The organism is Pararhizobium sp. LjRoot255, from assembly GCF_964252905.1.
Lineage (GTDB): Bacteria > Pseudomonadota > Alphaproteobacteria > Rhizobiales > Rhizobiaceae > Pararhizobium.
The window spans coordinates 566,977-622,802 of sequence record NZ_CAXUPQ020000002.1; the positions used below are offsets into that span (position 1 = coordinate 566,977).

The window sequence follows — 55,826 nt, forward strand, 5'->3', positions numbered from 1 at the left end:
TTTCTACCTGATCGTCGACAACGCCGACTCGATCGAGCGCTTGGTGCCGCTCGGCGTAAAGCTCGTGCAGTTGCGCATGAAGGAGGGGTCCGAGACGGAACTGCGCCAAGACATCCGCCGCGCGAAAGCGGTCTGCATGCGGCACAGCTGCCAGCTTATCGTCAACGATCACTGGCGGCTGGCGATCGACGAGGGGTGCAATTTCATTCATCTCGGCCAGGAGGATCTCGCCACGGCCGATCTCGCCGCCATCCGCACGGCCGGCATCAAGCTCGGGCTTTCGACCCATGACGAGACGGAGCTCCAAACCGCCCTCGCAGCAGCGCCAGACTATGTGGCGCTCGGTCCGGTCTGGCCGACAATCCTGAAGAAGATGAAATGGGCACCGCAGGGGCTCGACAGGCTGTGCAACTGGAAGGCGCGCATCGGAAACCTGCCGCTCGTCGCCATCGGCGGCATCAACACCGACCGTATCGACAGCGTTTTTGCCCATGGCGCCGACAGTGCCGCCGTCGTCACCGACATCACGCTCAATGCGGATCCGGAAGCGCGCACGCGCGAATGGATCGAGCGGACGGCGCAATTTCGATGAAGGGGTGGCGATGAAGAAGAGGCCGCATGTGTTTGTCGTCGCCGGCTCGGATTCCTCGGGCGGCGCCGGCATCGTCCGTGACATCGAGACGCTGGCCGCGTTTGGTGTGAAGGCATCGGTGGCCGTGACCGCGGTCACCGTCCAGAGCCATCACGGCGTTCAATATGTGGATGAAATCCCGGCGGATCGTGTCGCCCAGCAGATGCGTGCGGCACTTACAGCCAATCAGGTCGATGCCATCAAGATCGGCATGCTGGCAACAGCTGCGACGATCACGGCCGTCGCTTCGGTTCTGAAGGACCATCCGGATATCCCCGTGGTGCTCGATCCCGTTCTTGCGTCCACTTCGGGCGACGTGCTGCTTGCCCCGAACGCGAAGGCTCCGTTGCATCGGCTGTTTCGGCAATGCGCGCTGATTACGCCAAACCTGCCGGAGCTTTCGTGTCTGACAGCTGCGGTGAGACACGAACCATCGGAGGCTGTAATCGCCCAGGCACGAGAGCTGATCGCCGTAGGGGCGCAAGCGGTCCTCATCAAGGGAGGCCATGGCGATGGCCTGGAATCGGTCGATATGCTCGTTCAGGCGGGGCATACCGTTCAGTTCTTCAGGGCGCCTCGCCTTGCCGTCTTGATGCGTGGGACCGGTTGCATGCTGGCAAGCGCGATAGCGGCGCGGCTGGCATGCGGAGACGATCTGATCACGGCCGTCAGCGACGCCAAGGCCTTTGTTCATGACAGACTGGCCGACTCCAGGCATTAGGCAGAACCTTGGATGATCAAGCACTCGGCGCGGTCATGGCTATGACTAAGAGCGATCCGTTCTTGCAGGTCCGTGGCGGTTTCTTGCTTTAAATACGATTATTTTCATGGAAATGTTGGATGTCGTTGCCGAATATTGTTGCCGATCTTCAGCGTTGACGACCTATCCCGTCTTATCAATCTCGCCTACATTGCGAGCCGCCGGGTTGCGGGCACCGCCTGCCTCCGAGATCGGCGCTGCGGCAAATGGAGTTGGAGGTTGAGCATGGAAGACGGTCACGACACGAGCCAACTCGAGATGGTCGTGCTGATGACGCCCGACATGGCGAATTTCAGCGGCAAGGTCCATGGCGGGGCGCTCCTTAATCTCCTCGACCGGGTCGCTTACTCCTGCGCCTCACGATATTCGCAGGAATATGCAGTGACCTTGTCGGTCGATCAGGTCGTCTTTCGCCAACCGATCCACGTCGGCGAACTCGTGACCTTTCGCGCTTCGATCAACTATGCCGGGCGGACTTCGATGGAAGTCGGCATAAGGGTGGAGGCGGAGAATATCCGGACCGGCGAGCGACGGCACACCAATTCCTGCTACTTCACGATGGTTGCCGTCGATGCGGAGGGGCGTCCAACCAATGTGCCGCCCTATACGCCGGCCGATGAAATCCGGGAACGCCGCCTGCGTGCGGCCGAGACACGGCGCAGCCTGCGGCGCGAATTTGAGGAACGTTTTCGCGCCGCCGGCTCGACCCATAACGAGTAGGCCGTGTCATACATCGGGAAAAGAAAACGCATGGCTGCCTCCGAGCAACCATGCGTTGATCATGTAGTGCCGTACGTCGGCGAGCGCTCAGTTCACCGCAGCGAGGGTTACAGACGTGCCGCCCGCTGCGAGGTTAAGGCCAATCTGTCCCGTGACACTGACCGTCTGGAGGTGAATTGAACCCGACGTGCCGCCGACCAGAATGTTGGCGCCGACGCCGGCACCGACCGTCGCCTCGGCGCTCGCACCCTGATAGAGACCGCTCAGCGAGCCCTGATGATACCCTGCTGTCGGCGCAAAGACGGCCCAGACCAGCTTGCTGCGGGTTGTGAAGCCGAGATCGATGCCCATTTTCCTGACCGCACCGGTGTAGTGGTCAGTGCGCTCCTCGCCAATGGCCGAGTGGAAAACGCAGTCAATGTCTTTGGCCGACCCCAGAACGTAACCTGCGCCACCGCCGACATCGCACTGGAGATAGCCGATCTTGACGCCACCACGGACGTCCGATTCCTGATAGGCCGGGACCGGATCGTTGGCCCGCAGATCGGCCGCTCCGGCGGCGGTTCCGCCGGTTACGCCTATTGACACGGCGAAAAGCATCATAGCGACAGATTTTTTCATCGTTTTTTCCTTCTAAACCCCACCCAATGCGAAGCCGAGCAGCACTCGGTCCATGGCATAACGCATCGTGTCGGGAGGGTGTTCCCATACGCGCTTTTGACGCAGCCGGCGTCGAAGCATGGATGGGCTACACGTTAACAGACCATTCACACTTCAACCGCCAATAGGGCATTTCGAAGGCACGATACCGCAGGGCGACCGAAGGCCGGCCGCTCTTGCGCGCACATCAATCAGGCGGCCCGTTTCAGGGCTTCGCCAAGCACGGAGACGATCTCGCCGATCTGTTCCTTCCCGATGATCAGGGGCGGCGAGAAGGCGATGACGTCGCCCGTAACCCGGATCAGCAGGCCATTGTGGAAGCAATCGGCGAAGACATCGTAGGCGCGCGCGCCGACCGCCCCGTCGCGGGAGGTAAGCTCGATGCCGGCAATCAGGCCGATCGTGCGGATGTCGACGATATGCGGCAAGCCCTTCAACGCGTGCATGGCGTCGTGCCATGCGGTTTCGAGTTCGGCCGCCCGCGTGAGAAGCCCCTCGTCGCGGTAGATGTCCAGGGTGGCAAGGCCCGCGGCGCAGGCCGCCGGGTGACCGGAATAGGTATAGCCATGGAAAAGCTCGATCTGGCCTTCGGGCCCATGCATCAGCGCATCATGCACGGCACGGCTGGTGAAGACCGCGCCCATCGGAATGGCGCCGTTGGTCAGCCCTTTCGCGGCCGTCACGATATCTGGCCGGACACCGAAATAGTCCGCGGCGAAGGGGGCGCCGAGACGGCCGAAGCCGGTGATGACCTCGTCGAAGATCAGGAGGATGCCGTGGCGGTCGCAGATCGCCCGCAGCCGGTCGAGATAGCCCTTCGGCGGCACGAGCACGCCGGTCGAACCAGCCACGGGCTCGACGATGCAGGCCGCGATCGTCTCTGCGCCGTGAAGCGCAACCAGGCGCTCAAGATCATCGGCAAGCTCCGCTCCGTGCTCCGGCTGGCCCTTCACGTAGGCATTGCGAGAAAGATCATGCGTGTGGCGCAGATGGTCGGAACCGGCGAGCTGCGGGAAGACGCGGCGGTTGTTGACCAGACCACCGACCGAAATCCCGCCGAAGCCGACGCCGTGATAGCCGCGCTCGCGCCCGATCAAGCGGGTACGCGTGCCCTGGCCAATGGCGCGCTGGTAGGCGATGGCGATCTTCAGCGCCGTATCGACCGATTCCGAGCCGGAGCCGGTGAAGAAAACCCGGTCGAGCCGGTTGTCACGTCCGCCAGGCGCGATTTCCGCCAGCCGCTCGGCAAAATCGAAAGCGATCGGATGGCCCATCTGGAACGATGGCGCATAGTCGAGCGTCGTCAACTGACGCTCGACTGCCGCCGCGATCTGGCGTCGCCCGTGGCCGGCGTTGACGCACCATAGTCCGGCGGTGCCATCGAGGATCTTGCGGCCGTCGGCCGACGTGTAGTGCATGCCTTCTGCCGATTCGAGAAGGCGCGGCGCCGCCTTGAATTGGCGGTTGGCGGTGAATGGCATCCAGTAGCTGTCAAGAACCGGGGCGTTTGGTTTGGTGTGTGCGTCCATCGAAAATCTCCCTTGCGACGGGCCATTGCCGCCATGATTTGTTCGGTCGAACAAGTCCTTTTCTGTATTCGTTCAAGCCATTGAATTTATTTGTTCGATATATCTATATTTGCGGTATTTCGAACAACAGAAACGGACCTCCATGTCAGTCGATATCGGCAGCCGCCTCAGGCACCTGCGGATGCTGCGCAATCTCTCCCAGCGCGAGCTGGCAAAACGGGCTGGCGTGACCAACTCGACGATCTCGCTGATCGAATCCAATTCCGCCAATCCATCCGTCGGCGCGCTGAAGCGCATTCTCGACGGCATTCCGATCGGCCTGGCCGAGTTCTTCGCTTTCGAACCGGAGCGGCCTCGCAAGGCCTTCTACCGCTCCGATGAACTCACCGAGATCGGCAAGGGGCCGATCTCCTATCGGCAGATCGGCGACAATCTTTTCGGACGCAGTCTGCAGATTCTCAAGGAGTGTTATCAGCCGGGGTCCGACACCGGCAAGGTTCCGCTCGTCCATGAGGGCGAGGAAGGCGGGATTATTCTGTCGGGGCGCCTGGAGGTGACCGTAGATGATGAGCGGCGCATTCTCGGACCGGGAGACGCCTATTATTTCGAAAGCCGCCGGCCGCACCGGTTCCGCTGCGTGGGACCGGTCGCATGCGAGGTGATCAGTGCCTGCACGCCGCCAACGTTCTGACACGTCTTATTTTGTGCGACGACGTCGTCTAATGTCCGTTCACCAATGTCAGAATAAGCTGGTGGATATTGCCGCCATTGCTGAGTTCGATGCGGTCGAAGTCCCGACTTTGCTGCCTTTGGGCCTGTGAGAGCGCGCCAAGACGCTTGGTCATTTCGGTCTTGATCTTGCGGCAGTTGGGGTCGCCGGGAGACGTTAGACCGACTGTGGCAGCCTCGATCTTCTTTACCATGTCCTTGATATGATCGCCGTGTACCAGTTCGTGCTTGTGCACCCCGGTGATGAAGGTCTCCCAGCCCCGCCTCGTGGAGGCTGGCAACTGATCAGCCGGTTTGGGCAAGGTGTAGGTGATGATGAGCTTCGGCCGTGCCGAAACGAGTACGCAAACATCACCTTGCGGTTCGTATTTCCTGGTCCAGGTCAGCTTGAAATTGGTGTGCGCGATGGCGCGTGCCAAGCCGCCAACCTTCGGTCCCCGCTCTCCGATCGAGGCATAGAGCTCAGCGCCGGTTTTCCCGGCAATAGCGTAAGGCTCCACCTTTTCGACGGCCTGCCATTCCGCACGCGTGTCCATCGGCAGGAACGCGATACAACTCGCCAGCAAATAAACTCGGACATCCAGCTTCACGCGCGCCCCCTCATAAAGACTGTCGTTTCCTCGTCATCAGGACTAAAGGAGACGAACAGCACGTTCAATCGGGCACGTGGCCGATTGCCGATCGTCGTCTTCCGGCTGACGGCGAGACCGTGCGGTCGCGCCTCGCATCGCTGCATCAACTGGCCCACCTGACGGTCGAAACGCGGTACGATGACGGAAGCTTTCCAGCTTTCCAGTTCGCGCAGTGTGTTGAGGAGGTCGATTGTCGAGCGACCCCATCGAGAAAGCTCGGTCACGAGGATGACATCGATCTGTCTCGACTGCGCCAGCACCATAACTTTTTTGCGCTCGGTGCGGTCGAGCTTCGCACCGAAACCGGTCTCCTTAAAGCTTGCAGCGATGTCGTAACCGGCGCGACCGGCAAATGCCATCAGGTCGCGCTCCTGCCGCTCGCATGACTGATCGACGGTCGAAACCCGGCAGTAGATGGCGGCGCGCTGTGCCAATTGAACCCTCGTGGATAGGGCGATTGTTGGGGACACCACATGCATGCCACGGCGCACAATCCTGAGCGAACGACAGCGTGAGAAGTTCGATTTGCCGACAGACGAACCGACACTGCTTCGTCATTGCATATTGAGTGACGACGACCTGCGTCACATCAGACAACGTCGCCGTCGCCGAAACCGACTGGGCTTCGCTCTCCAGCTTTGCGCTTCCGATACCCCGGCCGTCTCTTGCAACCAGGCGAACTGATTCCGCCCTCGATGTTGGCTTTCATCGATGCGCAACTCGGTGTCCCGGCTGAAGAGCTCACCTAGTACGGCGCCAGATCGGAAACGCGCTATCAGCATTCGGCGGCATTGCAGCAGTTCTACGGATATCGACCCTTCGAAGGTAAAGTTCGCGCGGGGATATCCACTGCCCATAGGATCTCATGCTCCCCTATTTGACGGCCTCGATCTTCGGCTGCTTCTGCTTATCGAGCGTTCGCACAAGGAATTTAGACACGGTCACTACCTTTCCGCCCACCATGGTCGTAACATCCGATTTCTTCGTCAGTTTGTAGGCGCCGTCGGCTTCAAGCTCCACGACCTTAATGGTGCCGCCGCCCTTCACGGTCACACCGAACTCATCGGAGTCGGAGGTCGCCGTCGTTAGCTGATTTTCAGTCTCGGTTGTGAGTTCGAGATTCACTTCCTTCGACTGGCCAATCACATTGAATCCGGTCACCCCGTCCATGTTCCCGAACTGCTCGGTGCGCTGAATCGCGAGGGACCATGTCTTCGGCTCGATGTTCGACGGCGCGATGATGGCATTCGGCTTCACCTGTCCCTGCACGCGCACGATCACGCCGGCTTTCACGCTCGAGGGGATGTCGACGTAGAGGATATTCGTGTAGGTCTGATCGCCCTTCGGAATGTACAGATTCCCGGTCTGCGTGTCCTGCAGTTCGACCTGATAGTTACCCCACATCTCCTGGCCCGTGTCGAACAGAAACGTGAAGGTCAGCCTGCGCGTCTTCGGGCTCAGCACGGTCGGAGGCTTGGGATCGGCCTGCTTCGGCACGCCCTTCGGTACGGGTGTCGGTACAGGCGTTGGCATCGGGGTCGGTGTTGGTGTTGGTGTTGGTGTTGGTGTTGGCGTCGGAACCGGCTTCGATTCCGGCGTAGGCTCATTGTGATGCGCAACCTGTCCCGTCAACAACTCACCCATCAGGTCCGCACGCTGTTGCGGCGACAACTCCTTCGTGCTCCGAATCGTATTCATCAGCCCCGCCGTCTGGGCGTTCTTCATGCCTTGGGACGCCAGCTGCGTAGCGTTGTTTGAAAGTGTTTCGAGATACGGGCCAAGCTCCTTGATCCCGGACATATCGCGGAACGGTCCCAGTGCCGACAGCACGCCCGAGGCGGCGCCGAATCCGGTCGGATCCGGAAAGCTCTGCGGATTGACGATATTCACGATCGGCGTTGGGAACGGCGTCGCCGCAAGGCCCTTCGTGGGATCCTGGAAGCGTGAGTCGGTGCTGGCAGGCGCGATATCAGGAGCGTCATCGGGAACCGGAGATGTCTGCCAATCCCAAAAGCGGCTTGGATCGATGAACTCCGAAGCATTGCAGTGCCCGAGCTTCGCCTCGGCAAACACTCCGCGCGCCGGCACCGTCAACAGCTGCTCGACATACTCGAGATACGGGGTATTCGACATCCCGAGGTTCCGAGTTGCAAAGGCGCTGTCGAGCGCCTCATTGGCCCCCGGCGGAAATGGGCAGCACGAGGTACTCGCCATCGACGGCGAGCAAGGTGTTATCGATGATGTCAAGCAGGGGAACTCCGTTCACCGTCCATCCGTCGAATCGCACGGCCCGGTCCGCGGGAATCTCGGCAAGCCAGATCGCGCGCCAGTAGTGCCCGGCGTGCTTATTCAAATGGCTCACAAGACGCGCGAGACAACACCGTTCATCGTTCGAGAGCAGATCGTCCACCGATATCAACGGCCGCGTGAATGGCACGACATTGGCCCGCGTCGATCCATCCCACTTCACATTGGGTGGAGCGGGTGTGCCGTCGAACATCTGCCACTTGTCTACACCTTGTTCGGTCACGAACCGCATCTTCTGCACATTCCAGTCGGCCGGCCGCCGGCCGTCGTCGATTGAAAGTGCCGGCGCAATCGTTTGTGTCACTTCGATCGCTGCGACATTTCCCCAACGAATTTTCTGTGTGGGCCGAACGGTCGCGAGAAACTCCTCATTTGGACGAATCCGATGCGGAGTGACTGCACTGACAAAATAGTTTGACAGGATCGTCGGGACGGGAAGGCTGATGACCTGCCCATTCGAGTCGAACTGATTGGTTATCGCGACAATTGACAGATCGGTGAACACGCAATCAATCGGCGTCCCGCCCGCCTTCGGGATCACGCGCAGGTAGATGTTCATCTCCGACCCGACCGCACCGCTCAGCACCCAGAAACTGAACTCACCAAGTTCGTGGTCATCGCTCGGCATGCCCTGCTCATCACGCTTCTTTTTCTCGCGATCGAAATTGATTTTCAAACAGGCGCGCTTTTTCACCACCTCCAGACAACCACGCAGCGATTCATCGAGCAGATTGGCTGCGATCTCGCCCATATAGCGCTCTATCAGCGTATAGTCCGGCTCGGCGGAGAGTGAAAAATCGAATGGTGTCGCCTCATGTTTGAGGAAGATCGCCGGGCGCACGCTCGCCGGCTTGGTCAGCACGCGATGGTGCTGCAATACTTCGTAATAGAGAATCGTCAGCGCGTGGCTATGGTTGTAGTTCGCAACGATACGCGTTCGGGCCTCGGCTGCCTCAGCCTGATCCGCCTGCACAACCACTGTCGAGTTCAATTCACGCTGCGCACTCGATGCCTGATGGAAAGCGTCGCTGATCTTCTGCGTCGTGTCGCCCACAACGGACCGCATCCCCTCGGAGTCAGTCGAGGCTCCTCCGACGCCAAACGCGCCGCCGACGCCCATACTGACCGGCCCGATAGGAATACCCGCGCCGGCGCTCAACGCGCCGCCCGCCATGAACGAAGAGCCCGACTGGCTCTCCTTGACGACCATCTGCACCGCCTCGGTCAGTGTGCGATCCCGAAGCGCGGCGTGCTGCAGGTCTTCTTTCTCGGTCGTCTGTTCCGATCGCTTTGCCGCATCATGGCGCGCCCAATCCACTACCGCGATCTTCATCTTCTCGCCAGGCGCCAGGGGCAAGCTGTAGGCGATCTGTCCCAGAGAATGGCCGACCGGAAACCATTCCGACTGATAGTTGACATTGAAGCCGAGACGCATTTTCCCCGAGAAACCGGGTAGCTCGAAAAATCGGGGCGGCTCCCCGCGGCCGCTCGCCATGGCCTCTGACGGTGTTCGTATCAGTTGACGAAACCGCACCATCCTCGTCGCCAGATTTGCCGGCAACAGGGTTTCGCACCCATCCTCGCCAATCAACATGGCGCCCGCCATCGAGAACGATCCCGGTGACATCCGCCAATCGTCGATGCTCGGCGTTTGCATCGAAGGCATAGCTGGCCAGGTCTCCCGCCCGGCAAGCATGACCACATCGAGATCCATGCGCAGGCAAAGGAAGTCAGGCCCGACATCCCCTTCGGTCAATACCTCGAAGGAAATCGTCGGATCCTTGTATGGCAAGACGAGCACCTTTGTCAGACGCACCGTCAGCCGCGGATTGCCAGCTTCCAGCAACTCAGCATTGGTGAGCGCCATCTTGAGTGACTGCAGCACTGTCAGGTTGCGCACGGGCCAGAGGTCGAACGAGCCGTAACCCACATGATCCGTACCCACCACACCCAATGGCAATGCCGGGAATCGGATGCTCTCCACGAGTTCGACGTCGTCGAGCGCAGCCGCGCTGTCGGCTGTTAATCCGAACTCGACAAGCGCGAAGATCGGCACGCGGGAAAGCGGCCCAGCACTACCGAGGTGGCGCGTAAAGATGCTCAAGCGCTCCCACGGCACGTCCAGATCAAAGCCCCAGTCAAAGTCCGGCGCTGCTTGCAGCGGCGTGAGTGCGGCAGGGTTCACTCGGGAATCGACGTACCGGGACAGGATCGTAAAAGCTGAGGGGCGCAGGGGCATGCGAAACTCCTTAATGGAACCTCAGGGCCAGGTATCGCGCACGCATTTGTCGACCATGAGCCGTTTTTCGAGCGCCCCGGTAGTGATGTCCTTGTCGAGCGTTTCAGCGCTCGTTTCACGTCATTCGGACCGCCTGCCACCGCTTTGATGTCAGCCGGCAGAACGAGGCTTCATAGGTCGACGTGTCCGGTGCCATTCCTGGATGAGCCAACAATCGCTGTCCCCCCCCTTGAAAACGATGTGGAAGCAGATCTTGTGCGAGAATAAGGTTCCTGAACAGTCGGCATATGCCGACTGTTCAGGAGGATCACGCTGCTGCGCCATTGCGCCAAGTCCATTTGGTTAACAGTTACGGAAGTGAGAAATTGGCGATGTGGTGCAGCGACGTTGAGACATTCACCTCTGTGATCGGCGAAATCTATGAAGCAGCCTTTATCCCCGAAAAATGGCCCCACGTGCTGGAGCAGGCTGTGGAACTTTCAGATGGCTTCAGCGGCCAGATCTTTCTGTTTGGCGACAATTTTTCACCGCGTGGAGAATGCCTCGAAAATGTCCGGCCGCTGTTTGACGATTTCATTTCCGGCGACTACTGGAAGTTCTGTGACAGCGCCCAGCAGATGTGCAGTCTGCAGCCGGCAAGCTTCGTTCATGTGGACGACTTCATGACGGCTGAACAGATCGAACGTGATCCTGCGCGAATACGTCTGAGAGCAGCCGGGATCGGTGCGCATCTTTGCACGGCAATCCCTATACCGAGTGGAGAAGTCATAACATTTGTCTTTCAACGGCGCCTGAACGACGGTGCCTTTAAGCAAGGCGCGGTCGATCGGCTCAATGAACTTCGCCCCCATTTGGCACGCGCAAGTCTGGTAGCAGCTCGCCTGCGATTGGAACGCGCGGAGACCACGGTCTCGGCGCTGAAATCAATGAACTTACCGGCGGCTGTAATGACCGCATCGGGGCGTGTCTTAGCCACCAACGATCTTTTCGACCATAAGTCTGGTGTTTTCCGTCCGCTTGCACATGGCGGTATGGAGATAAGCAGCACTCCGTCCAATAAGCTCTTCCAGCAAGCGCTTGTTGAATACCCGTATGGGTCCACCATCCGTTCCATTCCGGTTCCGGCAAAGGACGGCCAGCCGGCCTTGGTCGTTCATCTTTTGCCGCTGTATCGTGCTGCACAAGATATCTTCTCGGGGGCAGATATCCTTGTTGTTACAACCTCGGTGAGCGCCAGCAGACTGGTCCCGTCGCCGGCCATTCTCACGAGCCTATTCGACTTGACACCGGCCGAAGCGAAACTTGCGGGGCTGTTGACAGCAGGGCGCTCTCTAAAGGATGCGGCTACTGAGTGCCGCATCACGATCAAAAGTGCCCGCACTTATCTCGAACGGATATTCCGGAAAACGGGCATCACACAGCAGAGCCAGCTCGTGGCGTTGCTCCAAAGCGCACAAACACCCCGCGCCGCAAATTACTAGCGTAGCCGCTGAACGATTGCTGCCTCGGACCGAGGGCGAAGTTAGAGCGTTTTAAGCAGGCTTGTCCGCACCGCCACTCTTAATCGAGATGTCGCGCACTCATCGTCTTCGATACTCGTTTCTAAATATCGCATAGATAACGGGTGAGCGGCTGGGTCATAGTGATCCAGATAAACCGCACCGCCCGTCGCCACCCGACAACGACCGATAATGCCGGCTTATCGATCGTTGTGAACAGGACCGCGGGATTCGCTGTTATCGTCGCGCTGAACCCGGAAAACGCCGGTCCGGGGGCGCTGCACGATCACACAGCAGTGGTTCCGATATCGTAAACGCTGCGGCCACGGCGGGCGCAGGAGCGGATGAATAATGCGGCGCCGGCTGCTGCGATCAACTGCCACCGTGAAGATCGAGAGCGGCGGCGCTGCTATAGATGCCCGCGGGCCTTGAGTTCGCCTTCGAAGGTCGCGAGCGACATCACCAGGGTGCGCGGTGCATCCGTCAATGGCAGAGCCCCGTAGGACGCGTACCACGCGGCAGCCCGGTCGCTTTTGGCGTCGATGATCAGGATCACGCCGCCGACCTCGCGCGCCGCCCGAATGCAGCGTAACGCGGCCGCAGCCAAAAGCTGGCCGCCAAGCCCCCTGCCCTGCTGGCGCAAATCTGTCGCGAGGCGTGCAAGACGAAAACCGGGAACATCATGCTGTGCCAAGCCGCGGCGAACACTCTCGGGAGTCTTCTGGTAGGTGAGAGTTGCTGGCGCCAGACTGTGGAAGCCGTGAATCGTTTGACCGTCGCCGTCGTCAATCGCAAGAAAGGTCTTGGCGCCACCCTGCTCGTGGCTCTGACGCGCATAGCGCTGAAGAAACAGGTTCAGGTCCGGATCACCGCAGTCGAACGCCTTACGGTCGTGCCTCTTCGTGATTGCTTCTTCATGCCAGACAGGAACCGTCACGCTTTGCCCGACGGTAAAGCTTCAATGGCGGCACGGAGCCTGGCGTTGGGCGCCGGCGGGTTTTCGAGAAGATCCAGCACAAGCAGGCTGTCACGCTCCGACAGCCTCACCTGTTCCGCCTCGGCGATGATCGCCTCCGCCTCGCGCAGCGCCGTACGGGTAACGAAATCGGTGAGGTCGGTGTGGCGCAGCGCCGCCGCCCGTACAAGGCGCGCTTTTACCTCGGGCTTGACCCGCAGATTCATTCGTTCATTGTCGTCAACAGCAACGCGTGGCATGGCTCAATCCCGATTCTGTACTCACAGAATACGTACGACAAATCGCGTTTCCAGTCAAGCTTCGCGTTTAATACGCACGCTGCGCCGTTCCGAACACCATCGTTCACCAAAGTCTTTGCTGACCGTCGCCGGCATGCTGTCCCATCCCGGTAGCGCCGGCGCAGAAAAGACCTCATAGGACAAACCGACGGGAAGCGTTATCTCGACGAAGTGCCGGTTCGGTGGCAGCCGGCCGCTACCATGTACCAGCTTCTCGAGCAATGCCGTCGAACAGTGGTCGCTGGTATAGATCAAAGGACTGCCGGGCGTGTTCCACCGGCCCGGCGCAATCGTAGAGCCGGTCGCGTCAAAAATAGGATGGGCGCCATTTGGATCGCCAATCCTGAAACTGGTCAATGTTCGGTCGAGAACCTGCGCTGTCACGCAGCACTGCCATATTTCAGACTTCCCAGAACGTCGCGAACAAGCTCCGCACCGATCTCACTCTGGATGACGACGTCGATGGGGCGTCTGTCCTCCAGCATAGGGTGGGACCGAAACAGGAAATCGCGAGCCTCCTCTTCTGTTTGCCAGACATCCAACGCCAGGCTCCAGACACGGGCTACCCGCGCAAGACGCGTGCCCTCGTCCGAGGACAGACGGAGCGCGGTCTTGCGCCTCTCATAGGTAGCTTTCGCAATCAGTCGATATTTGAACTGCGCATCGCTCGGTGCGAGAAGATGAGCAACTCGCTCAAGGGCGCCGATTGGCAACCCCTCCTCGATGCGGGACATCAATCCAAACGGGGAACGCGCGGCGATCTCCTTTGCCGGAAGGCCCAGCACGTCCGCTACACCTGAGAATGCAAGCATCGTCTCGTCCTTTTCAGTTGAGACGATACATAGCCTCATATGAGGCGATCGCAAGTTAAAATGGATAAGCCATCCTACGGGAGCGTCTCGGTCGCCAAGACTCCGACTGAACTTTTCTTCGCTGACGCCGCGTTGTGGGAGACTGACGCGCTCGTTGGCGGGATAGTCCCCTCCTCTCCTCATTTTTGTCGACAGGACCGAGAGAGGCCGGCGATCGCGCCGACCTCTCTTCAAGAGGAAATCCTCGGCAATTATGCTTGCAGGTTGTCCGCGGACATCTTGCCGGACTTGCGATCCTTCACCAGCTCATAGGTGATCTTCTGGCCATCGTTGAGGCCGCGCATGCCGGCCCGCTCCACCGCGGAAATATGGACGAAAACGTCCGTGCTACCATCGTCGGGCTGGATGAAGCCAAAGCCCTTCGTTGCGTTGAACCACTTTACCGTCCCGGTCGCCATAGCGCCTTCCTTCGATCATTTGCCTTACCGCCCCATCGGCGGATTGGCCTCGTGCGGAGCACAGATAGATGCTTCCGCGCTCCGCACAAAGCTGAAAATTCTATCCAAGCCTTGAGGCAAGTCCTCCACAGCTCCCAAGCGAGTGATCCTGGTTGCGACTGGCGCTACTTTTTGCCTCTCTGTTTCACCCGGATGCTGACGGGACCGCCCTCGGCCTGCTGAACGTCGAACTGGTTTTTTGCGGATAAGATCGCTGAGCTTTCGGAACCCGAAGGTGCGCGGGTCAAAGTCTGGCGCCAGGTTCAGCAACTGTTTGCCGACGGTGCCAAGATTGACCCAGCCATCCTCGGTGTCCTCCCGCGCCAGTACCTTCTTGATCAGCGGCACGGCGGCGCTCACCGGCTGCAAAGGCTTGTCCGTCGACGCGGTGCCCTGCTCGTCCTTGACCGTCCCGGGAAGCAGATTTTCGGTGTAGACGAACCGCCGGCACGCCTGGCGAAAACTCTCCGGCGTCTTTTGCTCGCCGAACCCGAACACATCGACGCCCTGCTCGCGGATCCGGGCAGCAAGCCGGGTGAAATCGCTGTCCGACGACACCAGGCAGAAGCCGTCGAAGCGGCCACTGTGCAGCAAGTCCATCGCATCGATCACCAGGGTGATATCCGAGGCGTTCTTTCCCGCCGTATAAGCGTGCTGCTGCTGCGGGATGATGGCGTGTCTGGCGAGCACATCCGCCCATCCCTTCAAGCGCGTACTGGAGAAATCGCCATAGATGCGACGGACGCTCGCCTCGCCGATCTTGGCGACTTCCTCAAACAGGCCGTCAACAATCTTGGCCCTGTATTGTCGGCGTCGATCAGGACGGCAAGGCGTGGCGATCGGTTGTCAGACTGTCGTTTTGCAGTTAATCGTCAGACTACGTTGTACAGGCTTCCATCGCTACGACGCAACGCGGCTGTTCTGACATAAAATGGTAAAACTGCGGTCGCGACAGCTTCTTTCGGAATACCACCGTCCCGTCAGCTGCAGCCCCGTGAACCTGGAATACGTGCTTTGCCAGATCGACCCCGATTATGGTAATTTCGCTCATGGATGCTCTCTCCGTTCTGTGTGACTTTCACAGCACCAGCTTGGCACATTGCGATGCCGTTCGTGGAGGGGGCATCCACCCCATGGAATTTGAAAATAAGGCGCGTAACATGCATAACGCCGAGCGCTGCCGAGCAGGAAAGCCGAATGGCCCCTGCGGGAGCCTGTCGCGCATCCCGGGCTTCTTCGGCGGCCTGTTCGACCAGGCGTAGAATTTGAAGGCAATTTGTATAGTAGCGACTGCCTTCGTCGGTGAGCGTGACGCGGCGCGTGGTGCGACTGAGAAGAGGCACGCCAAGAGCGTCCTCAAGCTCATTGAGATGCCGTGTCACCGTCGATTGGCCGACGCCAAGTTCCCGTGCGACCTTCGACAGATTGCCGCGTTCCGCAACGCGGACAAAGGTCCGCATTCTGTCAAGAGAGAGGCCTTCTCTATCCATTTTCCGGCAGAATCATACCCATTATTCTTTATAGTGAACTATCGGCTCCTCGGCTAGGACGTTCCCCCTGGACGAGGTCGAATCTATTGGCGCGGCCAAATCATCCTCCGCGCGCGCGTCTTGCGATATCAGCGACCTTATTCTTACTGATACCAAGATCGCGAGCGAGCTGAGCCCCGAAGAAGGCAAGTACCGAATCGGCAGCCTCGACCTGCTGCTCTGACAGGGGCCGCGGGAGCAGCCGCATCCGTTCTTGTCGGTGAGCGCAAAGAAATTATCGAAGCGACAAAAAAGGCCGCACGCAAGGGCGCTCAGTCGATGGACCTTGCCCGCGAGGCATTGATCTGGCGGACGCGGCGACCTGGGACTTTGAGCGTTTTGCTTTCGACGAAGCGAGTCGCCTATTTCGCGACATCGCTTCCCTTCCAACGAAAACGATCCCATGTGCGAAAGACCGACTGGCATTCGGCGTTATCTCGGCCGCTTATCAAGCCGGAGTGAACGTCGGTCACGGAAGCGACTGCGACATCCGCGTTGCGGGTCACGACGACCATCCTCTTTCACGTTATGCTTGCCCGCCGATCACAACGGTAGCCCAGAACTACAACGAGATCGGGCGGCTTGCGATCGAACTCCTTCTACAGAAGATGGATGAAATTCCACCATCTGGTAGCATCGTTGCGGATCGCACTTTGCTCAGCGCGGAAATAATGTTGCGAAAATCGGCGTGATCACGACGTCTACGTACAGTCGCAGCATGCGGATATAGGAACCAATGTTTCAGCACGTCCAAAATTCTAGACATAGCATTGGCCGCCTTGAACGGATTAAAACTGTGGACACCTCGATTTGAAGTTCATCCGTAAGTTTGCGCCAGAGCGGACGGTCAGTCCTTCCGCTTTCCGTCAGCGGATCGCGGCGGCATTGCGCCGGTTCGCGAGGATTATGCAGAGCCAGATCGGGGACACCAAATCGTTCGCTTCCGCTTAGCGCCGCCAATTCCGGTCAGTTACAGAGCTGGCTCGGTCTTGGAAGGGGTGCTTGGTTATTAATATTGAGCCTCGGCGCCCGACGCCAGCTCGTGGAAGCTCTTATGGCCTCATCCGCAAATTCTTGCCGTGATGGCCAGCTGCGTCCATATAGGGCGCCATGACGTTTGATTCGAAGATATTTGTTGGGCTTAAATCGGCCCGCAAAAAGTCCGCTTCCGCCAGCGAACCTGCAGGTCCGAAATGCCAATGGGACGGTTGCGAAAAGATTGGCGAGCATCGCGCTCCTGTTGGCCCAGGTGCGGAAGGCCTGTATCTGTTGTTCTGTCTTGAGCACGTGAAAGAATACAACAAGGGATACAGCTTCACGACGGCTCCCTCGAACGCGGACATCGCCCGCTACCAAAAGGAAGCGGCGACCGGCAGTCGTGCAACCTTTGGAACCCGTGTCAACCAAGCGACCGAAATCCCCATCCCGTCCACTGTCCGGTCCGGTTCTGCGAAGACATTAAAAGCCCGCAGAGCCGCCACACAGCACCCGGCACAAAAGAGCAGCCCCCAAAGACGAAAACTCAAAGTGCTCGAAGCCAAGGCTTTCGAGACACTCGGTCTTTCGCTGGAGGCGACACCGGAGGAAATCAGGCGCCGCTACAAGGAACGGCTCAAAATGCACCATCCCGACGCCAACCAAGGGAGCCGTACCTCCGAAGACGAGCTTCGGGCATCGATCGAGGCGCATAAGATCCTCAAACTGAACGGACATTGCTAAGGCTCACTCGTGGGATTGCCGTGTAGGGCTCATCCAATCCGCCTTAGTTCCGGAGCCTCCGAAACAGTCGCGCAAACCGGCGAAACTCGACCTCCTCACCCTCGAACCAGGCCTCCAGCCCACAGTAGGCCACCGCGGTCGCTGCATCGCTGCCATAAAGCGCGTGTGCCTGGTCGATGATGGCGTCATCGCTCGGATTGCCTTCGACGGCGGGTTGCGGGCTTGTGGCCTGCGGTCTCTTGCACCGGACTGGATTGCGCGACATCATCGTCTCCCTGTGTCTGATGAGATTTTTTCAATGATCGCCAGCGTTCCTGGACGCTGTCGCCGCTGCGCTGGCGCGAAACGGTCACCGCGGCAGCGCTGTTGCAGGCTGTCTTGGCGGCCTGACCAGCGAGCGGGCAATATCGATGATGTCCTCGCGAGCGGCGGTCGGATCTTCCGTGTTCCAGGCAACCCCCATGCCGATCCGGAAGTCGACGCCCCTCACCTTGCGAAGCTCGAAATTGCGGTTGGGGAAATCCCGCGTCCATTGCGGCGCAAAGCCGATGCCAAGGCCGGCCGACACCAGCGAGATCAGCGCAAACGTGTCATCGCAGGTATAGGCGATGTTGCGCGCCAGATCATATTCGGCGAACATCTCGGCAAAATAGCGTTCGGTGTACGAGAGGTTCTGGCGCGAGAACGAGATGATCTTCTGATCACGCAGGTCCTCGATGCCGATCTCGTCGAGACCGGCAAGCCGGCTGTCCTTGGCGATCGCCAGCAGATACTCGTCACTCGTCATCGAGAAGAAGCGCAGGGAGCCGATGTTCTCCACCGGCCGGATGAAGCCGAGGTTGATCTGGCCGGATTCGAGATTGCGAAAGATGTCGCCGGTCGAGCCGCTCTGGATCTGCAGCTGGATATCGGGATACTTCCTTGCGATCTTCGCCAGGAGCGCCGGAAGCACACCGATGGTGGCTGGATAGATGGTGCCGATCCGGATCTTCCGTGCCGTCTTGCCGGCCACCGAGCGGGTTACCTCCGCACTCAGATCGATGTCGCTCAAGATCCGCACACATCGGTCATAGAAGGTCTCGCCGGCTACCGTCAGTTCGACGCGCCGTGTCGTCCGGACAAACAGCTGGACGCCGAGCTCGCGCTCAAGCGCCTGGATCTGGGTCGACAACGCCGGCTGGGCGATATGCACCCGCGCTGCCCGACCGAAATGCAGCTCCTCGGCGACGGCGACAAAGTACGTGAGTTGGCGCAGTTCCATGGTGTGACCGATCGTACTGGAAGGCTCTCTTACCGTGACGCAGCAGATGACGACGCGGTGCGGTCAGTTTCGCTCGCGTGGCCAGACCAAAAGCTGACAGAAGGGCGCACATATGCATACGCGCAGGAGTGCGGCTGGAAGAATCGCCGCACTACGCCTACAACTGTAGTCATAGTTGCTCGAATCGATGGCGTCAAGCGTTTTTCGCTACGTCCGTATTCATTTTGTGAGTTTTTATGGCTGCACTTACACCCGAAGCGAACAGGGCCGCTCGCGCCATGTTGAAATGGTCCGTCAGAGACCTGGCTCAAAATGCCGGAATCGCATTTTCGACTGTGCATCGATTTGAGTCCACGGGAACCGCAACGGAAGCGACCAAGGAGAAAATCAAAGCCGCGTATGCTGCTCATGGAGTCGAAATCACAAATGGTGATTACACCGGCGCGCGCCTGCTTTTGCGCCGTTCTGAGAATTAAGACTCCTGGCGACCCCAACCTTTGCTCCCAATATTGAGTGTTCGCCGCGCAATGAGGGCGGTCAGTTCCTCTTTGGCGATAGGAAGAAGCTCGACAGGTTACAGATCTTCTTGAACTCGCTTCCTATCCTGGACGCGCAACCTCGTGGAAAACGATCCAAGGGACATCGGCGGAATTGCGCAAGTTCCGCAGGAGATATTATGCGATCCTGCGAGCACAGATCGGGAACGAACATCGTTCGCTTCCGCTTTGCTGCATTTTCCCCCCAATCTCCATCGCGAAAGTAACCTCGCAGGAAGTCGACATTTTGCGAAGGACTTTCGCGACACACGTGCTGTCGCCGCTCGGCCTTCGAAGCTGAGCCGACGTGAAATCGAACATGAGCCCACTGACCGAAAAGATTCCGACCAGATAGAGGAGAGCCAGCAGCGACTGTGCGATCCACAGCGCCAAGCTCCAGCGATTGATGGGACCGCGCGCGCTTGCTTGAGTTGTCATTTTTGATCTACTGCGGCCGGCTGGCTATGCGGCGCTCGTCGGTGCTGCCGGTGGAGCAGGCGGGAAAGTCGGCTCTGTCGGAGGCTTCCCGCCGCTCCAACTATGCTCGGCCTGCGCTTCAGGCCGCCTTTGCGGCCGTATCCGGCAGCTGCGCAAGCTCCTCGAAATACCAGTACACCAACGCGCGGGCCTTCTCCGCCACCGGCGCCGCCCAGTCGCGGAAGAGCTCGGTGATTATGAAGAATGTCCCCACGTCCTCGTGTTAAGCGCTGCCAATGAAGTCGGAAGTAGCTAGGAGTGCCTATGTTATTAACAGTTAATTTAACTTGGTTAAGAAATTTCTCACATGGGACGACGGCGCTTGTGCGCGGACGGTTATTGTTTGCAAGGAAAGACCTTGAAGTGGCGATATTGACGCCTCTAGACGTGGGTCGGGATCTCAGTTCAGTTTATGTGCTGGATGACAAAGGAAATGCAGCGCCACCGCTGCGGCGTTATGGCTCCCGGCCGATCTGCCGCCGTCGCCAAGCCGCAGGCGCCTCTCCTGCACGGTTGCGGAAAAACCGGGAAAAATAAGCCGGATCCTCGAACCCAATTTCCCGGCCGATATCCTCGACCGAGCGGATTGTAAACTTAAGCAATCGCTTGGCCTCCAGTAGGCGACGATCGAGCAGCAGATCCTTGACCGATTGGCCGAACACCTCGCGCGCGGCCTTGTCAAGCAGATGGGGTGTAGTCGCCAGAAAATCGACATAGCGGCTGACGGGCCACTCTTCCTTGTAGTGATTGTCAACGGCCCGCCGAAGCGCAATGGCCAGAGCGCCCGCTGGTGATATCATCTGGACATCTCTCGCCCCGGCGAGGCGGGCCAACATTGACAAGGCAACCGAGACGAGACCGACTACAACCTTGTCGTCCTTACCGCCGCTAACCCGATATTCGTCAGCTATCATTTCAAGCGTCGTGCCGAGCCTAGACCAGCCGGGATCGTGTACCTCGCCACTGAGCAACATTGGTGCGTCAAGATCGAGGGCGACCTGCGGATCTATCGCACCCAGCAAATCGTCGGATACGGACACGACGATCGCATCGGATTGCTCCCCAACATCGAAACCATGAACGACGTTGCTCGGCACGAAGCTGATGGTTGGGGCCGAAAAATTCCAAGTCTGGTCGTCGATGCGGTAGATGCCGCCGCCTCGAAGCCAATAGGTGATCTGCCCCATGGATGAATGTTTATGCGGCGCAACATGGCCGAAATGCACACTTCTGCGCTCCATGACCGTCTCGACATGAAGGAAACCCACATCGAGTGAACGGCTCGGCTCGCCATATACAAAGAAAGAGGGAATATCGTTTTTTTCCATTGTACCGGAAAAAGTACCAGCGAATTGCCTGCTTTGTCCATGGCTGAATATCATCTGCGGTCTTACCTTCCTGTCACAATCTCACGGGAGGAACACGAGATGCGACCTGAAGACCACCGCGCAGACAAGACCCGTCCGTTTACCGGCGCCGAATACCTGGCGAGCCTGCGCGACGGCCGGGAAGTCTATATCAACGGCGAACGCATCGCCGACGTCACCACGCATCCGTCAATGCGCAACTCGGCGCGGTCGATCGCACGCATGTATGATGCGCTTCACGACGAAAAGACCAAAGCGCGCCTGACCTCGCCGACCGATACCGGCTCTGGCGGATACACCCACAAGTTTTTTCGCGTCGCCAAATCGTCCGAAGACCTTGTCGGACAGCAGGGTGCGATCGCCGACTGGGCGCGCATGTCCTATGGCTGGATGGGCCGCACGGCCGACTACAAGGCCGCCTTGATGAATACGCTCGGCGCCAATGCCGACTGGTATGGTCCGTTCAAGGACAATGCCCTTGCCTGGCACAAGCGCGCCCAGGACGCCGCGCTGTTCATGAACCACGCGATCGTCAATCCGCCGATCGACCGGCACAAGCCGGCCGACGCGGTGAAGGACGTGTTCGTCCACATCACCAAGGAAACCGATGCGGGCATCTACGTTTCGGGTGCCAAGGTCGTCGCGACCTCTTCGGCCCTGACGCACTACAACTTCCTCGCCCAGAGCTCGGCAACCATAACCGAAGACCCTTCGCTGTCTGTCATGTTCATCGTTCCGATGAATGCGCCGGGCATCAAGATGTTCTGCCGCGTTTCCTATGAACAGACGGCCAATACGGAAGGCCAGCCTTTCGACTATCCGCTCTCCTCACGCTTCGATGAAAACGATGCCATCCTCGTGCTCGACAACGTGTTCGTGCCATGGGAGGACGTTCTGGTGATCCGGGATGCGGCGAAGATCCTTTCCTTCCATCCGGCCTCGGGCTTCATGCATGGCTACTGCTTCCAGGGCTGCACGCGTCTCGCCGTGAAAATGGACTTCCTCGCAGGTCTTCTCGCCAAGGCGCTCCGAGCGACGGGCGGCGATGCCTTCCGCGGCAACCAAGCCATGCTGGGCGAAGTGATCGCCATCCGCCACCAGTTCTGGGCTTTTTCCAATGCCATGGCGCACAACCCTATTCCTTGGGCGAACGGTGCCGTGCTGCCGAACCTGGAGGCCGCGCTCTGCTACCGGACCTTCATGTCCGAAGCCTATCCCAAGGTCATCGACATCGTCCGGCGTACTGTGGCGTCCGGCCTCATCTACCTGCCATCCTCGGCGAAGGATTTCCAGAACCCGGAGATCAATCGATATCTCGCGCAATATGTTCGCGGTTCCAACGATATGAGCCATATCGAGCGCATCAAGATCATGAAGCTGCTCTGGGATGCGACCGGAACGGAATTCGGGGGGCGCCACGCTCTTTACGAGCTGAACTATGCCGGCGCGCCGGAAGAGGTTCGCTTGCAGGTTCTCAAAGGCGCTGAACGTGGCGGCCGGTTGAAGGAGATGGAGGCGCTCGTCGATCAGTGCATGGGGGATTATGATGAGAACGGCTGGACGGGCGACACCTGGCTGCCGCCGCTCAACGACATCCGCCCGCTGCGCGACGCGGCCGAGTGAGGGTGTTGTGATGGACCCTTCCGTCTCGAAGACCGAATTTCGCAATGCCATGGCGAGGGTATGCGCTCCCGTCAATGTCATCACCACCAATGGATCCGCCGGCCGCGGCGGGTTCACGGCGACAGCCATGTGCTCGGTCACCGACGAGCCACCGACCTTGCTTGTCTGCATGAACAGCCGATCGGCCCAGACCGGTATTTTTGTTGAGAACCGCCGGTTCTGCGTCAATGTACTGACGCCGGAACACAAGGATTTGGCCAGCTATTTCGCCGGTCAGCAAAGCGACATGGATGCCCGCTATGCCGCAGCCGACTGGGTGAGCCTGTCATCCGGCAACCAGGCCCTCGCCGATTCGATCGTCTCCTTCGACTGCCGCCTGATCGAGGCACGGTTGGTCGGGACGCACAACATTCTGATCGGAGAGGTCGTCGAAATCCGCTCCCGCAAGGACGGGCACGCCCTTCTGTATTTCGACCGCAACTATGTGCATGTGCCGACACAGACCGGCAGCTTCGGGGGCTGATCTTTCCACCGCTCATGTCGGGAGCGGTCAAGGGAGCTCAAATCTCTCTTGACATCCGCCAAACTATTTAACATGTTAAATATACACGGCGTCTGGGAGGACACATGCCACATCTGACCGTCGAATATTCGGCCAACCTGGAAAGTCGCGCCGATCTGGGCGCCCTTTGCGGAACCTTGCTTGAAACGATTCTGGAAACGGGCCTGTTTGAAGTGGGAGCCGTTCGTGTGAGGGCGCTGAAGGCGGAACACTACGCCATCGCCGACCGCCTTGCCGAAAACAGCTTCGTCGACCTCAATTTCCGCGTCGGCAAGGGACGCAGCACAGACGAGAGGAAACGCACGGGCGAGGCTCTGTTCGCCGCGGCAAGCGCCGCCCTGGCACCGCTCTTTGACACTCCGCATTTCGCGCTGTCACTGGAAATCCGCGAGATCAACGCGGAGTTGAGCTGGAAGAAAAACGCCATTCATCCGCGCCTGCGCGGCAAATAACCCCGACTGCCGCTGGTATCGCGAGCGGTTGAGCCAAGGATCATTCCATGTCCAGACTTGAGGAAAACATCGCCAAGGCGCAAGCCTATCTCGCCCGGTTCAGGGACAACGGCGTCTTGAACCGTATTGGCGGCGAGGACGTCGCAGCGGCCGACGGTTCCACATTCGAAACCATTTCGCCGGTCGATCTGAAGCCGCTTGCGAGCATCGCCCGCGGCAAGGCTGAAGACATCGATCACGCCGCAAAGGGCGCAAAGGCTGCATTTCCGGCCTGGGCCGCCATGGATGGCACGGCGCGCAAGAAGCTGTTGCACAAGATTGCAGACGCCATCGTGGCCCGGGCCGAGGAGATCGCCTTTGTCGAATGCATGGACACCGGGCAATCGCTGAAGTTCATGGCCAAGGCTGCCCTGCGCGGCGCTGAGAACTTCCGTTTCTTCGCCGACCGCGCCCCGGAAGCCCGTGACGGCAAGTCGCTGCGCGCCGATGGCCAGGTGAACATCACCACGCGCAATCCGATCGGCCCGGTGGGGGTCATCACGCCGTGGAACACGCCCTTCATGCTCTCCACGTGGAAGATCGCGCCGGCGCTGGCCAGCGGTTGCACCATCGTCCACAAGCCCGCCGAATTTTCCCCGCTGACCGCGCGCCTCCTGGTCGAGATCGCCGAGGATGCCGGCCTGCCCAAGGGTGTGTGGAACCTCGTCAATGGCTTTGGCGAGGATGCGGGCAAGGCATTGACGGAGCATCCGCTGATCAAGGCCATCGGCTTTGTGGGCGAAAGCCGCACCGGCTCCATGATCATGAAACAGGGCGCCGACACCTTGAAACGGGTCCATTTCGAACTCGGCGGAAAGAATCCCGTCATCGTCTTTGCAGACGCCGATCTGGAACGCGCTGCCGATGCGGCCGTGTTTATGATCTACTCGTTGAACGGCGAACGCTGCACCTCGTCCTCGCGACTGCTTGTCGAAGAGAGCGTCTATGACACTTTCACCGCGATGGTCGCCGAGAAAGCCAAGCGCATCAAGGTCGGCCATCCGCTCGATCCGGAAACGGTCATCGGCCCGCTGATCCATCCGGTGCACGAGACGAAGGTTCTCGAATATATCGACATCGGCAAGGCCGAAGGCGCAACCATTGCCGCCGGCGGCGCAAAATTCGATGGACCGGGCGGTGGATGCTATGTCTCGCCGACGCTTTTCACCGGTGCCAACAATCAGATGCGCATCGCGCAGGAAGAGATTTTTGGACCAGTGCTCACAGCGATACCGTTCAAGGATGAAGCCGAGGCCCTCGCGCTTGCCAACGACGTCCAATACGGCCTGACGGGCTATCTGTGGACGTCGGATCTCACCCGCGCGTTCCGCTTCACCGACCATCTCGAGGCGGGCATGATCTGGGTGAATTCGGAAAATGTGCGACATCTGCCGACGCCCTTCGGCGGCGTCAAGAATTCCGGCATCGGCCGCGACGGCGGCGACTGGTCCTTCGATTTCTACATGGAAACGAAGAACGTCGCCTTCGCCACGAAGCCCCACGCCATCCAGAAGCTGGGCGGCTGATTTTCAAAAACCCGACGAACACGAGTGCCTGTTTCATGGAGCGAGACAGGCCGGAGGAGGACCCAATGGCACTGCCTGAACCCAATCTCTACCCGCCCTTCAACATCGTGCGCCTCAGCCATGTGGAATTCGGCGTCAAGGATCTCGCCAATTCGCGCGCCTTTTATGTCGATACGCTCGGCCTGCAAGTGACGGACGAGACCGCCGACACGATCTATCTGCGGGCGATGGAAGAGCGCGGGCATCATTGCATCGTGCTGAAGAAATCGGACACGGCGGAAGCGCGCGACCTGGGCTTCAAGGTCTATGACGAAGAGGAACTCGACAAGGCCGCGCATTTCTTCAAGAGCAAGGGCCTGCCTGTGGATTGGGTCGAGCGCCCCTACCAGTCGCGCACCTTCCGCACCCGCGACCCGCACGGCATTCCGCTCGAATTCTATTCAAGGATGGACCGCCTGCCGCCGATCCATCAGAAATACGCACTCTACAGGGGCGTGAAGCCGCTCCGGATCGATCACTTCAACTGCTTCTCGCCCAATGTGGACGAGTCGGTCGCCTTCTATAACGAGATCGGCTTCCGGGTGACAGAATATACGGCGGACGAGGAAACCGGGCGCCTCTGGGCGGCCTGGACCCACCGCAAGGGTGGCGTGCACGACATCGCCTTTACCAACGGCACCGGCCCGCGCCTGCACCACACAGCCTTCTGGGTGCCGACGCCCCTCAACATCATCGACCTGCTCGACCTGATGGCGACCACCGGCTGGGTGGCCAACATCGAGCGCGGCCCCGGCCGTCACGGCATCTCGAACGCCTTCTTCCTCTACATCCTCGATCCGGATGGCCACCGCATCGAGATCTATTGCTCGGACTACCAGACGGTCGATCCGGATCTGGAACCGATCAAGTGGGACCTGAAGGATCCGCAACGTCAGACGCTCTGGGGAGCGCCCGCGCCGAAGTCCTGGTTTGAGCATGGCAGCGTCTTTGCCGATACGCCGGTACGCGCTTCCGACCTCAAGGCTCAACCGATCATCGCGCCCTAAGTCTCCCAGACCTCCCCACCTGGCGGACCTTGGGGTCCGCCATTTTTGCACAGCAAGTGAGAAGCGAACATGCAGCTCAAGGATCCGACGCTCTTTCGCCAGGCCGCACTGGTCGGGACCCAATGGATCGAGGCCGATCCGGACAACGCCATCGAGGTCACCGATCCGGCGACAGGCCAAATCATCGGTCGCGTGCCGAAGCTCGGCGCGACGGAGACCCGTGACGCCATCGTTGCGGCCGAACGCGCGCAAAAAGAATGGGCTGCACGCACCGCCAAGGAGCGCTCGACCATCCTGCGGAAATGGTTCGAGGTGATGATGGCGCACCAGGATGATCTCGGTCGCATCCTGACGCTGGAACAGGGCAAGCCGCTTGCCGAGGCCAAGGGTGAAATTGCCTATGGCGCAAGCTTCATCGAATGGTTCGCGGAGGAAGCGCGTCGCGTCTACGGCGACATCATTCCCGGTCACCAGATCGACAAGCGAATCCTGGTGCTCAAGCAGCCCATCGGCGTGGTGGCCGCAATCACACCATGGAATTTCCCCAATGCAATGATCACCCGCAAGGCTGGCCCGGCCCTGGCCGCAGGCTGCGCCATGGTTCTGAAACCGGCGTCACAGACCCCATTTTCAGCCATTGCTCTCGCCGTCCTTGCCGAACGCGCCGGCCTGCCGCCCGGTCTCTTCAGCGTGCTCACCGGCTCGGCCCGCGAGATCGGCGGAGCACTGACCGAAAGCCCAATCGTCCGCAAGCTGACATTCACCGGCTCGACCGAGATCGGGACAGAACTCTATCGCCAGTGCGCGCCGACCATCAAGAAACTCGGTCTGGAACTCGGCGGCAACGCACCCTTCATCGTCTTCAACGATGCGGACCTCGATGCCGCCGTCGAGGGAGCCTTGATCGCCAAGTTTCGCAACAATGGCCAGACCTGCGTCTGCGCCAACCGGCTGTATATTCAGGAGGGGGTTTATGACGCTTTCGCGCAAAAGCTGGCGGCGGCCGTCGGCAAGCTGAAAACCGGTAACGGCTTCGACGATGGCGCCGTTCTCGGCCCGCTGATCGATGAGGCTGCCGTGTCCAAGGTCGAGGAGCACGTCTCCGACGCACTGGCCAAGGGCGCGCGCCTGATACAGGGGGGCAAGCGCCACGAACTCGGCGGCAGCTTCTTCGAGGCGACAGTGCTCGCCGATGTCACGCCGGACATGGCAGTGGCGCGCGAGGAGACTTTTGGACCGCTTGCCCCTCTCTTCCGGTTCAAGGACGAGAACGATGTCATCGCGCAGGCTAATGACACCGAATTCGGCCTGGCGTCCTATTTCTATGCCAAGGACCTCGCCCGCGTCTTCCGCGTTGCCGAGGCACTCGAATACGGCATGGTCGGCGTCAATACAGGCCTGATCTCGACCGCCGAAGCGCCATTTGGTGGCGTGAAGCTTTCCGGCCTCGGTCGGGAAGGGTCGAAATACGGCATCGAGGACTTCATCGAAATCAAATATGTGTGCCTCGGCGGCATCGCCTGAGGAGGCAAGGAGAAACCATGTCTCATCCCAAGTTCGTCAGCTTTTCCCGCAATGGCAGCACCGGTTATGGCCTGCTGACTGAGACAGGGGTTGTCGACCTTTCCGCTCGTCACGGATCGAAATGGCCAACCTTGCGGGAAGTCATCGAAGCAGGCGCACTCACCTTGCTGGCCGAAGACGCAGCGAGCCTTCCCGACGATTTCGCGCTGTCCGAGATCGCTTACGAAATCCCGATTCCCCAGCCGGAAAAGATCATCTGCGTCGGTGTGAACTTCCCGGACCGCAACGAGGAATACAAGGACGGCCAGTCGGCGCCCGCCAACCCGTCCCTGTTCATTCGCTTTCCGCGCTCGTTTACCGGCCATGACCAGCCGTTGATCCGGCCACCGGAAAGCCCACAGCTCGACTATGAAGGCGAGGTCGTCATCGTCATCGGCAAGGGTGGGCGGCGCATACCCGAAGCGCAGGCGCTCGATCACATCGCCGCGCTGTCGCTCTGCAATGAAGGCACGATCCGCGACTGGGTCCGCCACGCCAAGTTCAACGTGACGCAGGGAAAGAATTTCGACCGCACCGGCTCGATCGGCCCCTGGCTCGTTCCCTATACCGACGAAAGCCAGCTTGCCGACATCAAGCTGGAGACGCGCGTCAATGGCGAAGTCCGCCAGAGCGACCGCACCAGCCGGATGATCTTTTCCTTCCGCAAGATCATCAACTACATCTCCACCTTCACCACCCTGGTCCCGGGCGACGTGATCGTTACCGGTACGCCGACCGGCGCCGGCGCGCGCTTCGATCCGCCGATCTGGCTGAAGCCCGGTGACGTCGTGGAAGTCGAAGCCGACGGCATCGGAACCTTACGCAACATCATCGCCGCCGAGGTTTGAGCCATGCTGACGAAAGACCAGATCGAGGAAGCCGCAACCCGTCTCGACGAGGCCGAGCGCACGCGCGTCCAGACCGGGCTCCTGTCCCTCCAATACCCGCAAATCGACATGGACGACGCCTATGCGATCCAGGGCGCCTGGGTGCAAAGGAAGATCGCCGCGGGCCGCAAGGTGATCGGCTGGAAGATCGGGCTGACCTCCAAAGCCATGCAATATGCACTGAACATCAACATCCCGGATTCCGGCGTACTCTTCGATGACATGGTTTTCGAGGATGGCGCTACCGTCTCGAAAGACCGTTTCATCCAGCCCCGCATCGAGGCCGAGATCGCCTTCGTGATGAAGGCGACGCTAAAGGGTCCGGGCGTCACCGTCTTCGATGTCCTGAACGCCACGGATTATGTGACGCCGGCGCTCGAAATTCTCGACACCCGCATCCTGCGCATCGACCCGGAAACAAAAAAGGCCCGCACCGTCCACGACACGATTTCGGACAATGCCGCCAATGCCGGTATTGTCACCGGCGGCAGGGCGGTGCGCCCCGATCAGGTCGACATGCGCTGGATGGGCGCGATCGTATCCCGCAATGCCGAAGTGGAGGAAACCGGACTCGGCGCCGGCGTGCTCAACCAGCCGGCCCGGGGCGTCGCCTGGCTTGCCAACCGGCTGGCGCAATACGGCGACGGCATCGAGGCGGGACAGGTCGTGCTCGCCGGTTCCTTCATCCGGCCGATCGAAGCCCGGCATGGCGACACCATTATCGGCGACTTCGGCCCCTACGGCACCATCAGCCTGTTCTTCGAATAAGGATCGCCATCATGCCCTCACCGCGGAACCTTTTCAAACAGGCGCTGAAGGAGGGTCGTGCCCAGATCGGCCTCTGGCAGGCGCTCGCCAATCCCTACACGGTCGAGATCTCCGCTGGAGCCGGTTATGACTGGCTGCTGCTGGACGCCGAGCACGCACCGAACGACATCCCGCTTCTGGTATCCCAGTTGCAGGCGATGAAGGGAAGCGGCAGCCAAGCGATCATCCGGCCGCCGATCGGCGAGACCCATATCATCAAGCAGCTGCTCGATATCGGCGCGCAGACGCTGCTTGTGCCGATGGTCGACAGCAAGGAACTGGCGGAGGCCATGGTGAAAGCCGTGCGCTATCCGCCGCACGGCGTGCGCGGCGTCGGCGCAGCCCTGGCGCGGGCCTCGGCTTTCAACCGGATTCCCGACTATCTACAGACCGCCGATGATGAAATCTGCCTGTTGCTGCAGATCGAAAGTCGGGCGGGTCTGGCGGCGCTGGACGAGATCACTTCGACCGGCGGCGTGGACGGCGTGTTCATCGGGCCGGCCGATCTCGCCGCCGATATGGGCTATCTCGGCAAGCCGGGCGCACAAGAAGTTCAGGCCGAGGTCGAACGGGCCCTTTTGCGCATCCAGAGCCATGGCAAGGCTGCGGGCATTCTCACTGGCGACCTCAACCTTGCCAAGCGCTACCTTGAACTCGGGGCCACCTTCGTCGCGATCGGCAACGACGTGACACTGCTCGCCAATGCCACGACAAGGCTGCTCTCCGATTTTCAGGCCGCCACGCCGGCCAAGGCGCTGGCGACGACCAACACCTACTGAGCTAGGCGTCCTCGCCGCTTGGCTTGCCGTCGAGTTTTAGAGCGGCAAGGTCGTCGAGCATGGTGAGTAACTCTTCGACACGGCTCGCACCGAAGCGGGCATCAATTTCCGCATAGACCCGACGGCTGTCCGGCATCACGTCATCAATAATGGCCCGGCCGGGAGGGGCGAGCTTCAGAAGCACCCGCCGCCCATCCGCCTTGTCCTTGTGCCTAATGATAAAACCGCGCTCCTCGAGCGAGCGGATCATGCGGGTAAGGCTGGGCGCAAGAACGAAAGCTTTTTCCGCGACGTCCGTGGCGTCCAGCGTTCCGGCCTCGGCAAGCGCCCGTATTACCCTCCACTGCTGCTCGGTCAAATCATGGGCCGCGAGGACTGGCCGGAAGTGGCTCATGACCGCTTCACGGGCTCGCAGGAGCCCAATCGCCAGCGAGCGGCGTTCGCGGGTAACGGGGCCCACAGAACTTATGCCGCTTTCTCTATTGTCGATCGGTTCGTTCTTCATGCTGGTTCTTTCTATCCGCATTTTTTTCGCTTGCGCAATTACGGGAGGTCGCAGATCCCGGGTGATCCAACCGCAATAGAGTTGACAAATGCCCCGAAGACTACTTCCTTAACATGAAAAATATCTCGGTGGAGACCGGGAATGTTCAATCGGTCTTTGGGAGGAGGCTGACATGCAGCAAATGGTGGAATTCGGGGCGATGATCCCCGAGCAATGGCCCGTGACCCCGGTAGACGACTGGACTGATCAACTGAAATCAATCTGCGGCAGCTTCAATCCGCGCCGCGCCGAGTGCAAAGTCGTCACCGGCAGCGCTACGATCATGGACGCTGGCGGCTTGGAACTGGCACAGGTGGCAAACGATCTCGACATCATCCATCGCGATTTCGTCGACATCAAGCGTGACTACGGCGAGAACCTGTTCCTGTTGTTGCAACTGGAGGGAACCTGCGGCATCGAGCAGCGGGGCCGCCAATCGATCATCGCGCCGGGCGACTGCATTCTGGTGGACAGCTCGGCACCCTCAATCTTTCATTTCGGGGGGAATTTCTCCAACCACCTCTCCGTTCACCTGCCACGCCAGTTGATCGTCGCCGGCAAGGCGGCACAGGTGGAGATCTCGCGGCGGCTCGAAGCCGAAGACCCGATGTCGGCCATGTTGCGGGCGCTGGTCGCCAAGCTGATCCGCACCGATGCCCATGACAAGCGGGCGCAGAATTTGCGAGAGCTGCTGTTCAGCGCCACGCGTCAGGCCTTCGCAATGGATGAGGAGCCGGATCAGTCCTTTCCGGCTGACAATGCGGGCGGGCGATTGGAAATCGTCCAGATTCTAATCGACCGGCACCTCACGGACGAACACCTGACACCTCAGTGGCTGGCCGACAAGGTCGGAATCTCGCTGCGGACCCTGCAAGAGGACTTCTCGGCGCTCGGCACCACTGCCACATCTCTCATCCGCTTGCGGCGGCTGCACCTGGTTCACGAACAGCTGCTCCAGATGAAGAACGTGCCGTCGGCGCCGACCATCGCCGAGGTGGCCTATTCCGCCGGCTTCAACGACATTTCCTATTTCAACCGCTGCTTTCGCAAAACCTTCGACTGTTCGCCGAAGGATATCCTGCAGCACTAGACCCCCGCGCTTTTGTCCTATTCGGGCCGCGCCCAAATCCAAGACATCGCGGCGCATATGGACTTGAATGCCTCCCGAAACATTTGCTTTGGGAGGAGCTCGACATGAAGCGCTATACGCTGCTCATCGGCGGTACCGCGGTGGAAACCGCAAATCACGCGGACATTCGCAACCCGTCTACCGGCGACATCGTCGGTGCCATGCCGATGGCGACTCATGCCGACCTTGATGCCGCGGTTGAAGCAGCTACCCAGGCATTCGCGACGTGGAAACTGAAATCCAGCACCGAGCTTGCCGATGCATGCCGTGCCGTTGCCGCCAAGATCGAAGCTCATGCCGAGGAGTTGGCGCAATTGCTGACCCTCGAGCAGGGCAAGCCGCTCAACGGCCTTGGTTCACGCTTTGAAGTCGGCGGTGCACTGGCCTGGACCCGCCATACGGCAGAAATCGAGCTTCCCGTCGAGGTGCTTCAGGATGCGCCGGAAGGCCGTGTCGAGTTGCATCGCAAGCCGATCGGTGTCGTCGCCTCGATCACGCCCTGGAACTGGCCGGTGATGATCGCCAGCTGGCACATCATCCCCGCCATCCGTACGGGAAACACCGTCATCATCAAGCCATCGCCGATGACGCCGCTTTCCACTATCCGGCTCGTCGAGTTGATGAACGAGGTTCTGCCGCCGGGCGTCGTCAATGTGGTGACCGGCGAAAACGAAATCGCCGCCGCACTGACTGCCCATCCGGGGATCGCCAAGGTCACCTTCACCGGCTCCACCGCAACCGGCAAGAAGGTCATGGCTAGCGCCGTCGACACGCTGAAACGTCTGACCCTGGAACTCGGCGGAAACGACGCCGGGATCGTCCTGCCCGATGCCGATCCGAGGGCCATCGCCGAGGGCCTCTTCTGGGGCGCCTTCATCAACAACGGCCAAACCTGTGCCTGCCTAAAGCGCCTCTACGTCCACGACAGCATCTACGACGCCGTCTGCGAGCATCTCGCCGCCTACGCCGCCAACATCCCGGTTGGCGACGGCATGGCCGAAAGTTCGGTGCTCGGCCCGGTGCAGAACAGGATGCAATATGAAACCGTCGCGTCCTTTGTCGAGGATGCGAAAGCCAAAGGTGGCCGCATCCTGGCCGGCGGCAATCCCAACGGCGGCCCCGGCTACTTCTATCCAGTGACGCTGGTAGCCGACATCGACCATGGTGCCAAGCTTGTCGACCATGAACAGTTCGGTCCGGCCCTGCCGATCATCCGCTACGGCGATGTCGAGGAAGCGATCAGGAAGGCCAACGACAATCCGGCCGGCCTCGGCGGCTCGGTCTGGGGAACGGACCTCGCGAGGGCAAAAGAGGTCGCGAGCCGTCTCGAATGCGGCTCGGTCTGGATCAACAAGCATGGTGCGATCCAGCCGAATGCCCCGTTTGGTGGGGTAAAGCAGTCCGGTATCGGCGTCGAATTCGGCGCCGACGGACTGAAGGAATTCACCACCATCCAGACCGTCTTCTGCTGACGTTAAACACCCGGCATGCGCTGTTTATGCGTGCAGCCGCGATGGAGCCTATCATGAACGAATTTGACTACATTATCGTGGGAGGCGGCTCGTCCGGCTGCGTCGTCGCGGCACGTCTCTCCGAGAACCCCGGCAACAGGGTGCTGCTCATAGAGAGCGGCACGCGGGATGCCGACAGGTTCATCCACATCCCGGCGACCTTTTTCAAGGTCATCGAAAAGGGCAAGGACGTCCAGTTCTATGTCTCGGAGCCTGACAAGGGCCTGAACGGCAAGCCAAACGTCGTACCGCAGGGCCATGTCATCGGCGGCGGCAGTTCGATCAATGCGATGATCTACATTCGCGGTCAGCGGGAAGATTATGACACCTGGGCCCAGATGGGGTGTCGCAACTGGTCCTACGACAAGGTGTTGCCGGCGTTCCGGGCTGTCGAGGGCAATCAGCGTCTCTCCGACGAATTCCATGGCGCAGACGGTGAGCTCAAGGTTTCTGACCGCCGCTTTGGCCACCCCCTGTCCTGGGCGTTTATCCGCGCAGCTCAGGAAGCGGGAATCCCCTATAACGAGGATTTCAACGGCAAGGCCCAGGAGGGCGTCGGCTTCTATCAAACTACGACCCATAACGGACGGCGCCGGAGTTCCGCGCAATCCTTCCTGCGCAACGCCGAAAAGCGTCCCAACCTGACGATCCTGACCAGTACGCGCGTTCACAAGGTGCTTTTCGAGGGCAAGAAGGCCGTCGGTGTCCTGACCGAGACCGGAGCAACGTACAAGGCCCGCAGCGAAATCGTTCTGACGTCCGGTGCCATCGCCACGCCGAAGATCCTGCAACTGTCCGGTATCGGCGCCGCCGCCCATCTGCAGAGCCATGGCATCGACGTCGTGTCCGATCTGCCCGGCGTTGGCGAGAACTACCAGGACCATCTCGAGGCCACCGTACAGGTCGAAGTCAAGGATCCGATCTCCATGTTCGGGCAGGACAAGGGGCTCCGGGCCGTTGGCCACATGCTGAACTACCTGCTCACCAAAACGGGCCTGCTGACCTCGACCGTGGTCGAATCCGGAGGCTTCGTCGATACGGCCGGCACCGGACAGCCCGATGTCCAGTTCCATGTGCTGCCGAGCTTTGTCGGCTTTGGCGAACGCGCAGCCGCGCCGGGCCACGGGATTTCGATCGGCCCCTGCTTCCTGCGGCCCCAATCCCGCGGCACTGTCAAGTTGCGCTCGGCCGATCCGAAGGACAGCGCCCTCTTTCACGCCAATTCCTTTTCCAATCCGGCGGATCTGGAAACCCTTGTGCGCGGCGTCGAATGGGCAATCCGGATCACCGAGGCTCCGTCCCTGGCGCGCATTGTCAAACGGCGGGTGTTGCCGGAACCTGGCCTCGAGAAAGATCCGATCGCCCTTCGCAACTATATCCGGAGCATTTCCAAGACCGTTTTCCATCCGGCGGGAACCGCCAGGATGGGCCCTGCCGAGGATCGGATGGCGGTCGTTGGAGAGGATCTGAAGGTGCGCGGTGTCGAGGGCCTTCGGGTCGCCGATGCCTCCATCATGCCGACGCTCGTATCGGGCAACACCAATGCGCCCTGCATCATGATCGGCGAGCGCGCATCCCGCTTCATTCTCGGTACGGAGGCCGCCGCATAAGTGAGAGCGGCGCCCTTTTTTACCTTCATGCAACATTTCTTTGGGAGGAGAACACATGACCAGGACAACTCTGTTTCTTGCGGCATCCGCCGCCGCGATCATCTTCAGCGGCGGCTCAGCCTTCGCGGCACCCGCCTGCGGGCTCAACAATGGCCAGAAGGCGGCCGGCGAACCGATCAAGGTGGGTGCCGTGGTCGGCCAGACAGGACCCGACGACTTCTCGTCCTCAGCCGACGCGGCGCGCGCCTATTTCAGTTGCGTCAATGAAAATGGCGGCCTCAACGGCCGGCCGATCGAGTATCTGGTCGAGGATGACCAGTGGAATCCGGAAGTCGCCAGCCAGGTCGCGACCAAACTGGTCAAGGACGAACAGGTCGTAGCTCTTGTCGGCAACGGGTCCTTTGTCGAAATGGGCGTCAACGCCAAACTCTATGCCGCTGAAGGCGTCATGGCCATGGCCTCGGCCTGTGCCGTGGCGGAGTGTTTCGAGTCCTCGAACATCGTTTCCACCAACGAGGGGCCGCTGCCTTCCAGCGTCGGTGCCGCACAATGGGCGGTCGCCAGTCTCGGCGCGAAGAATGTCGTGTGCATCGGTCTCACAATTCCGTCGGTTGGCCCTTACTCCTGCGGCTGGACGGAAAAGTACATGCAGGCAAAGGGCCTCATGGGAACGAGCATCCTGCTTGACCCAGCCGCAGCCGACATGAATGCATCCGTGCTGGAAACAGTCGCCAGCGGCGCCGACACGGTCCTCGTCAACCTGCCAGCGGGCATGGCCGCCGCCTATCTGAAATCCGTCGAGGAGCAAAACCTTCGCGACAATTTCAAGTGGATTTCCTCGACCCCGCTCTATGATGCCGACGTGCCCGGCATGCTCGGCGCCTATTGGAACGGCGTGATGAACGTCAATATCGAACTGACGCCGATCGACGGTACCGGACCTGACGCCACCAACTGGCGGGCGGTCATGGACAAGTACGCACGGCAAGAAGACCCGCGCGACACCTTCAGCCAGTCCGGCTATCTCTCGGCTCGCTTCTTCGTCGATGCCCTGCTGAAGCTCGATCCGGCCAAGATCGATCGGGCTGCGGTGACCGAGGCGATCCAGCAGATCAAGAACGAAACGTCCGACCTGTTGTGCGGCTCGTACTATGTCGGCAAGGCGGATCGGCATCTGCCAAATCATGCCAACATGATGGTGCAGATTGCCGGCAATGGCTTCAAGGTCATTAGCGAATGCGCCGACGTCGACAGCGCCTATCTCGACCCGATCCGCGCCGCGGAAAAAGAACTCGGCATCACCACCAACTGATTGGATGCGCGATGAACGCTCTCGGCCTGTTCCTGGTCTCCGGTCTAGCCGTCGGGGCGCTTTATGCCCTCGGCGGCGTCGGGCTGGTGCTTCTCAACCGCGCCACGGGCGTGCTAAATTTTGCCTACGGCGCCATGGGCGCCGCAGGTGCCATGACCGCCTGGCAGCTGTTGCAGTGGAAATGGCCAGAGCCGCTTGCCTGGCTCGCCTGCATCGGCGTCGCGTTGGTATTGTCGCTGACGTTCGGCCGGCTGATCGCCCCGGGGCTTGCCCATCGTGAACCGGTGGTCAAGGCGGTGGCGACCCTGGGATTTGCACTTGCCCTGCTGGGCGTTATGAATCTGATCTGGATGGTCACGCCGCGCAAGCTGTCGCTGACACCCGACAGCCTATCGCTGTCGATCTTCGGCCTGCGCGTGACCGCGACGCGGTTGACCGCACTGGCTGCCGGCATCGGCGTGACACTCGGCATGGGCTTGTTCCTCGCCCGCACGCGCATCGGCCTGATGATGCGTTCGCTTGCCGACAATCGCGAAATCGCGGCCATCCTCGGAACGCCGGTCAGGCGCGTCGAAACTTTGGCCTGGGGCATATCCGGAGTTCTTGCCGGTTTCACAGGTCTGTTGTTTGCCACCCTGGTGCGGCTCGATCCGGCGGTGCTGACCTTTCTCGTCATCCCGATCATCGCCACGACTATCATCGGCCGGCTTTCGTCGATCACCGCGACCTTTGCCGCAGGGCTCGCCATCGGCATGCTCGAAAGCCTGATGACCCTCTACAAGCCCCTTGCGCCCTTCCGCGTGGCAACGCCCTTCCTTGTCGCGATCATTGCGATGATGTGGATGCAGCGCGGCCGCAAACTGACATTCGCCGGACAGGATTGACGCCATGCAAACTGTCATCGAACCGCTCGCCGGAAAAACCGCCATGTCCCACACGGCCTTGAGACCACTATTGCAGAGATACGCGCCGCAGATGTTTTTCGTTGCGATGGCCGTTATCGTGCCCCTCGCCGCCAATGCGCTCTGGGTGAAGGTGTTGACCGGCACTGCAATCTATACGCTGACCGCCGCCAGCATCGCGTTGCTGTATCGCCGGCTTGGGCTGGTATCCCTTGCGCAGGTGGCGCTGATGGGCTGCGGCGGCTGGATCGCCCTGCGCTTTGCTCATGGCCTCGGTCTGCCGTTCGAACTAAACCTCCTTGCTGGCGGCGTGTTTGCCGGGATGATAGGCATGGTGCTCGCCTACCCGGCGCTACGCATGCGCGGCCTCTATCTGGCTCTGATCACGCTGATGGCCGCTGGCGGTTTCGGCATCCTGATCAACGTCTTGCAGTTTCCCAACGGCGGCGGCGGGCTCACCGGCTTTGCCGTCCAGGCCGTCACCTACATGCCGCGCCCCTATCTCGCCCAGACGGACAGTGCTTATTTCGGCTATTGTATGCTGGTGGTAGCGCTTGGTTTCCTGCTGATCGATTGGCATGAGCACAGCCGTGCGGGCCGTGGCTGGGCCCTGATCCGCACGAGCGAGGCCTCTGCCATGGCAGCTGGGGTTGACGTTACCCTCTACAAGGTCTGGGGTTTCGCCCTGTCCGGCTTTCTTGCCGGAGTGGCAGGCGCTCTTCTGGCGGGCAACCTGCAGCTTCTCGACGCCCGCTCCTTTCCGCCTGCGGAATCGGTGATGATATTCGCGCTGACCATCGTTGGCGGTGCCTGGCACTGGTATGGCGCGGTGATTGCCGCCCTGCTCTACCGGCTGGTTCCGGCTTACCTCAACGACCTCGGTATAAATGGCGATACCGCCTATGTAATCTTCGGCCTCGCCCTGATCCACGCCCTGATCACCGCGCCGAAAGGCCTCGCCGGTCAGTTGACCGAGGCGGTCAGTGTTTTGAACGCACGGGGGGAGAAACGATGATCTCGATCGACGACGTCACCGTCACCTTCGGCGGTGTCACCGCGCTCAGCTGCCTGACCGTCACCCTCGACAAGCCGGTCTTCGGTATCATCGGCCCGAACGGCGCCGGTAAGACCACCTTCCTCAATGTCCTGTCGGGCTTCGTCACGCCCCGATCCGGCCGGATCACCATGGACGGCACGGACATTCTTCGCCTCGTGCCGCATCAGCGGGCACGCTGGGGGCTGCGCCGTTCCTTCCAGAAGGAACAGGTGGTCGATGAACTGTCGGTCGAGGACAATGTTCGAGTCGTACTCGACCCGCTCGCCATGTCGGGGAACGAGCGCGAACATGCGCTGATGGCCGCTCTGGAGTTCGTGGGCCTTTCTGCCGTTCGTCACCTGAATGCCGCAGGGCTCAACGCCTTCGAGCGCCGGATGGTCGAGATCGCACGCTGTATCGTCGGCAAACCGAGGCTGATCCTCCTCGATGAACCCGGCGCCGGGTTTTCACAGGGCGAGGTTGACAGGCTTCGCCAGATCATCAGCGCCATCAGGGCCTTCAATGGCGCAACGACGCTGCTGATCGACCACGATGTTGATCTCATCCAGGCGGTCTGCCAGGACACAATGGTTCTTGATTTCGGATCGCTGATTGCCGTTGGCGCAACCGCCACAGTGCTGAGGGATCCAAAAGTCCGCGCAGTCTATCTGGGCATGGAGGAGATGGCTGCATGAGTACGTTTACGGTCAGCAAACTGTCGGTCGAGCGCGGCGGCAAGCGGGTCATCGATGACCTGAGCTTCACTTTGCAGAGCGGTCGCATCACTGCACTGCTCGGCCCCAATGGCGCGGGCAAGAGTTCGCTGGTGCTGGCGATTGCCGGCGCTCTGCCGGTCGCCTCGGGTACGGTGACGGTCGATGGACGCGTGGTTTCGGGGCAATCGCCGGAGGTTGTGCGTGCCGCCGGCATTGCCGCGGTCCCGGAAGGCCATCGCGTGCTCTCAGGCCTCAATGTGGAGGACAACCTGCAGGCGGCCGGATTCCAGCAATCGGCGGCCGATGCAACAAAGGCCGTGGACGAGGTCTATGCCATTTTCCCAGAACTGGCGGAGCGCAAGAAGCAATGTGCCGGCTCCATGTCCGGCGGCCAGCAGCAGATGCTGGCATTGGGCCAAGGCCTTGTTGCCCGGCCGAAATTCATCCTCGCAGACGAGATGTCGCTTGGGCTCGCGCCCCTGATCGTCAAACGGCTGATGGCTGTTCTGTCCCGTCTCGCCGCCCAGGGAACCGGCATCCTGTTGATCGAGCAATTCACTGCCCTCGCGCTGAACGAGGCACACGACGCGCATGTGTTGTCGCGCGGCCGGTTTTCTTTCAGTGGGGCGCCGGAAATACTGCGGCAAAATCCCGACATCCTGCACAAGGCCTATCTTGCCTGACGTCTTCTATTGCTCGTCATCTGGGCGCTGACCCTGAGGTCGGCGAGATGTGCATTATTCAGGCAGAAGCAGTAGCCGCTTCTAAAAGCCGCTAAGTTCAAAGTTGTCAGCGCCTGAAAACGCAAAACCTTCGGTTCCCGAGGAGATATTATGCGATCCGGCGCGCACAGAACGTGAACGTCACGGCGCGTCCCGGGACCGATTCTCGACAATGCTGTCAAGCGAAGCGAGGAATTGACCCCTCCTATTGCCTCACCGAGGAATGTTACCGAGCACTGCCGACGCCGACGTGCCCGTATCAACTGCCGCTGCGGCGGCAGAGGGCAAGCTCTTAATCCAATCACCATCCAGGATGATCAGCCCAGCCATTTCCATGCGCCAGGCCTTCACAAGCTTTTGCACCATTCTGATGTTCTTTTCCGTGAAGCGGACCGGATCGATCTCTGTCAAGCGTTGCAGCACGCCTGCCGCCGGGAGAGTGGGCTCTTCCTTCAGCCACGCCTTGATCTGTGCCTCGAAGGGCTCGTACATGCTTGGCCTCTTTGGCCATGGTTTGGTCCTTCTATACGGCCGCCGATGCGTTGGTCGTGTCTCACCATTCTTCCAGGCTGTCTTCAGGTTCGCAGCGAAGCGCTGGAGGTCGACAACAATTGGCTCCTCAAGCTTCGGATGCAGGCCACGACGATCGATCCGCCGTCCAAGCTCTTCCTGGGCGGCACGGATCCCGGCAAACAGCAGCACAGGATCGGCTTTTTCCATCATTGCCCGTAGCCGCTCCTTATCGAGCTCAGTCACATCCAGATGCGCAAGGACGCGGGCCACGGGTGGAACCGGCGGATGATAGCGCTTGATCACACGCGCGCCGATCCGCGTCTTCTCCTGCAGCTTGAATGACGGCTGGAACAGATTGCCGTAAAGCCGCACCACTGCATAAAGTCGGCCAAGGGCAGCCGTCGCCTCCGCGCCGACGAACCGGCCGTATCCGACCAGGCGACGCACGATAGCACCGTTCTTTTGCTCCACATGCGCTTGATCGTTCTTTCGATAAGCGCGAGAGCGCGTCACTTCCAATTCCTCGCTGCGGCACCACGAGACGACGAACGCGTTCATGAACGCGCTGTCGTTGTCGAAGTCGACACCTAGCAGCTGAAAGGGAAACAGCGAGCGAGCCTGTTTGATCGCCACGATCACATTGCCGCTGTCACGCGTGCGGACTGGAACACATTCCGTCCAGCCTGTGGCGATATCAGTCAGCACCATCGTCTGCACAAAGCTGCCGGACGAAGACGTGCCGGAATGCGCCACAAAATCGACCTCGACGAAGCCAGGCGGCGGATCATTCCAATCCCCAAAGGTGCGGACCGGAACCGATCGGCGGACAGCCGAACTCATCCCGGCCCGACGCCGCTGACCGCCGCGCGCGACCATACGGACCTCCGTCAAAAGCCGATCCATCGTTGCCGGGCTTACTGTCATCAACTTGGAGCGCAGCGCGTCATCGAGCTCGAGCCGGCCATGCCGCTCAAGCGCAGGTAACAATACGGGTATCAACGGTTTGAGGCGTTTGGAACACAGCCGCTCCGAGGTCTCCCACAACACGATGAGCGCCTCGCGCACATTGCTGTCGTAACGAAGGCTGTTGCCCTTATTGCCAGATGGCCTCTTCTCACGAGTCGCCAGAACCCGGATCGCATGCTTGCGATGATAGCCGGTCACTGCCACGAACTCATCCAGGATGCGGTGCTTGTCGCTGCGGCTTCCCAAGCGATACCGTTCGACGATTGCTACCACCAGCTCCGATCGTGTCGCCATACTGATCCGCCTCGCCATCCACCCTCCGAACCGGGGACAGCGCACCATGGCCACCCCAGTCGGAGCATCCACACTATCGGTAACATTTTGCTTGAGGCAATGCGGGGTCAGTTTCTCATTTCGCCCGACAAATGCCAGTGAATCACGACCAAAGTCTTCACGCCAGGGCCTTTTTCAAAGCCTGCTAGGCATCTTTCGGCAGCACTGAGCGAACCCTTGCGATGAAGACATGGAAGTCCTGCATGAAAGTGCGAAGGAAATCAGCGGTGGTGTCATTCATGACCTCACCGTCATCGGTGATCAGCCCTGGTGTGAACTGGATGTAGGCTTCCGGGGCATTCATTTGGGGAGAGTTGCAGAAGCTAAGCACGCTGCGCAAATTCTGCTGGGCGACTGCTGTGCCTATAGCGCCCGGCGAGGTGCCGATCACAGCTGACGGCTTGCGTGTGAACGAGTTGGTGCCGTAGGGGCGGCTAGCCCAGTCGATTGCGTTTTTCAGCCCGCCAGGTATGGATCGATTATATTCGGGCGTGACGAACAGCACGGCGTCGACGGCCGCGATTGCCGCCTTGAATGCCTTGCCAGCCGGCGGGTAGTCGGCATCGTAGTCGTAGCTGTAGAGCGGCAGGTCCTTGAAGGATATCTCCGACATTTCAAGTTCGGGCGGGGCAAACCGCACCAACGCCTTGGCGAGCTTGCGATTGATCGAGGCCTTGGCGAGGCTGCCGATGAAATAGCCTACTTTATGTGTGGTCATGGCGTTCTCCAATGTCACGCATGAGCGCAAGATCCATAGAAGGGGTCTCTTTTCCTTTTCAGCCCAAGTAACTAACCGCCGACGAACGTGACCGTCTCGTGGAGCGGGGCGCGGCCTGTACGGGCGGAACTTACGGTGAGATCCTCGTACCCGATCGACATTCCGCAGAAGAGGATGAGCCCGTCCGGGGGTGATAGGACCTCCGCGACCGTCTCGCGAACCTGCGACCATGCCATCTGGGGGCAACTGTGCAATCCTTCGGCGCGGAGCAGCAGCATGACGGTCTGAAGATACATGCCGACGTCAGCCCATTGCGGCCAGCCCAGGTCGCGGTCGATGTAGCAAAACAGAGCGGCGGGCGCGCCAAAACAGTTCCAGTTGGCGATGGCTGCCCGCTGGCGGGCCTCCCAGTCCTCGCGCGCTATGCCAAGCGCGCTGTAGCGCTCCTTGCCGAAGGCAGATCGGCGCTCCCCGTACGGGGATTTCAGCACCGGCGGGTACATCTGGTACTGCCGCTCGTCCCAATGGTCGCCGTGGGCCACACGCTCGATAGCGGACGTCTTGAGCTCGACAAGCGGCGGCCCAGTCAGCACGTAAGTGTTCCACGGCTGGATGTTCGATCCGGACGGCGACCAAGCTGCGGCGGACAGCACGCGCTCAAGCACCACCCTCGACACAGGATCGTTTTTGAATCCTCGCACCGCCCGGCGGCTTGTGACTGCCTCATATACGTCCATGGTCGCCTCCATAACGCCGGCCATTCGTTTCGGTCTATCGGGGTGTGAGGTATTGTCCCTACTCATGAACGTCTCCTCATGACTGTTCCGGTTCTGATTTGGTTCGTTATCTCCATTCGCAATGGAGACGTAAATCATACCGTGGTCTAGGAGGTGTAGATCAAACGTATATCAGGGATCGATGCATCCGAAGGGCATGTGGCCAAAGCATCGCGGAAACCCCGCGCCACCCCGACCTTGGGTCCCGTCCCCTGAACGGCGCGGTTGTCATCATCTTCATCTGCAAGCAACGACCCGGGATTATCCGTGATGACAAGGTGGAGAGCGCCAGCTTCAATTTAGATCGAGGTGCGGCGAGCCTTGGCGAATCCCCGATCAGTCGCGATGGATGCTCCAGCATAGGCACGGTCAGGCGAACGGGGTCGCGACTGGCTGCCCGGTCTCGCGGCCAGCACCTCGGCATAAGCGGTGAGATCGCGATTGAGTTGCGCGGGCAATTCCAGCGACCGCCTTTGATAGCTGCGTTCCGGCCGCACCCATTAATTGTGCTATCTTGCGATTAAGTGACGACGCGCTAAAACACGGGCGGCCGCCAAAGAACGCCTTTCCTTTGGTCGGTTCGAGAACTGGCTCCATCCTCGAGCGCCAATCCTCGCTTCTGCAGAGCCGCCACACCCGTGGCGACCCGAGGCCCGGGCGATACTCGTATGGCGCACGGGTCTCGCAGTATACCTCCGAACACCGTTCGACCTGAAACTGGAGTGTGAATACGGGGAGCGATCATCGGCTCCGACCGGCTCGTTGCGACGCTAGTCGGCCGGCGGCGATACGGCGCCGGACCTCGCCGCACGGCCGGAATCATCTGATAGAACTTGCATCGCTGATTTGGCGTCCGCCATAGACCAGCCGATAGACGCCGGACTGGACAGCAAACATCGCGTAGGCAACCCCTCTAATGGTCTCGGTATCATGGTCCACGGGCAAGCCGTCGCGGCTGATCGCGAATAGCTCTTTACCTCTGGTTCGCGCCGGGACCACGGCTCCGCTGGTCGTGCCGTCCGTACGGAATATTACTTCACCGGCATGACGACCGGAGCATCCTTGTTCTTCAGCAGCACAACGATAAATTTCGCCGGTTTGGACGCGCTCGCGTTGCGACTGAACAAGTGAATGTCGGAAGGGCCTTCACGGTAAGTCTCCCCTGGCGACAAGGTGACTTCTTTTCACCTTTCACCTGCATCACAATGGAGCCTTCCAGAACATAAACGAACGTATTTATGGCGGCTCAGCTCGATGAGCGTCCTTCTGGCTGAGTGGAGGAACCCGCCGCCTCGATGTCCTCTTCTCGATCTCGGACCAAGTTACATCGGAGCTGCCGACGTTTTGCAACAATGTCGACAAAACCGGAGCCCGAGCCACCCTCGCTTCCATTGGCATACTAGCTGGGTGCCTGAATCGCACCGGGTTCGCGCATCGACACGGGCAGCGTTCCCCATGCCCGGATCAGCTCGCCAATGGAGTTGACCTCCATCTTGTGCATGACATTGCTGCGATGCAGCTTGACGGTGACTTCACTGATGCCGAAGTCAAAGGCGATCTGCTTGTTGAGGCGTCCGTGTGCGACCTCATGAAGAACTTCGCGTTCGCGCGGCGTTAGCCTTTCAAGGCGTTCGATATTGCGCTTGGTGATCGCGACTTCGGCCCGTCGCTCGGCATCCATCGCAATCCCTGTGGTCACGGCGTCAAGCAGCGTTTGGTCCCGCACCGGCTTGGTTAGAAAATCCACGGCGCCCGCCTTCATCGCCTGAACCGTCATCGGGATGTCACCATGCCCAGTCAGGAAGATAATCGGCTTGGGATTGCCGTTCTCGGACAGATGACGCTGCAGATGAAGACCGCTCTCTCCCGGCATACGCACATCGACGATCAAGCAACCGGGGCTGTCCAATATGTCGGCGTCAAACAGTTCGCGAGCTGAGGCAAAGCTGGCAGGCTGAAAACCCGCCGACAGGATCAAATCCGACAGCGCCTCGCGCACCGCGGCGTCGTCATCGACAATAATGATGAGCGGCTGCGCCGCTTCCAGTTGCGGTGTTCGTGGCGCTGATCTCCGCAGCAGACGCTGTCCAACTCTCATGTCACCCTCCATCTCTCGTATTGTGTAAAGCATTGGCGATCGCCGTGAGCAGCACCTGCGCATCGAAGGGCTTGCGGAAAAACCCGCAGATGCCCTGCGCCCGGCCCTGATCCGCTATCTCATGTCGGCCCGTGATCAGAAATACCGGCAGTTCCGGGCGGGACTTCTTCACCACGTCACGAAGTTCGAAGCCGTCCATGCCGGGCATCCCGATATCGGTAATGAGCACGTCCAGGTCCGAAAGTCCGTTGACAAGCAGCGATCCCGCCGAAGAGAAGCTGCGGGCCACATAGCCCGCCGATTCCAGAAGGTCACCGACGGATTCCAGCAGTCTTGGGTCGTCATCAACAATTGCCACAACATGTTTGTTCTTATTCATGTTCATTCCCTCCCACCCGGCGCGAGTGGGTTATCGGTATTTCCAATTTTTCAGCGATGCGCACGAGGTCGGCGAGCGATGCCGCCGCCATCTTCTGCATCACATTGCGTCTGTGGATTTGCAGCGTGACTTCACTGATCCCCAACTCGACCGCTGCCTGCTTGTTGAGAAGACCGCTCACCACGAGCGGCAAAACCTCGCGTTCACGTGGTGTTAGTTCGACATACCGGCGTTTCAGTATGCCGAGTTCAGCGCGTTCCGATCTGTTTTCCCGATCCTGTGTGATCGCGGCATGTACCGCTGCCATGAGGTCGGCGTCACTAAAAGGCTTGGTCAGGAAGTCCACGGCGCCGTGCTTGATCGCCCGCACCGAGGATGGGATGTCCCCATGCCCTGTAATAAAGACGATCGGCGGATGATCGCTGTCCCCGATCTGTCTCTGGAGATCGAGCCCGTTGATATCAGGCAGTTCGATGTCCAGGACGAGGCAGGCGGGGAGATCCGGTTTTTCCGCGCTCACATAGTCACCAGCCGATCCGAAGGCGATAGCGCGCATGCCATACGAGTCCAGCAACTCGCTGAGCGCCTCCCGAATGCGTTCATCATCATCAACGATGAAGACAACATGATCGTCGGTCGTCATGACGCCGCCTTCTCTTCAATCGGCAAGGTAAAGATAAACGTTGCACCGTGCGGTTCGTTCTTGTCCGCCCACAATCGCCCACCGTGCAACTCGACGATTGAGCGGCAGATTGCCAATCCCATGCCCAGGCCGTCTTCTTTTGTCGTGAAGAACGGCTCGAACATTCTCTCGGGAAATTCGATACCCGGCCCGCAGTCGCTGATTTCGGTCTGTATGACATCCCCGATATGGCGCGCGCGCATTCCAAGGACTCTATCGTCCGCAATAGAGTCCATCGCCTCCATGCCGTTGCGAATGAGATTGACCAGAACCTGCTGGACCTGCACTCGATCGATCGTGACATGAGGAAGATCGCCATCGATTTTGATATCCATCCGGACGCGCCGTCGCGCCGCCTCGCCGGCCATGAGGTTGCGCGCTTCGCCGACGACGCCGGCAAACGCCGCGTGGACCCTCGTGTCAACGGATTGCTTGAACAGCGCGCGGATGCGGCTGACGACATCGGCCGCCGAACTCGCATCCCGGATAATGCGCTCCACCGTCTTCTGGGCTCGCTCGATGTTCGGGGGTGCAGCCATGAGCCAGCGCTGGCAGGCGTGCGAATTCGCCATCACGGCCGCCAGGGGCTGGTTCACCTCGTGCGCGATGGAAGCCGAAAGCTCGGAAAGGCTGGCTGTCTGGCTTGCCCGCGCGAGGCTCTCTTGCGACAGACGCAATTTTTCCTCTGCCCGCACCTCGCCATCGATATCGAGACAAATGACATTCCACTGCACGATGGTACCTTCGGCGTTGCGCATCGGCGCGGCGCGCGTTTCGACCCAGCGATACTCGCCATCGAACCGTCGTAGTCGGTGCCTGCATGCAAATGGTTCGCCGGTGGCCAACGAATGGGCATAGTTTTCCTTGACGCTGGCAACCTCGTCTGGATGAACGCCGGCATCGAGTGTGCCGTCCAATCGTGATTTTCCCTTTCCGTCGAGTTCTTCGAGCTGGTATCCGAGGAAATCGCGCAGCTGAGGATTGCGGTAGACCGGCTCCCCATCCGGAGCGGCGCAATCGATCATCGCAGGGAGCGTTTCGACAAGCTGCCAGAGCGAACGTTCGCTCTCGCGCAGCGCTTCCTGTGCGCGCATTTCGTCGTCGACATCGACGGAGATTACGTACCATTGCGCAATCGCCCCGTCCTGATCACGCAGCGGCTCCCCGCGGCCATCGACCCATCGATACTCTCCGTCCGCACGACGCATGCGGTACTTCATGGAAAAGGGCTCGCCGGTGGCGAAGGAATGGCGGGCGCTCTCGAGCAGCCTGGTTGCGTCATCGGGATGGACAAGGGTCTGTATGATTGCCGCGAGCCGGCTTGTGCCGGGCTTGTCCATATCACCAACATCCAATCCAAGAAAATCTCTCAGGCGCTTGTTGAAGAAGATCGGCTCGCCCTCGGGTGTCAGCCGCCTGATATGAACCGGCACCATATCCACGAGTTGCGAGAGCTCGCGCTCCCGGTCACGCAGTGCCTCCTGCGCGCGCACCTCTTCGTCGATGTCGAGAGAAACGCCATACCATTGCATTATGGCTCCACTCTCATCACGCCAAGGTTCGACCCTGCATTCCGCCCAGCGATAGCCCCCCTCCTTTTCACGCCAGCGAAATCGCATCGTGGAGCCACCGCCGGTATCGAAGCAATTTTTCAACGTGACTTGCACGTCGGCCACATCTTCGGGATGAACCAGCTCAGAGAGCAGATTTCCGATTCGAGGCTCCTCGAGGGTTTCGAAATTTGCGATGACGGAACGGAAGTGGTCCTGGTATCGCTTGTTGAAATACATTGGTCCGCCGGTAGGCGTTGCACTCCAGATCCGCACCGGCACGGCGTCAATCATCTGCTGAAGCCGTTGTTCGCTCTGACGAAGAGCCTCCTCAGTTCGCATCTGATCATCAATGTCATGACATATGCCATACCACTGGATGATGCTTCCGGCCTGATCCCGCATCGGTTCTGCACGGCTCGACATCCAGCGATAAATACCGTCGGCACGGCGCAGTCGATAGCGCATGGCGAAATTCTCGCCGGTGAGGAGGCAATGGCTGAGCGCGTCCCTGAACTGACATGCGTCATCGGGATGGACGATGGCCTTAATGACCGCCTCCAGTCGGCTCACATCCGGTTTGTCGGCATCCGCTACATCCAGGCCGAGGAAGTCGACCATGCGCCTGTTGAAGAAGGTCGGCTCGCCGTCGGGTCTGAGGCGCCAAACGTGGCTCGGCACCATATCCACGAGCTGGGAGAGTTCATGCTCCCGGTAGCGCAGTGCCTCTTGCGCCCTCATCATGTCTTCGATGTCGACAGAGACGCCATACCACTGGACGATCGCACCGGACTCGTCGCGAAGCGGCTCTGCGCGGCTCTCCACCCACCGATGAGGGCCATTGGCCCGGCGCTGACGATACCTCCACTGGAAGGAGGCGCCGGTCTCAAATGCACGTGCGAAAGCAGCCTCCATCGCCACACGGTCATCCGGATGGACGACGGATAGGGATCGCGAGCCGTCGGGCGCGATCAAGTCCTTGAGGGTGACGCCGGTGACATCGGTGACCCGCTTGTTGAGGTAGCATGGTATTCCTTCCGGGGTCGTACACCATATGAGGGTGGGAACCGCGTCAATCAGCTGCTGAAGTTGGCGCTCGCTTTTGCGCACCGTGAGCAGTGCCAATTGGTGCTGCCGGGACAGGGTGGCCACGATGAGCGCCGAAAACGCCGAGATAGCCAGAAACAGCTGCAGCATCATGTTCCGCTGCCTTTGGGATTCCGGATCGCCGGCAAATTCGCTGGAGCCGGATATCGTGAATACCGCTGTGATCAGAGCAAGCAGGATCAATGCGACGGCGGCGCCCTTGAACTCAAAGCGAACCGCGGCCCAAAGAAGAGGCGGCATGATGATGTAGGCGAAAGGCAGGAAACCGCTCAATGAAAGGGCGGCGACACCAAGGAATATCAGCCCCACGACGCAGGCTTCCATCCATCGCGCCGCCGAAAGCTGGACGTCGCCGCGCCAGTTTTGCAGGGCTACCAGAGCCAGTGGCGCCACGATAAGGACTCCGGTGGCGTCTCCGATCCACCACAGCGGCCATGCAGATGTGAAAGTTTGCGATTGCATGCCAAACCATGCAAGGGTCGCGCTTCCCACCGTGGCGCTCACGACAGGCGCGATTCCGGCGGCCAATACGACGAAAGCGAGGACCTCCTCCAGCGTTTCGAGCCGAACAGGATGCCTGCAGACCCGGTTGACGAGCCAGGCGCCAACCGCCGCTCCAAGAGCGTTGCCAGCATAGATCAGCAACGCCGCTGGCAGCGGACTGTGGAACCACAAGACATTGCTGAACAATTCGGCCAGACAGCCCGCCAGCACCCACGGCGGCCAGCTGCTCTTGGGGGTTAGGATGAGCGTGGCGATAAAAAGCCCGCCGGGCGGCCAAATGGAGATACCCGTGCCGGGTACGATCGCAAGTGACTGGGCAAATCCGCAGCCCAGGACATAGGCGGCGAAAAAGAGTCCCAAGTGCAAGAAATGGGGACGGTGCGACCAGACGCTCATCATTCGTTGCTCCTGCCGGACAAGTAAGCCAGAGGATCGCCAGCGTTTTGTTAGCAGTCATTCTTCGGCTGGCGAAACCATGCCGCCAGCCTAGTCCCACCGCGGCATAGCCGCAACTTATGGAAATCCATACATTGCGCGGAGAAGTGGTGGCCGCGCCACCTTCAAGCAGGTGGTAAGCTATCGACGCGCCCGGGTCGTTACCTATACGGCAAGGCGCGAACTAGGGGCTGTTGCGTCGCCGCAAGGGCCACTTGCTGCCGTGAGCAAATGCAGCACTATCGAACAGGGCAATGGAGAAGCCGAACCTAAGCCGGTGACGGGCGGTGTCGTACGAGGCAGCGATCGACCTACAACGCTTACGGTCGTCTGGATCGTTCATTGTTTCATGGAAACAGTAAAACGATCTTCGCGGTTCGCGGCCATGCCACATGTCCAGACCATCGAATGCAGTGTCACAATCGCTGGGGTTTTTGATATCTTTGGCACTAGGGCGTGGGGTGATCAACGTTGTGAATACGCGCCCTAGTGCGGCCCTAACCCAGCTAAGAGGTCAGTAGTCCCAGAATAGTGGTACCCAACGAAAGGCGTCGCCGTCGACCGCCACATGACCGACGGATGGGAACGGCAGGTGAGTGGCCACCAACAGTTCGCCGCTCGCCGCCAGCTCCCGCAAGAGACGGACCCGAACGCGCGCCGCTTCCTCGGGGTCATGTTCGAAGCCGTTGAACCAGTCGGGGTGCTCGAACCCGACCGCGAACACGGCGTCACCGGCGAACATCAGCCGGTCGCCGCCGGACGCGAGGCGCACCACGCTGTGCCCAGGGGTGTGGCCGCCGGTTCGGGTGACGACCACCCCCGGTGCAACCTCGTACTCCTCCTCAAACGTCTGCAGATTGCTGCGGTACTCTTCCGCGAACCGTTTGGCGGCCGCCCGCAGCGCGTCCGGGAACCCCTGCGGCATGGAGACGTGGGAGAAATCAGGGTGCGTCCAGAACTTGACCTCGGCGGCCGCGACATGGATCCGCAGGTCCGGACGCAGCTGGTCCTTCACCCCGTCGACGAGCAGCATGCCAATATGGTCCATGTGCATATGGGTAAGCACCACGTCGGTGACGGACGCAAGATGAATGCCGGCGGCCTCCAGTCTATGCGCCAACTGCCCGGCTCGCGGCAAGTTTAAGTTCGGGTCGTCCCCCAGCCCAGCATCGATGAGTATCGTCCGGCCGCCGCTACGTACCACGACCACGTTCAGCCCCCAATCGAGCGTGTCCGGGGGCAGGAAATTGTAATTCAGCCAGGCCGCCCGCACAGCCGGCTCGGCGTTGTGGCCCAACATCGCGCCTGGCAGCGTTAGCACACCGTCGCTGACCACGAGAACATCAATCTCGCCGATTTGCAGCGCGTAACGTGACGGGACCAAGTCGTCGGTACCCACTCGGGTAGGGTGTGGGGTAAGTTCTAAATCCATGTTAGCTCTCCTTCTCACCGCCGCCTTAGACGCGGCATCTACGACGCTATGTCGAGCCGAGTTTGCGATCTATCGGGTCAAGAGGTAGTTCGAGCCATACCTCGGTATAGGTTCTGTCGCCACGGTCGCGGCAACACGCGCTGGAGGTCAGCGACTGAATGGATCAGCTGAGATGCAACGGTTCACTTATGATCCAGCTTGACTCGCTCGTCGGCCTCCCACCTAAGAGAGTATCAGCGTCCCGCCAACGGTTAGAACTATATCTATTTCCCGCCTTTCCGGGTCGCAACTTGTCTTTTGCACAATAGCCTGGCCATTTTGGAAGGCGGACTGGAGCCCAGTCTTGGCGAGCTCGCAAATTACGTGCCTCGCAGATCAATGGCTGCGCCTTTTGTATCTACATGCATGCGAGCGATGCTCGCTCATATGGCGAAACCGAAAATGCCGATTTTACATGCTCCACGCATGGCGAGAGTCGCCGCTCTAAAGGAACACCGCAGAGAAACCGAAGTGCCGGTATCACTATTTGCCATGCCTGAAACGGAAGAATCCACCGCCTAACTCGATGGGCAACGGTTTTCGCTAGAATCCAAGCACCGCGGAAGATACGTCAAGTTTTTTGCGCCCGGCGGCAACACTCGTGTCATCCGTCCCTAGACTTGAGGATGGGTCGACTAAACCCGGCGATTAGAACTTTACGCTCCTTGCACGATAGAATGGATCTGTCTCTCCCGGCATTGTTCGAAGCGTTCAAATTCCCGAAACTTTCATTTTATGAGGGACATCCGTTATGAAAATTGTTGTGATCGGCGGGACCGGCCTTATCGGTTCAAAGACTGTTGCGCGGTTGCGGGTTAAGGGACACGACGTTCTGGCTGCCTCACCAAATTCCGGGGTAAATACGATCACGGGCGAAGGTCTTGCTGAAGCGCTGACAGGTTGCGACGTCGTGCTTGATCTCGCCAACTCGCCTTCTTTTGAAGACAAAGCGGTTCTGGAATTCTTCGAAACGGCTGGACGTAATCTGCTGGCGGCCGAAGCAAAGGCCGGAGTCAAGCATCATATTGCCCTGTCCATTGTGGGGACGGAAAGGCTGCCGGAAAGCGGCTATATGAGGGCCAAACTTGTCCAGGAAAAACTCATCAAGGCTTCGCCGATCCCCTACACAATCGTCCATTCCACGCAGTTCTTCGAATTCTTGAAGGGCATTGCCGATGAAGCTACTGTCGGTACCGTCGCGCGGCTCTCTCCTGCATCTTTCCAGCCTATCGCATCGGACGACGTTGCCGATGCCATGGCCGACGTTGCCCTCGGCATGCCGCTCAATGGCACGATCGAGATTGCGGGTCCCGAGCGCGCTCCCATGAACGATATCGTTGCGCGGTATCTGAAAGTAAGCAATGACCCGCGGACCGTCGTCGCTGATGTTGATGCTCGTTATTTCGGCACTAAACTGAATGACCAGTCGCTGGTGCCTGGCGAAGGTGCACGCCTCGGCAAGATCGGCTTTGAGGAATGGTTCCGACAGTCCCGGCAGCCGAAGTAAGCCCAGGCATCGAACAACGGGTTGTTCGAGCTCGAAACGCATTTATGCAAACAATTCAACAAACCAAAAGGATTTCGACGATGAAAGCAGTTCTCTTAACGCTTTTTGTCTCCGCGACCGCTTCTCTAATTGGCACCTTGCCCGTCATTGCGGCTGAAAATGGTGCAAAGGTCACATCGCTCATGCAAAAGGATCTTCCAAATTATCCTGGCAAGGAAGGGCTAATGATATCGGTCGAGTATGGGCCGGGAGGTTCAGACCCTATTCACAAGCACGACGCAAATGCATTCGTCTACGTTCTGGAAGGCTCCATTGTGATGCAGGTGAAAGGTGAAAAAGAAGTCACCTTGTCGCCAGGGGAGACTTACTATGAAGGCCCTTCCGACATTCACCTGGTCAGTCGCAACGCGAGCACGTCCAAACCGGCGAAATTTATCGTTGTGCTGCTGAAGAACAAGGATGCTCCGGTCGTCATGCCGGTGAACTAATATTCCGTACGGCGAAGATCCAATGCGGCCTCATTCTGCTCACGGTATCGGTCGCCGGCAGCAATGGTCGGAGCCTTCGCTGGCTTCGGCCACGTTAAAAGCTGGACGCATCGAAAAGGCAGCAAGTTGATGAAAATAACGGTTGTGGGTGCGAGCGGACTTATCGGCGCGCCGCTCGTTATGAACCTTCAACAAAGAGGTATCGAGGTGATCCCTGCATCTCCTTCTTTCGGCGTTGATAGTGTCACGGGCGAAGGCCTTGAAGCCGCTGTGGCTGGAGCGGACGTTGTCATCGACGTTACCAATGCCGCGTCGTTTGGCGATGATTCTGCCTTGGCTTTTTTTAGAACCTCCACCAGGAATCTTCTTGCTGCTTCCGCTGATGCAGGCGTGGGACACTATTTGGCGCTTTCCGTGGTGGGAACGCCTCGCCTGGTCGAGAGTGACTATTTTCGCGCAAAGATGGTTCAGGAGAATCTCATCCGAGCGTCGCGAAAACCATATACTATTCTCCATTCTACGCAGTTTTTCGAGTTCATAGGCGGTGTGATTGACATGGGTGCAAATGGCGGTGGATTCCGGCTTCCATCAGCCTCGATACAGCCCATATCCGCGGCTGATGTCAGCGATATATTGGCGGAATTGGCGCTAGGTGCGGCAAGCAACGACACAGTGGAGATTGCCGGACCGGAGCAGTTTGGTCTTGACGAGATTGCCCGTATGCACTTGGCGGCAAACGACGACCGACGCCAGGTCACTAGCGATGACAAAGCGCCTTACTATGGTGTCCAACTAAATGACGACACTCTCCTGCCTGGCCAGGGGGTACGTACGTCTTCACGACGCTATTTGGACTGGCTTTTTCTGAAAATGGCCGGTTAGGCGGCCCGGTTGCTGCTCGAGAGTCACTTTCCGGATGGTTTTCTTGGAGATCGGTAAGCATTCGCACAGGGACCAGGATACGATGTCACCCCTATTGATGTCGGACCCTGCACCCATGGATGCGAGGGTACTTTGGTTCCGCGCAAGATGATGATGTCCGTGGGTATTGCCATAAAATTAGATGATACTAATGTGGCGGCAACGTTGGAATGTCCGCTGCGCGTTATCGCCGCGGCGCATGTCCCGCCCTCAGTTCTAGGTGATCTGCAGGACGAAAATAGTCGTGCCACTGATCTTCAGGCAAGTTTTCGGATATCTCACGAAGGCGGCAGCGGCCTGTCCGCCACACACCTCCGTCTGGTGGGTAGCCTCATTGTCGCCGTGTCTCGCGTTCCTGCTGCGGGCTCGGCCTACCCGCAGAATTGTGTGAACCACAACGGGGTTCTCGCCAAATGCAGAACTATTTTTTCAGTGAGACCTGTTAGTATCGCGGCTGAGGACTTCCCAAAATGGACGTTTGATCTCGACGAGTGGCCGGCCGGGATCACCCGCCTTGAGACGACCCCTTAATAAAGCAACCAGGTCCTTTTGAATTGCCGTGTCAGACAAGAAGTAACTATGACCCGCAAAGCCCGCACTTCCCCGGTATTCGATAAAGTCTGCGATACCCGATAGCTGTGAATTATTCCACAGCGCATTCAAGTCCGCCTCCTCAGAGCTGACGCGGGTTAAACGCCCGAGTCGAACAACGCTTCCGAACAACCCGCTTGAAAGGGCTAGCGCCTTGTCATTGGGGGATGAATATACTGTCAGATGCAGCGAGCCTATGGGTGGCAAGAGGCCGTAGGGGGTTGCTTTTGCACCGAAAAGCGTATCGGGATCAGACACGAAGCCGAACAATTTCGTGGTGGCAACATCCAGATCGATGTCAGGAGCAAATAGAACCACGTTGCTGAGTTTGTAGCGCTCGGTCGGGGAAGACCGGGAAGTGTATGCTTCCATTCCAAGTTGCTGCAGGGCGGATAAGAGAACGTCTGCGCCGCGACTGTGCGCGATGAGGTGGAGACGTTTGACACCGCTGGTCCCGGAAATGATGCGGATAGCCTTTTTCATATCCGATACGGCGAACTCGCCAGATTCACGATCGATATTGTAACCGTAGAAGGCGCCGCCGGATCCGCCGGCTGGCCACGAAAGCAACACGCACACGAACTCTGCAGATAGGGTATTGCATATCTTGCCGGTGGCTTTCGCGGCATCGTCGAAACTATTGTTATAGCCATGAATAAAAATGACCGCTTCCTTGCGTTTCGCCAACGCAAGCCGCCGGCTCACTTCACCCTGCAACGCAGCGGCTGTCTGTATATGAGCAGTCACAGTTGCGGGTACCCGCCGAGGCCCATGACGCGTGAGTTCGATCGGGTATGGCGACTGCGGAAATTCTCCGAGTTTGGTGATGCGTGAAACATGCAGCGACGCATCACGCTGTCCAG

At 59.7% G+C, this 55,826-nt stretch carries 52 protein-coding genes and 8 pseudogenes (2 of these 60 only partly in view); 30 read left to right on the forward strand and 30 right to left on the reverse strand.

Translation table 11 applies throughout. The annotated features are described in order from the left end of the window. From ACSQ2W_RS21755 to ACSQ2W_RS21765, 3 genes are all read left to right on the forward strand, one after another. Positions 1–592, forward strand: partial view of a thiamine phosphate synthase gene (locus ACSQ2W_RS21755; protein WP_436088271.1) — the 3' portion only. It extends 14 nt beyond the left edge of the window; only the last 592 of its 606 coding nucleotides appear in the window; its start codon lies off the left edge, out of view; the stop codon is at positions 590–592. A gap of 10 nt (positions 593–602) precedes the next feature. Continuing rightward, entirely contained in the window at positions 603–1,352 is a 750-nt protein-coding gene (locus ACSQ2W_RS21760; protein ID WP_436088272.1) for a hydroxymethylpyrimidine/phosphomethylpyrimidine kinase, read from the forward strand. A 264-nt stretch (positions 1,353–1,616) separates the two neighbouring features. Then, positions 1,617–2,111, forward strand: a complete 495-nt coding sequence (locus ACSQ2W_RS21765; protein ID WP_436088273.1) for an acyl-CoA thioesterase — start codon at positions 1,617–1,619, stop codon at positions 2,109–2,111. An 87-nt stretch (positions 2,112–2,198) separates the two neighbouring features. Here ACSQ2W_RS21765 and ACSQ2W_RS21770 read toward each other — a convergent pair whose 3' ends face one another. Further along, entirely contained in the window at positions 2,199–2,732 is a 534-nt protein-coding gene (locus ACSQ2W_RS21770; RefSeq protein WP_436088274.1) for a DUF992 domain-containing protein, read from the reverse strand. A gap of 230 nt (positions 2,733–2,962) precedes the next feature. After that, the gene (locus tag ACSQ2W_RS21775) at positions 2,963–4,300 is read right to left on the reverse strand and encodes an aspartate aminotransferase family protein (protein ID WP_436088275.1); all 1,338 of its coding nucleotides are present in this window, start codon (positions 4,298–4,300) and stop codon (positions 2,963–2,965) included. A 142-nt stretch (positions 4,301–4,442) separates the two neighbouring features. Between ACSQ2W_RS21775 and ACSQ2W_RS21780 the strand changes: the two genes are divergently transcribed. After that, positions 4,443–4,991 carry a cupin domain-containing protein gene (locus tag ACSQ2W_RS21780; RefSeq protein ID WP_436088276.1) on the forward strand — a complete coding sequence of 183 codons (549 nt, stop codon included), beginning with the start codon at positions 4,443–4,445 and terminating at the stop codon, positions 4,989–4,991. Positions 4,992–5,019: 28 nt separating this feature from the next. Here ACSQ2W_RS21780 and ACSQ2W_RS21785 read toward each other — a convergent pair whose 3' ends face one another. Further along, positions 5,020–5,565, reverse strand: coding sequence for a DUF922 domain-containing Zn-dependent protease (locus ACSQ2W_RS21785; protein WP_436088968.1), 546 nt, complete (start codon positions 5,563–5,565; stop codon positions 5,020–5,022). 50 nt (positions 5,566–5,615) lie between these two features. Next, positions 5,616–6,095, reverse strand: coding sequence for a recombinase family protein (locus ACSQ2W_RS21790; protein ID WP_436088277.1), 480 nt, complete (start codon positions 6,093–6,095; stop codon positions 5,616–5,618). A 43-nt stretch (positions 6,096–6,138) separates the two neighbouring features. On the opposite strand from ACSQ2W_RS21790, the pseudogene ACSQ2W_RS21795 reads away from it, so the two are divergent. Next, positions 6,139–6,491: pseudogene (locus ACSQ2W_RS21795) on the forward strand (DUF4158 domain-containing protein); the annotation flags it as partial. Positions 6,492–6,534: 43 nt separating this feature from the next. On the opposite strand, the gene ACSQ2W_RS21800 reads toward ACSQ2W_RS21795, so the two are convergent. Beyond that, entirely contained in the window at positions 6,535–7,794 is a 1,260-nt protein-coding gene (locus ACSQ2W_RS21800) for a hypothetical protein (RefSeq protein WP_436088278.1), read from the reverse strand. A gap of 37 nt (positions 7,795–7,831) precedes the next feature. Then, the gene (locus tag ACSQ2W_RS21805; protein ID WP_436088279.1) at positions 7,832–10,207 is read right to left on the reverse strand and encodes a hypothetical protein; all 2,376 of its coding nucleotides are present in this window, start codon (positions 10,205–10,207) and stop codon (positions 7,832–7,834) included. 287 nt (positions 10,208–10,494) lie between these two features. On the opposite strand from ACSQ2W_RS21805, the gene ACSQ2W_RS21810 reads away from it, so the two are divergent. Then, positions 10,495–11,688 (forward strand): helix-turn-helix transcriptional regulator, encoded by a 1,194-nt coding sequence (locus ACSQ2W_RS21810; protein ID WP_436088280.1) that lies wholly within the window; start codon positions 10,495–10,497, stop codon positions 11,686–11,688. 427 nt (positions 11,689–12,115) lie between these two features. Here ACSQ2W_RS21810 and ACSQ2W_RS21815 read toward each other — a convergent pair whose 3' ends face one another. The 8 genes and pseudogenes from ACSQ2W_RS21815 to ACSQ2W_RS21850 form a co-directional block, all read right to left on the reverse strand. Continuing rightward, complete coding sequence (locus ACSQ2W_RS21815) at positions 12,116–12,643, reverse strand: GNAT family N-acetyltransferase (RefSeq protein ID WP_436088281.1); 528 nt, start codon at positions 12,641–12,643, stop codon at positions 12,116–12,118. After that, positions 12,640–12,921 (reverse strand): DUF1778 domain-containing protein, encoded by a 282-nt coding sequence (locus ACSQ2W_RS21820; RefSeq protein WP_436088282.1) that lies wholly within the window; start codon positions 12,919–12,921, stop codon positions 12,640–12,642. Before ACSQ2W_RS21820 ends, ACSQ2W_RS21815 begins: the two co-directional genes overlap by 4 nt. 78 nt (positions 12,922–12,999) lie before the next feature. Then, positions 13,000–13,344, reverse strand: a pseudogene (locus tag ACSQ2W_RS21825) (RES family NAD+ phosphorylase); the annotation flags it as partial. Then, positions 13,341–13,772 (reverse strand): antitoxin Xre-like helix-turn-helix domain-containing protein, encoded by a 432-nt coding sequence (locus ACSQ2W_RS21830; protein WP_436088283.1) that lies wholly within the window; start codon positions 13,770–13,772, stop codon positions 13,341–13,343. The pseudogene ACSQ2W_RS21825 and the gene ACSQ2W_RS21830, both read right to left, overlap by 4 nt. A 251-nt stretch (positions 13,773–14,023) precedes the next feature. After that, positions 14,024–14,230: a cold-shock protein gene (locus ACSQ2W_RS21835; protein ID WP_183835065.1), complete on the reverse strand. Its 207-nt coding sequence runs from the start codon at positions 14,228–14,230 to the stop codon at positions 14,024–14,026. A gap of 164 nt (positions 14,231–14,394) precedes the next feature. After that, positions 14,395–15,090, reverse strand: a pseudogene (locus ACSQ2W_RS21840) (NYN domain-containing protein). Between the two features lie 59 nt (positions 15,091–15,149). Continuing rightward, a pseudogene (locus ACSQ2W_RS21845) lies at positions 15,150–15,320 on the reverse strand (IS110 family transposase); the annotation flags it as partial. 85 nt (positions 15,321–15,405) lie between these two features. Next, positions 15,406–15,759: pseudogene (locus ACSQ2W_RS21850) on the reverse strand (LysR family transcriptional regulator); the annotation flags it as partial. A gap of 329 nt (positions 15,760–16,088) precedes the next feature. Here ACSQ2W_RS21850 and ACSQ2W_RS21855 point away from each other — a divergent pair. Both ACSQ2W_RS21855 and ACSQ2W_RS21860 read left to right on the forward strand, forming a co-directional pair. Beyond that, positions 16,089–16,490: pseudogene (locus tag ACSQ2W_RS21855) on the forward strand (substrate-binding domain-containing protein); the annotation flags it as partial. 418 nt (positions 16,491–16,908) lie between these two features. Further along, the gene (locus ACSQ2W_RS21860; RefSeq protein WP_436088284.1) at positions 16,909–17,517 is read left to right on the forward strand and encodes a J domain-containing protein; all 609 of its coding nucleotides are present in this window, start codon (positions 16,909–16,911) and stop codon (positions 17,515–17,517) included. A gap of 43 nt (positions 17,518–17,560) precedes the next feature. Here ACSQ2W_RS21860 and ACSQ2W_RS21865 read toward each other — a convergent pair whose 3' ends face one another. Then, the gene (locus ACSQ2W_RS21865) at positions 17,561–17,782 is read right to left on the reverse strand and encodes a hypothetical protein (RefSeq protein ID WP_436088285.1); all 222 of its coding nucleotides are present in this window, start codon (positions 17,780–17,782) and stop codon (positions 17,561–17,563) included. A gap of 84 nt (positions 17,783–17,866) precedes the next feature. Beyond that, the gene (locus tag ACSQ2W_RS21870) at positions 17,867–18,778 is read right to left on the reverse strand and encodes a LysR family transcriptional regulator (RefSeq protein ID WP_436088286.1); all 912 of its coding nucleotides are present in this window, start codon (positions 18,776–18,778) and stop codon (positions 17,867–17,869) included. Positions 18,779–19,014: 236 nt separating this feature from the next. Here ACSQ2W_RS21870 and ACSQ2W_RS21875 point away from each other — a divergent pair, with 236 nt between their 5' ends. Then, complete coding sequence (locus ACSQ2W_RS21875; RefSeq protein ID WP_436088287.1) at positions 19,015–19,254, forward strand: transcriptional regulator; 240 nt, start codon at positions 19,015–19,017, stop codon at positions 19,252–19,254. 616 nt (positions 19,255–19,870) lie between these two features. On the opposite strand, the gene ACSQ2W_RS21880 is transcribed toward ACSQ2W_RS21875, so the two are convergent. After that, positions 19,871–20,005, reverse strand: a complete 135-nt coding sequence (locus ACSQ2W_RS21880) for a hypothetical protein (protein WP_436088288.1) — start codon at positions 20,003–20,005, stop codon at positions 19,871–19,873. 241 nt (positions 20,006–20,246) lie between these two features. After that, positions 20,247–21,173, reverse strand: a complete 927-nt coding sequence (locus ACSQ2W_RS21885; protein ID WP_436088289.1) for a helix-turn-helix domain-containing protein — start codon at positions 21,171–21,173, stop codon at positions 20,247–20,249. A 45-nt stretch (positions 21,174–21,218) separates the two neighbouring features. On the opposite strand from ACSQ2W_RS21885, the gene ACSQ2W_RS21890 reads away from it, so the two are divergent. The 9 genes from ACSQ2W_RS21890 to hpaI all read left to right on the forward strand — a co-directional run bounded on the left by ACSQ2W_RS21890 (position 21,219) and on the right by hpaI (position 30,442). Beyond that, positions 21,219–22,781: a 4-hydroxyphenylacetate 3-hydroxylase N-terminal domain-containing protein gene (locus ACSQ2W_RS21890; RefSeq protein ID WP_436088290.1), complete on the forward strand. Its 1,563-nt coding sequence runs from the start codon at positions 21,219–21,221 to the stop codon at positions 22,779–22,781. Positions 22,782–22,791: 10 nt separating this feature from the next. Then, a complete protein-coding gene (locus ACSQ2W_RS21895) occupies positions 22,792–23,304 on the forward strand; it encodes a flavin reductase (RefSeq protein WP_436083886.1) in 513 nt (170 codons plus the stop codon). Positions 23,305–23,408: 104 nt separating this feature from the next. Further along, on the forward strand, positions 23,409–23,795 hold the full coding sequence (locus tag ACSQ2W_RS21900) for a 5-carboxymethyl-2-hydroxymuconate Delta-isomerase (RefSeq protein ID WP_436088291.1): 387 nt from the start codon (positions 23,409–23,411) through the stop codon (positions 23,793–23,795). A 47-nt stretch (positions 23,796–23,842) separates the two neighbouring features. Beyond that, positions 23,843–25,360 (forward strand): 5-carboxymethyl-2-hydroxymuconate semialdehyde dehydrogenase, encoded by a 1,518-nt coding sequence (gene hpaE / locus ACSQ2W_RS21905; protein ID WP_436088292.1) that lies wholly within the window; start codon positions 23,843–23,845, stop codon positions 25,358–25,360. 65 nt (positions 25,361–25,425) lie between these two features. Then, positions 25,426–26,406, forward strand: a complete 981-nt coding sequence (gene hpaD, locus ACSQ2W_RS21910) for a 3,4-dihydroxyphenylacetate 2,3-dioxygenase (protein ID WP_436088293.1) — start codon at positions 25,426–25,428, stop codon at positions 26,404–26,406. 69 nt (positions 26,407–26,475) lie between these two features. After that, positions 26,476–27,930 (forward strand): NADP-dependent succinate-semialdehyde dehydrogenase, encoded by a 1,455-nt coding sequence (gene gabD / locus ACSQ2W_RS21915; RefSeq protein ID WP_436088294.1) that lies wholly within the window; start codon positions 26,476–26,478, stop codon positions 27,928–27,930. Positions 27,931–27,947: 17 nt separating this feature from the next. Beyond that, entirely contained in the window at positions 27,948–28,817 is an 870-nt protein-coding gene (locus ACSQ2W_RS21920; RefSeq protein ID WP_436088295.1) for a fumarylacetoacetate hydrolase family protein, read from the forward strand. A 3-nt stretch (positions 28,818–28,820) separates the two neighbouring features. Beyond that, entirely contained in the window at positions 28,821–29,624 is an 804-nt protein-coding gene (gene hpaH, locus ACSQ2W_RS21925; RefSeq protein ID WP_436088296.1) for a 2-oxo-hept-4-ene-1,7-dioate hydratase, read from the forward strand. 11 nt (positions 29,625–29,635) lie between these two features. Then, entirely contained in the window at positions 29,636–30,442 is an 807-nt protein-coding gene (gene hpaI, locus ACSQ2W_RS21930) for a 4-hydroxy-2-oxoheptanedioate aldolase (RefSeq protein WP_436088297.1), read from the forward strand. Position 30,443: 1 nt separating this feature from the next. Here hpaI and hpaR read toward each other — a convergent pair whose 3' ends face one another. Next, the gene (gene hpaR / locus ACSQ2W_RS21935) at positions 30,444–30,947 is read right to left on the reverse strand and encodes a homoprotocatechuate degradation operon regulator HpaR (protein ID WP_436088298.1); all 504 of its coding nucleotides are present in this window, start codon (positions 30,945–30,947) and stop codon (positions 30,444–30,446) included. A gap of 172 nt (positions 30,948–31,119) precedes the next feature. On the opposite strand from hpaR, the gene ACSQ2W_RS21940 reads away from it, so the two are divergent. The 8 genes from ACSQ2W_RS21940 to ACSQ2W_RS21975 all read left to right on the forward strand — a co-directional run bounded on the left by ACSQ2W_RS21940 (position 31,120) and on the right by ACSQ2W_RS21975 (position 39,885). Continuing rightward, positions 31,120–32,076, forward strand: coding sequence for a helix-turn-helix domain-containing protein (locus ACSQ2W_RS21940; protein WP_436088299.1), 957 nt, complete (start codon positions 31,120–31,122; stop codon positions 32,074–32,076). Between the two features lie 104 nt (positions 32,077–32,180). Then, on the forward strand, positions 32,181–33,587 hold the full coding sequence (locus ACSQ2W_RS21945) for an aldehyde dehydrogenase family protein (RefSeq protein ID WP_436088300.1): 1,407 nt from the start codon (positions 32,181–32,183) through the stop codon (positions 33,585–33,587). Between the two features lie 53 nt (positions 33,588–33,640). Continuing rightward, positions 33,641–35,236, forward strand: a complete 1,596-nt coding sequence (locus tag ACSQ2W_RS21950) for a GMC family oxidoreductase (RefSeq protein WP_436088301.1) — start codon at positions 33,641–33,643, stop codon at positions 35,234–35,236. A gap of 55 nt (positions 35,237–35,291) precedes the next feature. After that, positions 35,292–36,548 (forward strand): ABC transporter substrate-binding protein, encoded by a 1,257-nt coding sequence (locus tag ACSQ2W_RS21955; RefSeq protein ID WP_436088302.1) that lies wholly within the window; start codon positions 35,292–35,294, stop codon positions 36,546–36,548. An 11-nt stretch (positions 36,549–36,559) separates the two neighbouring features. Further along, a complete protein-coding gene (locus ACSQ2W_RS21960) occupies positions 36,560–37,432 on the forward strand; it encodes a branched-chain amino acid ABC transporter permease (RefSeq protein WP_436088303.1) in 873 nt (290 codons plus the stop codon). 4 nt (positions 37,433–37,436) lie between these two features. Beyond that, positions 37,437–38,465, forward strand: coding sequence for a branched-chain amino acid ABC transporter permease (locus ACSQ2W_RS21965; RefSeq protein ID WP_436088304.1), 1,029 nt, complete (start codon positions 37,437–37,439; stop codon positions 38,463–38,465). Beyond that, positions 38,462–39,181: an ABC transporter ATP-binding protein gene (locus tag ACSQ2W_RS21970; protein ID WP_436088305.1), complete on the forward strand. Its 720-nt coding sequence runs from the start codon at positions 38,462–38,464 to the stop codon at positions 39,179–39,181. Before ACSQ2W_RS21965 ends, ACSQ2W_RS21970 begins: the two co-directional genes overlap by 4 nt. Then, complete coding sequence (locus ACSQ2W_RS21975; protein ID WP_436088306.1) at positions 39,178–39,885, forward strand: ABC transporter ATP-binding protein; 708 nt, start codon at positions 39,178–39,180, stop codon at positions 39,883–39,885. The genes ACSQ2W_RS21970 and ACSQ2W_RS21975 overlap by 4 nt, the downstream gene beginning before the upstream one ends. A 252-nt stretch (positions 39,886–40,137) precedes the next feature. Here ACSQ2W_RS21975 and ACSQ2W_RS21980 read toward each other — a convergent pair whose 3' ends face one another. The 10 genes and pseudogenes from ACSQ2W_RS21980 to ACSQ2W_RS22025 form a co-directional block, all read right to left on the reverse strand. Further along, positions 40,138–41,745, reverse strand: a complete 1,608-nt coding sequence (locus ACSQ2W_RS21980; RefSeq protein WP_436088950.1) for a transposase — start codon at positions 41,743–41,745, stop codon at positions 40,138–40,140. Between the two features lie 136 nt (positions 41,746–41,881). Then, a complete protein-coding gene (locus ACSQ2W_RS21985) occupies positions 41,882–42,454 on the reverse strand; it encodes an NADPH-dependent FMN reductase (RefSeq protein WP_022712876.1) in 573 nt (190 codons plus the stop codon). A gap of 71 nt (positions 42,455–42,525) precedes the next feature. Further along, the gene (locus ACSQ2W_RS21990) at positions 42,526–43,191 is read right to left on the reverse strand and encodes a nitroreductase (protein ID WP_436088969.1); all 666 of its coding nucleotides are present in this window, start codon (positions 43,189–43,191) and stop codon (positions 42,526–42,528) included. A gap of 338 nt (positions 43,192–43,529) precedes the next feature. Beyond that, positions 43,530–43,727 (reverse strand): DUF2274 domain-containing protein, encoded by a 198-nt coding sequence (locus tag ACSQ2W_RS21995; protein ID WP_436088307.1) that lies wholly within the window; start codon positions 43,725–43,727, stop codon positions 43,530–43,532. A 534-nt stretch (positions 43,728–44,261) separates the two neighbouring features. Then, a pseudogene (locus ACSQ2W_RS22000) lies at positions 44,262–44,467 on the reverse strand (cupin domain-containing protein); the annotation flags it as partial. Between the two features lie 162 nt (positions 44,468–44,629). Further along, positions 44,630–45,328, reverse strand: a complete 699-nt coding sequence (locus tag ACSQ2W_RS22005) for a response regulator transcription factor (protein ID WP_436088970.1) — start codon at positions 45,326–45,328, stop codon at positions 44,630–44,632. A 1-nt stretch (position 45,329) separates the two neighbouring features. Continuing rightward, on the reverse strand, positions 45,330–45,707 hold the full coding sequence (locus ACSQ2W_RS22010) for a response regulator transcription factor (protein ID WP_436088971.1): 378 nt from the start codon (positions 45,705–45,707) through the stop codon (positions 45,330–45,332). Then, positions 45,700–46,350 (reverse strand): response regulator transcription factor, encoded by a 651-nt coding sequence (locus tag ACSQ2W_RS22015; RefSeq protein WP_436088308.1) that lies wholly within the window; start codon positions 46,348–46,350, stop codon positions 45,700–45,702. Before ACSQ2W_RS22015 ends, ACSQ2W_RS22010 begins: the two co-directional genes overlap by 8 nt. Next, positions 46,347–49,949: a PAS domain-containing protein gene (locus ACSQ2W_RS22020; RefSeq protein WP_436088309.1), complete on the reverse strand. Its 3,603-nt coding sequence runs from the start codon at positions 49,947–49,949 to the stop codon at positions 46,347–46,349. The genes ACSQ2W_RS22015 and ACSQ2W_RS22020 overlap by 4 nt, the downstream gene beginning before the upstream one ends. Before the next feature lie 550 nt (positions 49,950–50,499). Next, positions 50,500–51,417, reverse strand: coding sequence for an MBL fold metallo-hydrolase (locus tag ACSQ2W_RS22025; RefSeq protein WP_436088310.1), 918 nt, complete (start codon positions 51,415–51,417; stop codon positions 50,500–50,502). Between the two features lie 297 nt (positions 51,418–51,714). On the opposite strand from ACSQ2W_RS22025, the pseudogene ACSQ2W_RS22030 reads away from it, so the two are divergent. The 4 genes and pseudogenes from ACSQ2W_RS22030 to ACSQ2W_RS22045 form a co-directional block, all read left to right on the forward strand. Beyond that, positions 51,715–51,901 (forward strand): annotated as a pseudogene (locus ACSQ2W_RS22030) (carboxymuconolactone decarboxylase family protein); the annotation flags it as partial. A 306-nt stretch (positions 51,902–52,207) separates the two neighbouring features. Next, positions 52,208–52,963: an SDR family oxidoreductase gene (locus ACSQ2W_RS22035; protein ID WP_436088311.1), complete on the forward strand. Its 756-nt coding sequence runs from the start codon at positions 52,208–52,210 to the stop codon at positions 52,961–52,963. A gap of 80 nt (positions 52,964–53,043) precedes the next feature. Then, positions 53,044–53,451, forward strand: coding sequence for a cupin domain-containing protein (locus ACSQ2W_RS22040; protein WP_436088312.1), 408 nt, complete (start codon positions 53,044–53,046; stop codon positions 53,449–53,451). A gap of 129 nt (positions 53,452–53,580) precedes the next feature. Beyond that, positions 53,581–54,333, forward strand: coding sequence for an SDR family oxidoreductase (locus ACSQ2W_RS22045; RefSeq protein WP_436088972.1), 753 nt, complete (start codon positions 53,581–53,583; stop codon positions 54,331–54,333). A gap of 468 nt (positions 54,334–54,801) precedes the next feature. On the opposite strand, the gene ACSQ2W_RS22050 is transcribed toward ACSQ2W_RS22045, so the two are convergent. Further along, positions 54,802–55,826, reverse strand: the 3' portion of a protein-coding gene (locus tag ACSQ2W_RS22050; protein ID WP_436088313.1) for an alpha/beta hydrolase. It continues 301 nt past the right edge of the window; only the last 1,025 of its 1,326 coding nucleotides appear in the window; its start codon lies beyond the right edge, outside the window — the gene reads right to left on this strand; the stop codon is at positions 54,802–54,804.

Bases quoted from the DNA above. Each gene is read 5' to 3' on its own strand.
- ACSQ2W_RS21760 (WP_436088272.1), top strand. From the start codon at position 603: ATGAAGAAGAGGCCGCATGTGTTTGTCGTCGCCGGCTCGGATTCCTCG.
- ACSQ2W_RS21765 (WP_436088273.1), top strand. From the start codon at position 1,617: ATGGAAGACGGTCACGACACGAGCCAACTCGAGATGGTCGTGCTGATG.
- ACSQ2W_RS21770 (WP_436088274.1), bottom strand. From the start codon at position 2,732: ATGAAAAAATCTGTCGCTATGATGCTTTTCGCCGTGTCAATAGGCGTA.
- ACSQ2W_RS21775 (WP_436088275.1), bottom strand. From the start codon at position 4,300: ATGGACGCACACACCAAACCAAACGCCCCGGTTCTTGACAGCTACTGG.
- ACSQ2W_RS21780 (WP_436088276.1), top strand. From the start codon at position 4,443: ATGTCAGTCGATATCGGCAGCCGCCTCAGGCACCTGCGGATGCTGCGC.
- ACSQ2W_RS21785 (WP_436088968.1), bottom strand. From the start codon at position 5,565: ATGGACACGCGTGCGGAATGGCAGGCCGTCGAAAAGGTGGAGCCTTAC.
- ACSQ2W_RS21800 (WP_436088278.1), bottom strand. From the start codon at position 7,794: ATGTCGAATACCCCGTATCTCGAGTATGTCGAGCAGCTGTTGACGGTG.
- ACSQ2W_RS21805 (WP_436088279.1), bottom strand. From the start codon at position 10,207: ATGCCCCTGCGCCCCTCAGCTTTTACGATCCTGTCCCGGTACGTCGAT.
- ACSQ2W_RS21810 (WP_436088280.1), top strand. From the start codon at position 10,495: ATGCCGACTGTTCAGGAGGATCACGCTGCTGCGCCATTGCGCCAAGTC.
- ACSQ2W_RS21820 (WP_436088282.1), bottom strand. From the start codon at position 12,921: ATGCCACGCGTTGCTGTTGACGACAATGAACGAATGAATCTGCGGGTC.
- ACSQ2W_RS21830 (WP_436088283.1), bottom strand. From the start codon at position 13,772: ATGCTTGCATTCTCAGGTGTAGCGGACGTGCTGGGCCTTCCGGCAAAG.
- ACSQ2W_RS21835 (WP_183835065.1), bottom strand. From the start codon at position 14,230: ATGGCGACCGGGACGGTAAAGTGGTTCAACGCAACGAAGGGCTTTGGC.
- ACSQ2W_RS21860 (WP_436088284.1), top strand. From the start codon at position 16,909: ATGACGTTTGATTCGAAGATATTTGTTGGGCTTAAATCGGCCCGCAAA.
- ACSQ2W_RS21865 (WP_436088285.1), bottom strand. From the start codon at position 17,782: ATGTCGCGCAATCCAGTCCGGTGCAAGAGACCGCAGGCCACAAGCCCG.
- ACSQ2W_RS21870 (WP_436088286.1), bottom strand. From the start codon at position 18,778: ATGGAACTGCGCCAACTCACGTACTTTGTCGCCGTCGCCGAGGAGCTG.
- ACSQ2W_RS21875 (WP_436088287.1), top strand. From the start codon at position 19,015: ATGGCTGCACTTACACCCGAAGCGAACAGGGCCGCTCGCGCCATGTTG.
- ACSQ2W_RS21885 (WP_436088289.1), bottom strand. From the start codon at position 21,173: ATGATATTCAGCCATGGACAAAGCAGGCAATTCGCTGGTACTTTTTCC.
- ACSQ2W_RS21890 (WP_436088290.1), top strand. From the start codon at position 21,219: ATGCGACCTGAAGACCACCGCGCAGACAAGACCCGTCCGTTTACCGGC.
- ACSQ2W_RS21895 (WP_436083886.1), top strand. From the start codon at position 22,792: ATGGACCCTTCCGTCTCGAAGACCGAATTTCGCAATGCCATGGCGAGG.
- ACSQ2W_RS21900 (WP_436088291.1), top strand. From the start codon at position 23,409: ATGCCACATCTGACCGTCGAATATTCGGCCAACCTGGAAAGTCGCGCC.
- hpaE (WP_436088292.1), top strand. From the start codon at position 23,843: ATGTCCAGACTTGAGGAAAACATCGCCAAGGCGCAAGCCTATCTCGCC.
- hpaD (WP_436088293.1), top strand. From the start codon at position 25,426: ATGGCACTGCCTGAACCCAATCTCTACCCGCCCTTCAACATCGTGCGC.
- gabD (WP_436088294.1), top strand. From the start codon at position 26,476: ATGCAGCTCAAGGATCCGACGCTCTTTCGCCAGGCCGCACTGGTCGGG.
- ACSQ2W_RS21920 (WP_436088295.1), top strand. From the start codon at position 27,948: ATGTCTCATCCCAAGTTCGTCAGCTTTTCCCGCAATGGCAGCACCGGT.
- hpaH (WP_436088296.1), top strand. From the start codon at position 28,821: ATGCTGACGAAAGACCAGATCGAGGAAGCCGCAACCCGTCTCGACGAG.
- hpaI (WP_436088297.1), top strand. From the start codon at position 29,636: ATGCCCTCACCGCGGAACCTTTTCAAACAGGCGCTGAAGGAGGGTCGT.
- hpaR (WP_436088298.1), bottom strand. From the start codon at position 30,947: ATGAAGAACGAACCGATCGACAATAGAGAAAGCGGCATAAGTTCTGTG.
- ACSQ2W_RS21940 (WP_436088299.1), top strand. From the start codon at position 31,120: ATGCAGCAAATGGTGGAATTCGGGGCGATGATCCCCGAGCAATGGCCC.
- ACSQ2W_RS21945 (WP_436088300.1), top strand. From the start codon at position 32,181: ATGAAGCGCTATACGCTGCTCATCGGCGGTACCGCGGTGGAAACCGCA.
- ACSQ2W_RS21950 (WP_436088301.1), top strand. From the start codon at position 33,641: ATGAACGAATTTGACTACATTATCGTGGGAGGCGGCTCGTCCGGCTGC.
- ACSQ2W_RS21955 (WP_436088302.1), top strand. From the start codon at position 35,292: ATGACCAGGACAACTCTGTTTCTTGCGGCATCCGCCGCCGCGATCATC.
- ACSQ2W_RS21960 (WP_436088303.1), top strand. From the start codon at position 36,560: ATGAACGCTCTCGGCCTGTTCCTGGTCTCCGGTCTAGCCGTCGGGGCG.
- ACSQ2W_RS21965 (WP_436088304.1), top strand. From the start codon at position 37,437: ATGCAAACTGTCATCGAACCGCTCGCCGGAAAAACCGCCATGTCCCAC.
- ACSQ2W_RS21970 (WP_436088305.1), top strand. From the start codon at position 38,462: ATGATCTCGATCGACGACGTCACCGTCACCTTCGGCGGTGTCACCGCG.
- ACSQ2W_RS21975 (WP_436088306.1), top strand. From the start codon at position 39,178: ATGAGTACGTTTACGGTCAGCAAACTGTCGGTCGAGCGCGGCGGCAAG.
- ACSQ2W_RS21980 (WP_436088950.1), bottom strand. From the start codon at position 41,745: ATGGTGCGCTGTCCCCGGTTCGGAGGGTGGATGGCGAGGCGGATCAGT.
- ACSQ2W_RS21985 (WP_022712876.1), bottom strand. From the start codon at position 42,454: ATGACCACACATAAAGTAGGCTATTTCATCGGCAGCCTCGCCAAGGCC.
- ACSQ2W_RS21990 (WP_436088969.1), bottom strand. From the start codon at position 43,191: ATGGACGTATATGAGGCAGTCACAAGCCGCCGGGCGGTGCGAGGATTC.
- ACSQ2W_RS22005 (WP_436088970.1), bottom strand. From the start codon at position 45,328: ATGAGAGTTGGACAGCGTCTGCTGCGGAGATCAGCGCCACGAACACCG.
- ACSQ2W_RS22010 (WP_436088971.1), bottom strand. From the start codon at position 45,707: ATGAATAAGAACAAACATGTTGTGGCAATTGTTGATGACGACCCAAGA.
- ACSQ2W_RS22015 (WP_436088308.1), bottom strand. From the start codon at position 46,350: ATGACGACCGACGATCATGTTGTCTTCATCGTTGATGATGATGAACGC.
- ACSQ2W_RS22020 (WP_436088309.1), bottom strand. From the start codon at position 49,949: ATGATGAGCGTCTGGTCGCACCGTCCCCATTTCTTGCACTTGGGACTC.
- ACSQ2W_RS22025 (WP_436088310.1), bottom strand. From the start codon at position 51,417: ATGGATTTAGAACTTACCCCACACCCTACCCGAGTGGGTACCGACGAC.
- ACSQ2W_RS22035 (WP_436088311.1), top strand. From the start codon at position 52,208: ATGAAAATTGTTGTGATCGGCGGGACCGGCCTTATCGGTTCAAAGACT.
- ACSQ2W_RS22040 (WP_436088312.1), top strand. From the start codon at position 53,044: ATGAAAGCAGTTCTCTTAACGCTTTTTGTCTCCGCGACCGCTTCTCTA.
- ACSQ2W_RS22045 (WP_436088972.1), top strand. From the start codon at position 53,581: ATGAAAATAACGGTTGTGGGTGCGAGCGGACTTATCGGCGCGCCGCTC.